General features: G+C 42.3%; 53 protein-coding genes and 2 pseudogenes (2 of these 55 running past the window's edge). 14 read left to right on the forward strand and 41 right to left on the reverse strand.

Annotation, left to right across the window (positions count from 1 at the left end):
- The 19 genes from AB4X21_RS09635 to mutL form a co-directional block, all read right to left on the reverse strand.
- Nucleotides 1-246, reverse strand: partial view of an LCP family protein gene (locus AB4X21_RS09635; RefSeq protein WP_369087920.1) — the 5' portion only. The gene continues 1,224 nt to the left of window position 1, outside the view; the window shows 246 of its 1,470 coding nt (coding positions 1-246); the start codon lies at nt 244-246; its stop codon lies off the left edge, out of view.
- Nucleotides 247-434: 188 nt separating this feature from the next.
- Nucleotides 435-1,040, reverse strand: a complete 606-nt coding sequence (gene nrdG, locus AB4X21_RS09640) for an anaerobic ribonucleoside-triphosphate reductase activating protein (protein ID WP_369087921.1) — start codon at nt 1,038-1,040, stop codon at nt 435-437.
- A gap of 4 nt (nt 1,041-1,044) precedes the next feature.
- The gene (locus AB4X21_RS09645) at nt 1,045-1,545 is read right to left on the reverse strand and encodes a GNAT family N-acetyltransferase (protein ID WP_369087922.1); all 501 of its coding nucleotides are present in this window, start codon (nt 1,543-1,545) and stop codon (nt 1,045-1,047) included.
- Between the two features lie 38 nt (nt 1,546-1,583).
- A complete protein-coding gene (locus tag AB4X21_RS09650) occupies nt 1,584-1,724 on the reverse strand; it encodes a hypothetical protein (protein WP_003002079.1) in 141 nt (46 codons plus the stop codon).
- 11 nt (nt 1,725-1,735) lie between these two features.
- Nucleotides 1,736-3,946, reverse strand: a complete 2,211-nt coding sequence (gene nrdD, locus AB4X21_RS09655) for an anaerobic ribonucleoside-triphosphate reductase (RefSeq protein WP_037606893.1) — start codon at nt 3,944-3,946, stop codon at nt 1,736-1,738.
- 122 nt (nt 3,947-4,068) lie between these two features.
- On the reverse strand, nt 4,069-5,907 hold the full coding sequence (locus AB4X21_RS09660; protein ID WP_369087923.1) for an MFS transporter: 1,839 nt from the start codon (nt 5,905-5,907) through the stop codon (nt 4,069-4,071).
- Nucleotides 5,908-6,076: 169 nt separating this feature from the next.
- Nucleotides 6,077-7,612, reverse strand: coding sequence for a cardiolipin synthase (gene cls, locus AB4X21_RS09665; RefSeq protein ID WP_369087924.1), 1,536 nt, complete (start codon nt 7,610-7,612; stop codon nt 6,077-6,079).
- Nucleotides 7,613-7,890: 278 nt separating this feature from the next.
- Complete coding sequence (locus tag AB4X21_RS09670; RefSeq protein WP_003012851.1) at nt 7,891-8,301, reverse strand: SP_0198 family lipoprotein; 411 nt, start codon at nt 8,299-8,301, stop codon at nt 7,891-7,893.
- A 76-nt stretch (nt 8,302-8,377) separates the two neighbouring features.
- Nucleotides 8,378-9,610: a folylpolyglutamate synthase/dihydrofolate synthase family protein gene (locus tag AB4X21_RS09675; RefSeq protein WP_369087925.1), complete on the reverse strand. Its 1,233-nt coding sequence runs from the start codon at nt 9,608-9,610 to the stop codon at nt 8,378-8,380.
- 157 nt (nt 9,611-9,767) lie between these two features.
- On the reverse strand, nt 9,768-10,073 hold the full coding sequence (locus tag AB4X21_RS09680) for a DUF1292 domain-containing protein (protein WP_320911089.1): 306 nt from the start codon (nt 10,071-10,073) through the stop codon (nt 9,768-9,770).
- Nucleotides 10,074-10,095: 22 nt separating this feature from the next.
- The gene (gene ruvX / locus AB4X21_RS09685) at nt 10,096-10,515 is read right to left on the reverse strand and encodes a Holliday junction resolvase RuvX (RefSeq protein WP_003002199.1); all 420 of its coding nucleotides are present in this window, start codon (nt 10,513-10,515) and stop codon (nt 10,096-10,098) included.
- Nucleotides 10,515-10,781, reverse strand: coding sequence for an IreB family regulatory phosphoprotein (locus AB4X21_RS09690; protein WP_003002070.1), 267 nt, complete (start codon nt 10,779-10,781; stop codon nt 10,515-10,517). The genes ruvX and AB4X21_RS09690 overlap by 1 nt, the downstream gene beginning before the upstream one ends.
- 124 nt (nt 10,782-10,905) lie before the next feature.
- A complete protein-coding gene (locus AB4X21_RS09695; RefSeq protein WP_369087926.1) occupies nt 10,906-11,502 on the reverse strand; it encodes an SP0191 family lipoprotein in 597 nt (198 codons plus the stop codon).
- Nucleotides 11,503-11,637: 135 nt separating this feature from the next.
- The gene (spx, locus tag AB4X21_RS09700; protein ID WP_003002116.1) at nt 11,638-12,036 is read right to left on the reverse strand and encodes a transcriptional regulator Spx; all 399 of its coding nucleotides are present in this window, start codon (nt 12,034-12,036) and stop codon (nt 11,638-11,640) included.
- Nucleotides 12,037-12,123: 87 nt separating this feature from the next.
- A complete protein-coding gene (gene recA, locus AB4X21_RS09705; RefSeq protein ID WP_003002082.1) occupies nt 12,124-13,269 on the reverse strand; it encodes a recombinase RecA in 1,146 nt (381 codons plus the stop codon).
- A gap of 120 nt (nt 13,270-13,389) precedes the next feature.
- Nucleotides 13,390-14,658 carry a competence/damage-inducible protein A gene (locus tag AB4X21_RS09710; protein WP_320911087.1) on the reverse strand — a complete coding sequence of 423 codons (1,269 nt, stop codon included), beginning with the start codon at nt 14,656-14,658 and terminating at the stop codon, nt 13,390-13,392.
- Between the two features lie 97 nt (nt 14,659-14,755).
- A complete protein-coding gene (locus tag AB4X21_RS09715) occupies nt 14,756-15,310 on the reverse strand; it encodes a DNA-3-methyladenine glycosylase I (protein ID WP_369087927.1) in 555 nt (184 codons plus the stop codon).
- 9 nt (nt 15,311-15,319) lie between these two features.
- Nucleotides 15,320-15,913 (reverse strand): Holliday junction branch migration protein RuvA, encoded by a 594-nt coding sequence (gene ruvA, locus AB4X21_RS09720; RefSeq protein WP_003002260.1) that lies wholly within the window; start codon nt 15,911-15,913, stop codon nt 15,320-15,322.
- Between the two features lie 20 nt (nt 15,914-15,933).
- Nucleotides 15,934-17,877, reverse strand: coding sequence for a DNA mismatch repair endonuclease MutL (gene mutL / locus AB4X21_RS09725; protein WP_320911085.1), 1,944 nt, complete (start codon nt 17,875-17,877; stop codon nt 15,934-15,936).
- Nucleotides 17,878-18,125: 248 nt separating this feature from the next.
- Here mutL and AB4X21_RS09730 point away from each other — a divergent pair, with 248 nt between their 5' ends.
- Both AB4X21_RS09730 and AB4X21_RS09735 read left to right on the forward strand, forming a co-directional pair.
- Nucleotides 18,126-18,566: a LytTR family DNA-binding domain-containing protein gene (locus tag AB4X21_RS09730; RefSeq protein WP_151379237.1), complete on the forward strand. Its 441-nt coding sequence runs from the start codon at nt 18,126-18,128 to the stop codon at nt 18,564-18,566.
- Complete coding sequence (locus AB4X21_RS09735; protein WP_003012810.1) at nt 18,560-19,015, forward strand: DUF3021 domain-containing protein; 456 nt, start codon at nt 18,560-18,562, stop codon at nt 19,013-19,015. Before AB4X21_RS09730 ends, AB4X21_RS09735 begins: the two co-directional genes overlap by 7 nt.
- Nucleotides 19,016-19,320: 305 nt before the next feature.
- On the opposite strand, the gene mutS is transcribed toward AB4X21_RS09735, so the two are convergent.
- Nucleotides 19,321-21,870, reverse strand: coding sequence for a DNA mismatch repair protein MutS (gene mutS / locus AB4X21_RS09740; RefSeq protein WP_320911084.1), 2,550 nt, complete (start codon nt 21,868-21,870; stop codon nt 19,321-19,323).
- A gap of 120 nt (nt 21,871-21,990) precedes the next feature.
- Nucleotides 21,991-22,431 carry an arginine repressor gene (gene argR, locus AB4X21_RS09745; protein ID WP_003009125.1) on the reverse strand — a complete coding sequence of 147 codons (441 nt, stop codon included), beginning with the start codon at nt 22,429-22,431 and terminating at the stop codon, nt 21,991-21,993.
- 104 nt (nt 22,432-22,535) lie between these two features.
- On the opposite strand from argR, the gene argS reads away from it, so the two are divergent.
- Nucleotides 22,536-24,224 (forward strand): arginine--tRNA ligase, encoded by a 1,689-nt coding sequence (gene argS, locus AB4X21_RS09750; protein ID WP_369087928.1) that lies wholly within the window; start codon nt 22,536-22,538, stop codon nt 24,222-24,224.
- Between the two features lie 151 nt (nt 24,225-24,375).
- Nucleotides 24,376-24,621: a hypothetical protein gene (locus tag AB4X21_RS09755; protein WP_023919916.1), complete on the forward strand. Its 246-nt coding sequence runs from the start codon at nt 24,376-24,378 to the stop codon at nt 24,619-24,621.
- Nucleotides 24,622-24,709: 88 nt separating this feature from the next.
- On the opposite strand, the gene nrdI is transcribed toward AB4X21_RS09755, so the two are convergent.
- The 3 genes from nrdI to AB4X21_RS09770 all read right to left on the reverse strand — a co-directional run bounded on the left by nrdI (nt 24,710) and on the right by AB4X21_RS09770 (nt 26,443).
- Nucleotides 24,710-25,165 carry a class Ib ribonucleoside-diphosphate reductase assembly flavoprotein NrdI gene (gene nrdI / locus AB4X21_RS09760; protein WP_049487741.1) on the reverse strand — a complete coding sequence of 152 codons (456 nt, stop codon included), beginning with the start codon at nt 25,163-25,165 and terminating at the stop codon, nt 24,710-24,712.
- Between the two features lie 61 nt (nt 25,166-25,226).
- Nucleotides 25,227-25,742: a hypothetical protein gene (locus AB4X21_RS09765; RefSeq protein ID WP_320911082.1), complete on the reverse strand. Its 516-nt coding sequence runs from the start codon at nt 25,740-25,742 to the stop codon at nt 25,227-25,229.
- A 425-nt stretch (nt 25,743-26,167) separates the two neighbouring features.
- Nucleotides 26,168-26,443 carry an LPXTG cell wall anchor domain-containing protein gene (locus tag AB4X21_RS09770; protein WP_369087929.1) on the reverse strand — a complete coding sequence of 92 codons (276 nt, stop codon included), beginning with the start codon at nt 26,441-26,443 and terminating at the stop codon, nt 26,168-26,170.
- Here AB4X21_RS09770 and AB4X21_RS09775 point away from each other — a divergent pair.
- Nucleotides 26,361-26,552, forward strand: a pseudogene (locus AB4X21_RS09775) (transposase); the annotation flags it as partial. The gene AB4X21_RS09770 and the pseudogene AB4X21_RS09775 overlap by 83 nt on opposite strands.
- A 488-nt stretch (nt 26,553-27,040) precedes the next feature.
- Here the strand turns inward: AB4X21_RS09775 and glgP are convergent.
- Both glgP and malQ read right to left on the reverse strand, forming a co-directional pair.
- Complete coding sequence (glgP, locus tag AB4X21_RS09780) at nt 27,041-29,299, reverse strand: glycogen/starch/alpha-glucan family phosphorylase (RefSeq protein WP_320911080.1); 2,259 nt, start codon at nt 29,297-29,299, stop codon at nt 27,041-27,043.
- A 46-nt stretch (nt 29,300-29,345) separates the two neighbouring features.
- Nucleotides 29,346-30,875: a 4-alpha-glucanotransferase gene (gene malQ, locus AB4X21_RS09785; protein ID WP_320911079.1), complete on the reverse strand. Its 1,530-nt coding sequence runs from the start codon at nt 30,873-30,875 to the stop codon at nt 29,346-29,348.
- A gap of 449 nt (nt 30,876-31,324) precedes the next feature.
- Here malQ and AB4X21_RS09790 point away from each other — a divergent pair, with 449 nt between their 5' ends.
- The 6 genes and pseudogenes from AB4X21_RS09790 to pulA all read left to right on the forward strand — a co-directional run bounded on the left by AB4X21_RS09790 (nt 31,325) and on the right by pulA (nt 38,887).
- Complete coding sequence (locus AB4X21_RS09790) at nt 31,325-32,581, forward strand: extracellular solute-binding protein (protein ID WP_320911078.1); 1,257 nt, start codon at nt 31,325-31,327, stop codon at nt 32,579-32,581.
- Nucleotides 32,582-32,713: 132 nt separating this feature from the next.
- Nucleotides 32,714-34,008, forward strand: a pseudogene (locus AB4X21_RS09795) (ABC transporter permease subunit).
- A gap of 1 nt (nt 34,009) precedes the next feature.
- A complete protein-coding gene (locus tag AB4X21_RS09800) occupies nt 34,010-34,852 on the forward strand; it encodes a sugar ABC transporter permease (RefSeq protein ID WP_049498945.1) in 843 nt (280 codons plus the stop codon).
- A gap of 143 nt (nt 34,853-34,995) precedes the next feature.
- Complete coding sequence (locus tag AB4X21_RS09805) at nt 34,996-35,808, forward strand: DUF1189 family protein (RefSeq protein WP_320911076.1); 813 nt, start codon at nt 34,996-34,998, stop codon at nt 35,806-35,808.
- An 11-nt stretch (nt 35,809-35,819) separates the two neighbouring features.
- Complete coding sequence (locus tag AB4X21_RS09810; RefSeq protein WP_369087930.1) at nt 35,820-36,803, forward strand: LacI family DNA-binding transcriptional regulator; 984 nt, start codon at nt 35,820-35,822, stop codon at nt 36,801-36,803.
- Nucleotides 36,804-36,811: 8 nt separating this feature from the next.
- Nucleotides 36,812-38,887, forward strand: coding sequence for a type I pullulanase (pulA, locus tag AB4X21_RS09815; protein WP_369087931.1), 2,076 nt, complete (start codon nt 36,812-36,814; stop codon nt 38,885-38,887).
- Nucleotides 38,888-38,914: 27 nt separating this feature from the next.
- On the opposite strand, the gene AB4X21_RS09820 is transcribed toward pulA, so the two are convergent.
- The 11 genes from AB4X21_RS09820 to AB4X21_RS09870 form a co-directional block, all read right to left on the reverse strand.
- Nucleotides 38,915-39,856 (reverse strand): YitT family protein, encoded by a 942-nt coding sequence (locus AB4X21_RS09820; protein WP_369088384.1) that lies wholly within the window; start codon nt 39,854-39,856, stop codon nt 38,915-38,917.
- 75 nt (nt 39,857-39,931) lie between these two features.
- Nucleotides 39,932-41,686: an aspartate--tRNA ligase gene (aspS, locus tag AB4X21_RS09825; protein WP_320911072.1), complete on the reverse strand. Its 1,755-nt coding sequence runs from the start codon at nt 41,684-41,686 to the stop codon at nt 39,932-39,934.
- Nucleotides 41,687-41,783: 97 nt separating this feature from the next.
- Nucleotides 41,784-42,008: a hypothetical protein gene (locus AB4X21_RS09830; RefSeq protein WP_021154124.1), complete on the reverse strand. Its 225-nt coding sequence runs from the start codon at nt 42,006-42,008 to the stop codon at nt 41,784-41,786.
- Between the two features lie 251 nt (nt 42,009-42,259).
- The gene (gene dltD / locus AB4X21_RS09835) at nt 42,260-43,528 is read right to left on the reverse strand and encodes a D-alanyl-lipoteichoic acid biosynthesis protein DltD (RefSeq protein WP_151379227.1); all 1,269 of its coding nucleotides are present in this window, start codon (nt 43,526-43,528) and stop codon (nt 42,260-42,262) included.
- On the reverse strand, nt 43,521-43,760 hold the full coding sequence (gene dltC / locus AB4X21_RS09840) for a D-alanine--poly(phosphoribitol) ligase subunit DltC (RefSeq protein WP_003002265.1): 240 nt from the start codon (nt 43,758-43,760) through the stop codon (nt 43,521-43,523). The genes dltD and dltC overlap by 8 nt, the downstream gene beginning before the upstream one ends.
- Nucleotides 43,761-43,775: 15 nt before the next feature.
- Nucleotides 43,776-45,029 (reverse strand): D-alanyl-lipoteichoic acid biosynthesis protein DltB, encoded by a 1,254-nt coding sequence (gene dltB, locus AB4X21_RS09845; protein WP_003012683.1) that lies wholly within the window; start codon nt 45,027-45,029, stop codon nt 43,776-43,778.
- Complete coding sequence (gene dltA, locus AB4X21_RS09850) at nt 45,026-46,576, reverse strand: D-alanine--poly(phosphoribitol) ligase subunit DltA (RefSeq protein ID WP_270299954.1); 1,551 nt, start codon at nt 46,574-46,576, stop codon at nt 45,026-45,028. Before dltA ends, dltB begins: the two co-directional genes overlap by 4 nt.
- 18 nt (nt 46,577-46,594) lie before the next feature.
- Nucleotides 46,595-46,723, reverse strand: coding sequence for a teichoic acid D-Ala incorporation-associated protein DltX (locus AB4X21_RS09855; protein ID WP_003002102.1), 129 nt, complete (start codon nt 46,721-46,723; stop codon nt 46,595-46,597).
- 169 nt (nt 46,724-46,892) lie between these two features.
- The gene (locus AB4X21_RS09860) at nt 46,893-48,152 is read right to left on the reverse strand and encodes a S41 family peptidase (protein ID WP_320911069.1); all 1,260 of its coding nucleotides are present in this window, start codon (nt 48,150-48,152) and stop codon (nt 46,893-46,895) included.
- Nucleotides 48,153-48,245: 93 nt separating this feature from the next.
- A complete protein-coding gene (locus AB4X21_RS09865) occupies nt 48,246-48,929 on the reverse strand; it encodes a DUF4956 domain-containing protein (RefSeq protein WP_320911068.1) in 684 nt (227 codons plus the stop codon).
- Entirely contained in the window at nt 48,922-49,701 is a 780-nt protein-coding gene (locus AB4X21_RS09870; protein ID WP_320911067.1) for a polyphosphate polymerase domain-containing protein, read from the reverse strand. The genes AB4X21_RS09865 and AB4X21_RS09870 overlap by 8 nt, the downstream gene beginning before the upstream one ends.
- A gap of 214 nt (nt 49,702-49,915) precedes the next feature.
- On the opposite strand from AB4X21_RS09870, the gene AB4X21_RS09875 reads away from it, so the two are divergent.
- The gene (locus AB4X21_RS09875; protein ID WP_320911066.1) at nt 49,916-51,163 is read left to right on the forward strand and encodes a carbohydrate-binding domain-containing protein; all 1,248 of its coding nucleotides are present in this window, start codon (nt 49,916-49,918) and stop codon (nt 51,161-51,163) included.
- 89 nt (nt 51,164-51,252) lie between these two features.
- Nucleotides 51,253-51,936 (forward strand): DUF4947 domain-containing protein, encoded by a 684-nt coding sequence (locus AB4X21_RS09880; protein ID WP_369087932.1) that lies wholly within the window; start codon nt 51,253-51,255, stop codon nt 51,934-51,936.
- A gap of 86 nt (nt 51,937-52,022) precedes the next feature.
- Here AB4X21_RS09880 and AB4X21_RS09885 read toward each other — a convergent pair whose 3' ends face one another.
- Nucleotides 52,023-54,818: a YhgE/Pip domain-containing protein gene (locus AB4X21_RS09885; RefSeq protein WP_320911064.1), complete on the reverse strand. Its 2,796-nt coding sequence runs from the start codon at nt 54,816-54,818 to the stop codon at nt 52,023-52,025.
- A gap of 132 nt (nt 54,819-54,950) precedes the next feature.
- Here AB4X21_RS09885 and AB4X21_RS09890 point away from each other — a divergent pair, with 132 nt between their 5' ends.
- On the forward strand, nt 54,951-55,484 hold the full coding sequence (locus AB4X21_RS09890) for a TetR/AcrR family transcriptional regulator (protein ID WP_003001962.1): 534 nt from the start codon (nt 54,951-54,953) through the stop codon (nt 55,482-55,484).
- 189 nt (nt 55,485-55,673) lie between these two features.
- Here AB4X21_RS09890 and rpsD read toward each other — a convergent pair whose 3' ends face one another.
- The 3 genes from rpsD to AB4X21_RS09905 form a co-directional block, all read right to left on the reverse strand.
- A complete protein-coding gene (gene rpsD / locus AB4X21_RS09895; RefSeq protein ID WP_320911063.1) occupies nt 55,674-56,285 on the reverse strand; it encodes a 30S ribosomal protein S4 in 612 nt (203 codons plus the stop codon).
- Nucleotides 56,286-56,490: 205 nt separating this feature from the next.
- Nucleotides 56,491-57,222: an ABC transporter ATP-binding protein gene (locus AB4X21_RS09900; RefSeq protein WP_003012800.1), complete on the reverse strand. Its 732-nt coding sequence runs from the start codon at nt 57,220-57,222 to the stop codon at nt 56,491-56,493.
- Nucleotides 57,215-57,671, reverse strand: the 3' portion of a protein-coding gene (locus AB4X21_RS09905) for an ABC transporter substrate-binding protein (protein WP_369087933.1). Its footprint extends 539 nt past the window's final position; 457 of the gene's 996 nt are visible here — the last part of the coding sequence; the start codon falls outside the window, past its right edge; its stop codon occupies nt 57,215-57,217. The genes AB4X21_RS09900 and AB4X21_RS09905 overlap by 8 nt, the downstream gene beginning before the upstream one ends.

A 57,671-nucleotide genomic window follows, 5' to 3' on the forward strand; every position in this document is an offset into this window, starting at 1 on the left:
AAGCAGGACGAACGTTGTCTTTTTGGCCTGATTTTTGATCACAAACCAAGCTGACAAGAGCAAGAGAAGAGCTAGTAGTACAATCACGAGAATATTAACATAGCGAAAAGCCAAGATGTTATTGGCCAACATGGTATAGGTCGCCCAACTTGCACTCATAAGCAAAAAAATAAGCAATACGGAATTAATGATTCGCAATTGCCCCCACTTATGTTCTGAACGACGGCACCGTCTCCTTTGTGACATAAATACCTCCAATTAGTCCTAATCATATTTATTGTAACATATTTTTATTAAAAAATGCATTAATTATCACCATTTTGTCCATTATAGACATTTATAAAATAAGCGTTTTCTAAAACTAGAGAAATCTCTTGTATACTTATGCAGAGAATCCAAAAAAACCGAGTGCAAAACCCGGTTTTTTGAAGCGATTACAAAAGATCGTCCCGCTTGACCTGCTCAAAACTTTCCCTTCCGTCATTGAGCTTGTCCCAGATGACGACTTTTCCTTCTTTCAATGATTTTTGAACATCAATGATCCGCTGGTTAGAAGAGCCACGAAACTGCAACATGAGGTTGCGTTTGCTCTTATCATAGCGGCCATCAACCAGAATATCAATCAGCGAGAGAAGCTCTAGTTTGTCTGGCGTCTCTAGCATCATTTCTTCCCAAGTGTAGCCAGTCCAAGACCAAATGTCTTTGTCGGGCAACTCTTTCCGAATGCGTTTAACGAGAGGCAAAAGAATTCCAGTATTCAGGAATGGCTCTCCACCAAGCAGGGTCAAGCCCTGGACATAGGGTTGGGCCAGATCAGCCATGATCTGCTCTTCTAACTCTTTGGTATAGGGAATACCTGCATTGAAAGACCAGGTCGCAACATTGTAACAGCCCTCACAGTGAAACATGCAGCCGGCCACATAAAGGGAATTGCGCACCCCTTCGCCATCGACAAAGTTAAAAGCCTTGTAGTCGATGATGCGCCCTTGACTCAGTTCCTCACTCTTCCATTCGCCTGGTTTAGGTGTATTCCATGTCATCCTTCTACTCCACTTCTATCCAATAACGCTCCGTTCCATTTCGAACATCTTCAAATTGGCCGCCATTAGCTAAGATAACCGCTCGACTGGCCGGATTGTCCGTGCTACAAGTCACCAGAGCACGATGGATGTTCTTTTCTTTAGCTACTCGCAGACCTTGACGGAGAGCTTCCTTGGCATAACCCTTGCCTCTTTCAGAGGGACGGATGGAATAGCCAATATGACCAGCATAATTCAGCAATCCCTCATTTAGTCTCAGCCGTAGATTCAAAAAACCTAAAGCATGACCTGATTCATCAAACAATACGAACTGAATTGATGGAACGCGATTTTCAGGCAATCCTATTCCCATTTCTTTATTAAGGTTAGTTTCTAGCCACTCCTCATAATCAAAGTTCTCAGCATCCCAAAAGCCGCCGTCGTGGGCCGACTGGGTCTCTTCGAACTCTGTCATCATGTTTAGAATGGTTTCTTTATCTGCTAATGTTGGTCTACGTAATTCCATCTTTACCTCCCCCATACGAGAAAAGCGAGAGCGGACTCTCACTTTTTTTTATTCTTATTTAAAAATTGTTCTCTCAGGCTGGCTACTCGGTCTTTTTTATTGATTCCACCCTTTGAATGCTTCTCGTGGAATCGTTGAACCTGAGCCTTACCTTTATCATCTAATTGGTATTTTCCCATAATGTCCTTTTCTAATTTGTCACTTGGTGTCCAGCTGATTTGATAGTGGATCCATTCATGTGTTTGACCCGTGCAGCAATTTCCTTGTGACGGCCATTGACCATCGGACGAGCTTGAGGGTTTCCTAGATAACCACAGGTCCGTTTGACCACATCAACCGTTTTCGGATCGCTATTGCCACAGTTTGGACAAGCAAATCCGCGCTCAGTCGGCGTGAAGTCTCCCTCAAAATCACACTTGTAACAACGGTCAATCGGCGTATTGGTTCCGAGATAACCGACCCGGTCATAGGCATAATCCCAAACCGCTTCAAGGGCTTTTGGATTTTGTTGGAGCACAGGGTATTCACAGTAGTGGATAAAACCACCAGACGCCCCAGCTTCTGGATAGACTTTTTCAAAATCCAACTTCTCAAATGGCGTTGGGTTCTTACGAACATCGTAGTGGAAACTATTGGTGTAGTATTCCTTGTCTGTGATATCTGGAACCTTACCAAATTTCTCCGTATCCAGGCGACAGAAGCGGTCTGTCAAGCTTTCTGACGGAGTCGAATAGATAGAGAAGTGGTAATCATACTGGTCAGACCATTCTTCCACGCGCGCTTTCATATCCTTGATGATATCGATCGTGAATTGTTTGGCTTCTGGATTGTGTTCCCAATTTGGACCATAAAAGACGGTTGCAACTTCATAGAGTCCGATATAGCCAAGAGAAACGGTTGCTCTGCGATGACGGAAGAGCTGATCTACCTGGTCATATTTGCCCAAGCGTTTCCCGAAAGCCCCATATTGGTAGAGAATCGGCGCATTGGCTGGTGTCGCTTCTTTGGTGCGTTCCACCCGGTAAACTAAGGCATCTTCAGCGATGTTCATCCGTTCATTAAAGATTTGCCAGAACTTCTCCTTGTCTCCGCCTGATTCCAAGGCAATCCGAGGTAAATTGACCGTCACAACCCCTAGGTTCATCCGACCAGAATTAACTTCCACACCATTCTCGTCCTTCCAACCTTGAAGGAAAGAGCGACATCCCATCGGCACCTTGAAGGAGCCTGTCAACTCGACAATCTTGTCATAAGACAAAACGTCTGGATACATGCGCTTAGTGGCACATTCCAAGGCCAATTGTTTGATATCATAGTTAGGAGTTCCAGGTTCTAGATTGAGCCCCCGCTTGAGGGTAAAGATCAGCTTTGGAAAGATGGCTGTCCGATGTTCCGATCCAAGTCCCTTGATTCTAATTTCCAAAATCGCCTTTTGGATTTCCCGCTCGAAGCGATTGGTTCCAAGACCAAAGCCAAGCGAAGTAAAGGGCGTTTGCCCGTTCGAAGTAAAAAGGGTATTGATTTCATATTCCAGCGATTGCATGGCGTCATAGATATCTTTTTGAGTCTTGCTCCAAGCGTAGTCCTCTTGCTTTTCAGGAAGCACCCACTCCTTGGCATCTGCCAAGTGTTTTTGGTAGTTCTTTTCTGCATAAGGGGCCAAGACTTCATCGATCCGGTCAGCTGAGCAACCCCCGTACTGACTAGAGGCTACATTGGCAATAATCTGCGAGATTTGAGCCGTTGCAGTTTGGATGGATTTAGGACTTTCTACTTCTGCATTCCCAATCTTAAAGCCATTTCTGAGCATGCCCTCAAAATCGATCAAACAGCAGTTGGTCATCGGTGTATAAGGGCTATAGTCCAAATCATGGTAGTGAATATCCCCTTTTTGGTGGGCATTGGCTACGTGTTTAGGCAACATTTTAAGACCAATAGACTTACCGACAATCCCTGCCGTCAAGTCCCGTTGCGTATTAAAGACATCGCTGTCCTTATTGGCATTTTCATTGACGACAGCTTGGTCCTTATTGAGGAGTTTTCCAATCGTAAAGTTGATGTCCGTCGCTTTTGAGCGCTCAAAATCCCGCTGAGTCCGATAAGTAATGTAGCTCTCAGCAATCGCATATTCGTTGGCTTGAAGCAATTCATGTTCGACGACATTTTGGATCTCATAGATCTTCACGCCATTTGGAAAACGTTCCAAGATCTCTGCGATCACACGATCGACAATGGCTTCTAGTTTGGCTTCCATCACTGGAGTGAGAGAAGTCACTTCTTCTGTCGCCTTCAACAAGGCTTTATAAATTTTTTCAACATCGAATTGAACACGGCGGCCATCTCGTTTTTCAACAAAAATATCCGGTACCATTCTCAGTTTTTCTTCTCTCAAGGTGATCATACCAAACATGCCTCTCTTCATTTATTTACATACAAGTTGTATTATACCACTCCAAAAATAAAAATCAATATCTTGTGGTGAAAATTCTAAAAAACTTTCTAAAACACAAGATATTGATTTTCTTAAGAGCGTTGATAGAGTTTGAAATGACTGTATTTCTTCTCAACCAGACGATAATTTTCTTTGAGCAAGTCCTTCATATTGGAGGTCAACTCTACCTGATTATTGACCACAATATACTTCGGTTCAGACCGATCGATTTGTTGGACTACATTGGTCCGATTTTCATTAATTCCCAGATAAGACGTCGGGGTCAATAAGGCCGAAGCTGCCAAACGATCACTTTCTTGATAGATGGTAGCCGTTGTATCCCAAGCATAAATGGTATCTTTCGACTTGGTATGATGTTTAATGTAGCTGGCAATAGCGCTCCGTTCACTCGATTGGCCAGACTGAAGCACGACATCTTGAACCACTGGATTCGCCAACAGATAGACAAGGGCTACTAGCGGTAAGAAAACTTGGCTCGTAAAGTAAGCGGCCCAAACTTCCTTGTTTTTCTTCTTCCGACCACGACGTTCGATACCGTCGTTTTCTTCCCCATCTCGTGAGAACCAGATCGCAAACAAGGGAAGAACAAATGGCAACATTGGCAACAATTGGTAAGCGCCTTGCTCCGGAAGACCAATAGACACGACGAGGACTACCAGGCTACCTGCCCATCCCATAAAGCGGAAGATCCGGCGAGCACTGCTACTTTGCTTAGTAAAGGACATCAAAAAGGCAGAGACTAAACCAAAGGCGAGCGCCAACAATCCGTAATAAATAACATTACTGAAGGTCTGTCCATTCGTGAAATTCAAGGCATTAAAGACATAGGTTACTTGGTTAATGGCATAGCCAAAAGTCTGATTCAAAACAGTGATATAGCCAATTGGATAAAAGACGAGTGAAAAACCAAGGAGAGCTGCTAGCAGTTGATAAAAGCCACGCGCCCATCTCTTCTGCTTGATATTAAAGGCTGTTAATCCAAGGAAGGCCAACAAATAAAACAAGGCACTGGTCATCGGATCAATCAAGAAAGCCACAGCTGCAATCGCACCATAAAGGATAAATCCTTCATCCTTATGATACCCAATCAGATAAGCCAAAATGAAATTCATGCTGGCAAATAGGATTGGAAGGCTAAAGAGAGTCACATAAGTCCCTCCAAAACCAAGGCCTAGCACCAAGAAATAAAAGAGTAACTGGACATTCTTCGCTGTATCTTTATCAGACACCAGCAAGCGCACAACACGATAGAGATAAGTCCCCGCAAAGAAGAGGGCAATCGCTTGGAGGATCATCAAGATCCAATGTCCACCAGCTAAACTTCCCAACCAGTTGATCGCATAATAGAGCAGACCATTGGTTCCGTAAAAATCACCAAACGGTACTTGCCCCTTGGTCATTGCCCAGCCAGCATACAAATTTTGAGATTGTTGATTGGTGGCAAAACGGGTTAAAAATGGCACCCCGACATGCAGTAAACTAATCAAGAGACTCAACACAAGAGGAATCTCCATAGGGACTGGACGCTTCCATTGACGGCGCACAGACCCAGCTACTACATCTGCCTCTAACTCCTCCGTGTTCTCTTCTACGCTAGGTACTTCCGCTTTTGTTGCTTCAACTCCCGCTTTACGCGAACGACGACTCATCCGACTGAGCGGTTGCTCCGTTTCCTGGTCTGATTCTTGTTCAGGTTCTGCTACTAGTTCTGACTTTGCATCACTAATGGGCTCTAATTCCTCCATTGCAACCGGCTCCTCCAAGACTTCTGCCTGCTGGCTATGAGTCGGCTCTTCTTCACGAAAGACTGATTTATCTAGCACTTCGCGAATTTCACGTGTATCCTGAAAACTAACTCCCACGTGAAGCCCTAACTTTTTCGAAGTCATTTCTTGCTCTTTTTCGCTCATTCTTTTTCCTTTTCTTCCATGTTCCTCTGCTTTTTCCTTTTAAAAAAGCTCGCTATCTTTTCTAGTATACCAAATTCTGCCGACCGTGTCAGCCTCTTGCCACATAGTCCTACGAAAAAAGAGTCAGATCTCTTAGCTTCTGACTCTTTCTTCCGTATGCCCACACCTATTACAACATCGGTGCGAACAATTGCATAATTTCCTTGATTAAGCTTTGGTGCCATGTAAAGCGGAAGGTATCCTCTGTAATTTCTTGAGACACTTCAAAGATATGGTCAAAGTCCTCCCGAATCTTTTTCAAGGCAGGCGTCCGATACATCCAGACGGCATTTTCATAGTGATGGACCAAACTGCGGTAATCAAAGTTAATCGACCCTACAACCGCCATTTCATCATCTGCTAACACTTGCTTACTGTGGACAAAACCAGGCGTGTACTCATAGATTTTCACACCAGCATCCATCAAATCCAAGTAAGCCCCACGAGTTACGATTTGGATTAATTTTTTATCCGGAATATGCGGAGTCACGATTCGAACATCCACCCCACGAAGGGCTGCATTGCGGATATCTTCTGTCAAATCATAATCGATGATCAGGTAAGGAGTCGTGATATAGACGTAATCCGTCGCTTGGTTGATCATATTTTGATAAACCGTCTTTCCGACCTGCGACTTGTAAATCGGCTTTGGTCCACTCCCATAGGGAATGTAGAGCCCTTCGCCTTCGACTGCCTTGTTTTCAATATGATAGCGGTCAAAATCCTCGATTTCCCCACGGTTAATGTACCAGTTCATGAGGAACAGTCTCGTTAAGGCCTTAACAGCTCGTCCATCCAAGCGAATCGCACTGTCCTTCCAGTGACCAAACCGCTCAATGTGGTTGATGTACTCGTCTGCCAAATTGACACCACCCGTATAGCCGATCTGCCCATCAATGACCAGAATCTTGCGGTGGTCTCGGTTGTTATAAGCCACTGTTAGACGGGGGATCACCTTGTTAAACTTATGGGCATCAATCCCCATCTTTCGCAACCGTTTGGTATAGTTCCCAGCCAAGGTTGCCATACAGCCGATATCGTCATAAAGGAGTTTGACTTCAACCCCCTCTTTCACTTTCTGCTCTAAAATCTCTAGGATGCTGTTCCACATCAAGCCCTCGTCAATGATGTAAAACTCGATGAAGATAAATTTTTTCGCCGCTCTCAGATCCTCTAGTAGTTGCGCATACATGTCCTCCCCTAGAGGGTAAAAGGTTGACGTCGTCCCATTGTAGAGATCCGCATTGTGATCCATGGATAAAATGGATTTGACCAAGCCATACACTGCCTTGCTTTCTTGCTTGAGCTCCTTACGCAACTGATGACTATTGTCCTCTCGAAACTTCATGGACTCCATATTTTCCAACTGGATCATTTCCTTCTTGGACAAACGCCGCTCTCCAAACATGAGATACAAGAGTGATCCAAAGACAGGAATGACCGCAATCAAGAGCCAGGTAACCTTATTTTCAGGCGGGGTATTTCGATTAACAATAGCTAGAATCGTCGACACATATAAGAGCCCAATGACTCCAACAGATAGCCAATGAGGGAACCATCTATTGAGCCAGAAGAAGGCCGCAAAGGATGCCCATAGTTCAAAGCCCATAAACAAAATACTAAATCCATATTTGGACATTAATAGACGTAATTTTCGAAAGGTCACAGCATCCTCCTTTTTTCTTTCTACTAGTATACCAATTCTTTTTACCCGATGCAACGACCAACCAACCCCCTTCTTGACAAACAAAAAGAGAGTGGGACAGAAATCGGTAATTCGTTAGAATTCGATTTCGTCGTCCCACCTCCGCACAGTTGAGTAGGGCTGTAAAAGCTGATGAAATCAGCGTAGTAGAGCCCACTCAACCACTGCGTCTTGCTCGACAATCTAAAAACAAAAGAGAGGCTAGGACTTTTGTCCCAGCCTCTCTTTTGTTTCGCCCCTTATTGCTTGGTCAAAACGATAATCCCTTGATCATCCTCTGCCTGTTCCAAGTCTTCTAGCGATAACTGATCTCCTTCGATCCGATAGCGATAAGGCTCATCCCCGATACGCATGGATTGATTGACCGAATCAATACTGACCTCTTTGGTTTCTTCTTCGCCATCAGCATCTTGCACCGTAAACGTGCCTTTTTGACCCGTCACAACTAAGAGAATCGTATTTTCCTCGTCCTGTCCTCGATAACTACCATCTATGGACACTCCTTCTTTCTGTTCTTCACTCGCTGAAGTCACAGTCTGTGATGAAGCAGACGTCTGTTTGCTCGAAGTCTGTGTCGCTTTTTCTTGCTGGCTACAAGCAGTCAGGAAAAGGGCTACTGCCAAGGTCAGTATAGACATGATTTTTTTCATTAAGATCGGCTCCTTTCGCCATAACCGTATACTATCTACCACCAGTATACGCCAAGAAAGTCTTTAGGTCAATTGTTTACCCCTCTAATAAAAATGCCCTTACTTCCGCAATAAAATACAAGGATCCTGTCACAAATAAGACTTCATCTGGGGAACTCTGATCCATAAATTCTTTGATATAGGCCTTGTAGTCCGCTACATAGGGCAGGTCTTGTCGGTCGCCTTGTGCCACCACTTCACCGTAATGAAAGGTCGTCAAAATCAATTCAGCTTCTGGCAATCCCGCTTGAAGTGTTTGGAGCATCCCGCTATAATCTTTTCGCTTGAGGGCTCCAAATAAAATTTTCACGCGTTTTCCTGCCAAGCTATTGGCAAACTCGATCAAGCGCAACATAGCATGAGGATTATGGGCGCCATCAAGATACACCTGGTCACCAAACAACTCTAGACGTCCAGGCCACCGCGTCTCTTGTAAGGCCAGTTTGACCTGATCCATATCCACTTCTTGATCTAGCCCCTCCATATAGAGGAGAAAGGCCTCCAGAGCTACTGCAGCATTTTCCCGTTGGTAATCACCCTTCAAGCCCAGAGACGGCAAGACAAGATCCACACTTTCATTCCAAAAACAATCCTGCTCTAAGCCAAAATCTTTCTGGAAGGCGTGGAGATCCACATCCAATTGCTCGGCCCTTTCTTGACAAACAGCTACAGCATCATCCGACAAGGGACCCACCACAGCTTTCTTGCCCTTCTTAAAGATTCCTGCCTTTTGCTGGGCGATTTCCGCAATCGTCCCTCCCAGTGTTTCCTGGTGATCCAGGCCGACCGAAGTGATCACTGCGATCTCTCCCGTCACTACATTGGTGGTATCTAGAAGCCCACCGATACCAACTTCCAACAAGACCACGTCCACAGCTTGTTCCTTAAAATACAAGAGAGCCATGAGGCAGATAATCTCAAAATAAGAGAGTTGGTCCTGGGTTTGAAGCAAGGTCTGCTCCATTTGTTGGACTTCTTGGCCAATCCGAGTAAAATCTTCATCTGAAATCGGCTGATCCCCAATACAAATCCGATCATGGATACTGATCATATGAGGAGAAGTAAAGGTTCCAACCTTCTTTCCGTGAGCCATCAACAATTGACGCAGAAAGGCGATTGTGGATCCCTTCCCATTGGTTCCTGTCACATGAAGGATCGGATAAGCCTTATCCGGCCTCCCTAAAAGGCTCACTGCCTGCTCCATACGATCCAGTCCCGATCGAAAATTCAGACCGATCCGATTATTCATCCATTGCTCAATCTTATTCACATCTTCCTCCTAAAAGAAAAAAGCGACAAAACCTCTTCTGACGTTTGCGCTCCTTTCTTTTGTAGTTATTTCTTTCTCATTTTTACAGCAAGTCCATCGGACTTACCAGCTCTCTCGTATTTCTAGGAGTTGGGCTAAAAACGTCCCCCGGACGTTTTTACTCCTCCATAAAGCTGTTGAAGACTTCTTCGATCATATCCCATTCTGCATCTGAGTCTTCTGAGATTGGTTGAAGGTCGCCTTCTGTTCCGTCTTCGTTTTCTGTAAATGAATATGCTTGGATTTCAACTTCGCCATTTTCATCTTCTTCTGCATTTGCAGGGATCAAAAGAACATAGTTCTTTCCAAATTCTTCTTTGCCATCAATGGTCAAAAGAATTTCAAACAAGGTTTCATTTCCTTGTTCATCCACCAATGTGATTAATTCACGTTCTTCATGGTCGTGGTTATGATCATGTGCCATACTATTCTTCCTCGTTTTCTTTCTAAAAATTGCGATCTAAATAATTTTGTAAAATAAGCTGCGCCGCTAACTTATCAATGACTTTTTTGCGTTTGCTACGGCTAATATCTGCTTGCTCAATCAACATCCGCTCTGCAGCAACTGTCGTCAACCGTTCGTCTTGGTAGTCGACTGGCAAGCCAAACTTTTCAGCAATCATCGTGCCATAAGCCTGACTGGCTTCCACACGCGGTCCGCTGGTGTTGTTCATGTTTTTCGGCAAGCCCACAACAAAACGGTCCACCTTGTATTGAGCTACTAATTCGGCTAAGCGCTCCAAACCGAATTCTCTTTTGTCTTCATCGATTTGGATGATTTCAAGACCCTGAGCTGTAAAACCGAGAGGATCACTCACAGCAACCCCAACGGTCTTTGAGCCAACATCCAATCCCATAATTCTCATTAGAGGTCTATCCCTTGCCCTTTCAAATAATAACGTACCAATTCTTCAACGATTTCATCTCGTTCATATTTACGAATTTGGTTTCGTGCATTATTATAACGAGGTACATAGGCAGGATCACCACTGAGTACGTATCCTACGATTTGATTAATTGGATTGTAGCCTTTTTCATCCAGTGACAAGTAAACATCTTTCAAGGTCTCGCTAATTTCCTTACGATTTGAATCATCAAGATTAAAACGTACTGTTTCATCTGTAAATCCCACAAGAACACCCTCTTTCCTTAGAATATTACTATTATACCATAATCAAGAGTTTTCCACAATGGTCAAGCCCTTGATTTTACAGCTTTTTCAAGCATTTTTGAGCTATTTTATCTAAACTGTTTTTTTATTTTTGCTCACTTGCTCCTGCATTGATGAGATTATCCGTAAATTGGCTCGGTGTCAGCTTCAACAACTCTGGTAAGTGATTGTTTTTGAAGTAAGTCATACCTTCGGCCTTCTTCACATCCATCGCTTCAAAGTTATAGGTGATCGTTACCTTGTATTCATTCTCATTTTCCAAGGTCAAATCAGCTGTGAAGCCAGGAACTGTCAACGCTTCCTTAAAGGCATCATCCTTGTTAAAGGAATCTCTCAATTGCTTTTGCGCTTCCTCAACTCCAACCTGTTGAATCCCTTTTTTCAATTCTTCATTGGTTGCCGTTACATTAATGGTCTCCAACTTTTTGAAAGTATTCCCCACATAGGTGACGATTTGCGTCTGTTGTGTCCCCTTATCATCTGTTGGAAAGACAAAGGTTCTTGTGACCACTTGATTTTCTTCTGCCTTTTGCAAGATACTCTTATTATCCTTTTGTAGCTGTTCTGCTTTCGCTTTGATTGCTTTTTGCTCACTTGAGGTAGGAGTTTTTGATTGCTTTTTTTGACTGCATCCAGCCAAACACAACACAAGCGCACCCAATAAGAAGATTTTCCTTTTCATTTTCCATTCCTTACTAGTTATTGTTTTCTAAAATATTGTATCATAGATTTCGTAAATCGGTGCAGTTAACTACTATCCATTTCTATTTTGAACAAGAAAAAATCAGAAACAAACTGTTTCTGATTTTCAATCGTTTTAAAGGGCTGCACGCATCCGCGCTTCTGCATTTTCTACATTTCGAACTGATCGTGGCAAGAAGGCACGAATATCATCTTCTTTGTAACCCACTTGGAGACGTTTGTCATCTACCAAGATCGGACTTTTAAGAATACGAGGTGTTTCCATGATGATGTCAATGACTTCATTGACACTCAAGTCTTCGATGTCCACTCCTAGACTTTTAGCGTATCGATTTTTTGAAGAGACAATACTTGCCACTCCATTTTCAGTCTTTGTAAGGATATCCAATAATTCTTCTTTGGTGATCCCTTCCTTACCGAGGTTTTGTTCTTTATAAGTTAGCTGGTGAGCGTTGAGCCAAGTCTTTGCTTTTTTACAACTCGTACAACTTGACACTGTATAAATTTTAATCATGCATGCACTCCTTTCGCCACACGATAATACTATCGTATTAAATTATAACACAAAAACCATCAGTCTAGCGACCTATTTTGAAAAAAATTAATCTTCAATTTCAATCGCGTCATCTAAATCTAGAGTTACTTCTTCTACGACAGGAGCTGCTTCTTCAGTTTTATCAAGGGTTTTCACTGCTTCGTCTTCTTCGATCAAACCAAAATGAACCCGAACCTTATGGTCGATTTCGTCAAAAATTTCTGGGTGGTCAGCCAAGAATTTCTTAGCATTTTCAGATCCTTGACCAATTTTTTCGCCGTTATAGGAGTACCACGCACCCGCTTTTTGGATGATATCCAAATCTGTTGCAATCTTCACCAACTCACCTGTACGTGAAATTCCTTCCCCGTACATAATTTCAACCATAGCTTCTTTGAACGGTGGAGCCACCTTGTTCTTCACAACCTTGATCTTAGTTTCCTTACCAACGTTGGTATCTTTTTGGTCCCCAGTCCCCTTGATTTGAGTATTTCCACGAACATCTAGACGGACAGAAGCATAGAATTTAAGGGCACGACCACCAGGTGTGGTTTCAGGGTTCCCAAACATGACCCCAACTTTTTCACGTAATTGGTTGATAAAGATGGCAATGGTCTTCGTCTTATTGATAGAAGCTCCGAGTTTACGCATAGCTTGGCTCATCATCCGCGCTTGCAAACCAACGTGGCTATCTCCGATATCTCCATCGATTTCCGCACGTGGGACCAAGGCCGCAACAGAGTCGACAACCACCAAATCAACCGCACCAGAGTCGATCAATTTACCAGCAATTTCAAGTCCTTGTTCCCCTGAGTCTGGTTGAGACAAGAGAAGTTCGTCGATATTGACCCCAAGAGCTGCTGCATAAGATGGATCCAAGGCATGCTCGGCATCGATAAAGGCAGCAATGCCCCCTTCTTTCTGTGCTTGGGCTACTGCATGGAGGGCAACGGTTGTTTTACCAGATGATTCTGGACCATAGATTTCGATGATCCGACCTTTTGGATAACCACCAGCCCCCAAGGCAATATCAAGCGCCAAGGAACCAGAGCTCATGACTTGTACCTTTTGCTCTGCACGTTCGCCCAAACGCATGATCGATCCCTTACCAAAATCCTTTTCGATCAACTTCAGGGCATCATTGAGCGCTTTTTCACGCTCATCTCCAAATTTTTTAGAGATATCATCTAATTTTTTCTGTTTTTTCGCCATTCTTTTCTCCTATGTTTTTACTATACAGGAAATTCATGCAACTCACCAACGGTTTCCGCCATTTGAAAGGCATATTTCCTATCCATTTTTAGAATTATTCTTCATTTGGCACAAGCTTCATTATACCAAATTTTCACCATTTAATACAGCCAAGCGCACCAAATTAAAGGCATGAAGGACTGCAATTTCGCGGACATCCGCCCGGCTACGTCCAGCGATATTAACTTGGACACTATCCACTCCATTCGGAGTCGCAAGTCCGATAAAGACAGTCCCTGCTGGGTGCCCTTCTAGACTATCTGGCCCCGCAACTCCGGTCAGGCTAACACCATAATCGGATCCTGTTAACTTACGGGCCTGTGAAGCCATGGCTTGAGCTGTAAAATGAGACACCACTCCATGTTGCTCTAACTCTTGAGCTGGAATAGACAACATCTTGCTTTTTTCTTCCAAACTATAGGTGACAAAACCACCCGCGAAGATGCTGGACGCACCTGAAAAATCTGCCAAAGTCGCTTGGAAAAGGCCGGCCGTCAGGCTTTCTGCAGCTGTAATGGTCTTACCAGCCTGTTTCAAAAGATCAAAGGCCACCTTGGCCATCGAATTGTCATCCCCATAACCGTAAAACAACTCTTGCAAGGGTTGATGATCCAGAGTATGACGGGATAAGATTTCCTTTTCTAAGACATCGAGCTTAGCATCCGCTGAGGCTTGATCCTTCGCCTTTGTAGATAGACGCAAGGTTACTTCTCCCGTCTTGGCATAAGGGGCAACCGTCGGATCACTCTGCTTTTCAATGATATCTGCTAGGATCGTAACCAGCTGGCTTTCCCCAATCCCAAAGAAGCGCAAGACTCTTGAAAAAAGCTCTTCCCCTGTTGTCAAATGAGGCACCAATTGTTCATTGACCATGGGTTTTAACTCACTTGGTGGACCAGGTAGAACGACATAGGTCACACCATTGACTTCAATCAAACCTCCAACCGCGAGACCTGTACGGTTTTGAAGGGGGATTGAACCGGCAATCAATTGTGCTTGTCGCTCATTATTGGGCGTCCGGACATAATCAGGGCGACTGGCAAAGAAGGTGTCGAGTTTGGCAAGCGCTGTTGGATCAAAAACCAGTTCTTTCCCTAAAAACTTAGCAAGGGTTTGCTTGGTCAAATCATCCTCTGTTGGCCCAAGTCCACCACATAAAATCACCAAATCACTGCGTTTTGAAGCCGTCTCAATGGTCGAGAAGAGACGACCTTCATTGTCTCCTACCGCCACATGATAATAGACATCAATCCCTAAACTAGCCAATTTTTCAGACAAGAATTGAGCATTGGTGTTCACAATTTGTCCTGTTAGAATTTCTGTTCCAACTGCAATAATTTCCGCCTTCATGGTGCCTCCCACTTATACTATTCGTAATTTTCATTTCATTTTAACACAATTTCCTAAATTATTTAAAAAAGTCGCAACCTGCGACTTTTTATTGTTCCTATTTCCATTCACAATCATTCTCATGGTCATCAACTAGGCCTGCTGCTTGTAGGAAGGATAAAACTGCGACTGGTCCGGTGAACTTAAAACCACGTTTTTTGAGATCCTTGGATAATTTCTCAGATAAAGTCGTCTTAGCTGGTGCTTTACTGTAATCTGAAACATCATTGACGATGGTTTTCCCATCGACAAAAGACCAAAGATAGGCATCAAACGATCCAAATTCTTCCTGGACTTGTAGAAAGGCTTGAGCATTAGCCCGTGTCGCAAAGATCTTGGCACGATTGCGGATAATTGCTGGATTATTCATCAAAACTTCTAGCTCTTCATCCGTCATGTCTGCAACAGCTTGAATTTGGTAACCATGAAAAGCTTGACGGAAGGCCTGGCGTTTATTGAGCACCGTTTCCCAAGATAGGCCAGCCTGATAGGCCTCCATACAGAGCAACTCAAAAAGCGCTTGGTCATCATGGAGAGGTTGGCCCCACTCCTCATCGTGGTAGGCTACATAGAGAGGGTTGTTCATTTTAACCCATCCACAACGTTTTGGCATCCTCTTCTCCTATTTCACCAACATCTTAAGGGCAGACTTGATGTAGTTTTCAGCTGTATCAGAAGTTCCTTCAAAGAATTTCTTGATTTTCTTAAGTTCCGTTGCCTTGTAGCCCAATGCCAACATGGCTTCCATAGCTTCTTCCAGGGCTTGATTTTCTTCTGCAACTTTGGCTTTGGACTGAGCCGGTGCATCTTCTAGATCAAGATTGATCTTACCTTCCAAGTCCAGCACCATCTGTTGGGCTGTTTTCTTGCCGATCTTTGGAAACTTGGTCAAGTAGGTGATGTTCTTGCTTTCGATGGCTTGGACAAGGCCTGCATTGTCATCCGCAGCAATGATGGCCAGAGCTGAGACAGGTCCAATCCCAGAGACTGAGATCAAGTTTAAAAAGAGCTGTTTCTCTTCTTCGGTCGCAAAGCCATAGAGAAGGTGAGCGTCTTCCCGAACCACTTGGTGCAGATAGACGTGCACCTCTTGGTTCATTTTACCAGAGTAGGCATAGGGATTGGCCACATGCAAGAGATAGCCAATTCCAGCTGTTTCTACCACGATGTATTTAGCGGTGATTTTTGTTAAAATTCCTTTAATGTATTCGTACATAATCTTCCTTTATTGTTTGATTAATATTTGCCCAATTCCCGTAAACTGGTGTGATTTTCCTGAATGCGTCGGAACATCTTTTCCATATCTGACTTGGTAAAGTTAACCAAAACCGGACGGCCATGAGGGCAGTTATAAGGGTTGTCACATTGGGACAGTTGATAGATCAGGTCGCGTGCAGAGTAATCGTCCAGCATGTGGTTGGCCTTGATGGAGCGTTTGCAGGACATCATGATGGCCAACTCAGCCCGGTATTTCTTGATGGACACTTCCTTAGTCAAGAGGAGCATGTCACACATCTCATAGATGCCCGACTCGATCTCTTCTTCCTTCATCCAGATCGGATGCTCCCGCAAGATCAACTGGTTAGCTCCGTATTCTTCTAAGTAGACGCCCACTTCCTCTAGGAGGTGTTTGCGCTGTTGTAGGCGGATTAGATCGTCTGCAGGGAACTCAAAGATATAAGGCACTAGCAGTTGTTGCTGACTGCCGTCTACGTCCCCGATGCTCTCCCGGTATTCTTCGTATTTGACCCGCTCTTGGGCCGCGTGCTGGTCAATGATATAAAGGCCCCCATTGCCTTGGGCAAAGAGATAGGTTCCATGCATCTGACCAAAATATTCCAACTCTGGGAAAGTCGAATGTTCTTCCCCATCCAACTTATCATAGGCCTTGTCTAGACTAGCCAGATCCAGCTCTGGGTGATCCAGTTCATCATAAACCACAGCCTTTCTTTCCGCAAACTTGATCGCGCTTGTCGGTTTTTCTACTGGGTTTTCTTGGATTCTAGCTTCAGTAGCAGTCTCATCTGCTAGAGCCCGTTGAGGATCTGCCACCTCTGGTCGAAGCTTGAAATCTTGACTCTCTCGGTCATAATAGAGGCGGTTTTCTTTTAAAGGCAGGGTCGTCTGTACTGGCTTTTCTGTTCGACGAATAGTCGACTTGGCTAGATTTTCTAGAGCATCCGGAATCAGGTCCTGCTCTTTCAAAGCGTTCGCAATCGCTTGGGAAATCAAGGCCATCAGTTCTCGTTCTTTGGAGATACGAACCTCTTGCTTGGTCGGGTGAACATTGACATCGGCTAAGTAAGGGTCGATCTGGATATTAATGATCGCGAGTGGGAAGCGCCCCACCATGAGTTTACTACCGTAGCCATCTAAAATAGCCCGATTGAGCAAGAAATTCTTGATGTAACGGCCGTTGATAAAGAGACTGATGTAATTGCGATTGGCACGAGTCAATTCAGGCAAAGACACAAAGCCCGTCACTTCAAAATCTAGGTCGCGATTTTCAATAGCCACCATCTTCTTAGCAGACGCCAGGCCATAGACACCTGCAATGGCTTGCCGGAGATTACCCGTCCCCGCTGTTTTGGTCATTTCTTTTCCATCATTGATCAAGGTAAAGGCAATCTCAGGATGGGCCAAGCTCAAGCGATTGAGAATATCCACGATATGGGATAGCTCTGCCTGCTGGCTCTTTAAATACTTGAGACGAGCAGGTGTATTAAAAAAGAGATCTTCTACTGTGATCTTGGTCCCGACAGGACTTGTCGCTGGCTCCACTTCCTCAATTTCGCCACCCTTTGCGACTAATTTGGTCCCGTGGGCAGCTCCTTCTTGCGCCGTTAGAAGGGTTAGAATACTGACAGAAGCAATGGAAGGCATGGCCTCACCACGAAAACCAAGCGTTCGAATACGAAAAAGATCCGCTTGACTTTTGATCTTACTGGTCGCATGTCGACGGAGGGCTAAAGCGACCTCATCATGCGCAATTCCTTCCCCATTGTCTGTAATCCGAATCGACTTCAATCCTGCTTCTTCGATTTCAACAACGATCTGGCTAGCTCCAGCATCGATCGAGTTTTCAACCAATTCCTTGACCACGCTTGCAGGTCGTTCAATTACTTCACCTGCCGCAATCTGATTGGCGAGGACTTCTGGCAATTCAATAATCTGTGACATGTCTGCTCCTTTACCTATTTTTTCACCGATACATGTAGCTCTATTATACCACAGATCTACAAGACTCCCTTTCTTAAAAAATAGAGGACAGTCCCATCTTCTTCCTTAAAAACCGCATAGGCAAAGAAAACGACCACATAGACAAATCTCCTTGTCTTCCCTTTGGAAAAAGTGTTTAATAGTAGTGTAAAGAAGGAGCCGGGCTAGCAGACCAACCGACTTTACCCAAAGGAGGGAGAAAATATCTTATGAAAGTAGAAGTACACATTGATTCCCACTTCCAAGAAGAAGCGGTGATGATCACAGCACCTGCACTGTCTGCGCGTGTTGAGAAAATCCGTGACTTTGTGGAAGAATTGGATCAAAAAGGGCGCTTACGTGCCAAAAAGGATGGGGAAGCTTACCTGATCGAAAGCCAGCTATTCCAACGTTTTTACATTGAAAATCGGCAAGTAATTGGTGAGACCATGACAGATCAATTTATTCTGACTGGACCACTCTATCAGCTATCTGAAGACTTGCCGACCTTCTTTCTCAAAATTTCCCAATCTGAAATTATCAACACCCAATCCATCGATCACCTGCACTTTACCGGTGGAGGATCTGTGCAAATCCATCTTAAAAACGGGAGTCTGACCTACTCCTCCCGTCGTTACTTGAAAGCCATTAAGGAGAAATTATCATGCTAAAACAATCTTTTTCTGACGCCCTAAAAGGGATTTTCATCGGGCTCATCTTATCCATCTTCTTTTCCTACCTCTTCTCACCTGAGTTGTACCTTCCCTTAAGCCCCAACTCTGCAGTCGGCCGCTGGATGTTCTTGCATCATGTTCACGGCTCACTGGTCATGCTCTATTGTGCCCTCGTTTGGGGTGCAATTGGGGTCCTCTTTAGCTTCGGAAGTCTTCTCTTTCAAAAAGACTGGAGCCTCTTACGGGCTACTCTGAGCCACTACTTGCTCATGTTGCTTGGCTTTATTCCCCTAGCTACGTTAGCCGGCTGGTTCCCAGCAAGACTCGGATTTTACCTCTCACTCATTGTCGAATTCACCCTCGTTTACGTGATCATCTGGTTGGTCTCCTATCATTTTTATAAAAAACAAGTCCAAGAAATCAATCAAAGCATTGCTAACCACTAAGCAAAAAGATCCTCAGTGCTACGAGGATCTGAAAGTGGAGATAAACTGTTCATTTATACAAATCTAATAAATTCTATAAAAATTATACTCGTTATAGTTATTCAATCATCTACTGAAACTTTCCGCTGTGAGAAAAGTGCCTGAAACACAATTGTTTCAGGCACTCGGAATTATTGAGACCTTAGGCTCAATAATTAGTCTTGGAACTTCGAAGAAGTTCGCTGACGTCCGTACTCACCTAAGGAAAGTTTCTAAGATGACTTTGTCTTCAATAAAAGATCCTCGCTATTACGAGGATCTTCTTTTTACAATTTCTTTTTCAATTCGGCGACTGCCATCATGACTTCCATCGGAGTCATATTGTAGAGATCCAGATTCTTCAATTCTGTGATCACCGTATTTTCTGTCTCCTCCTCAAAGAGGGACATTTGTTCAGCAACCTGCGAAGACACTTCCTTTTTAGGAGTTGCATCCGCAAGCGGTACTTGCTGGGCTTGTCCTTCGAGCTTGGTCAAAATCGCATCCGCCCGCTTCAATAATTCTTCTGGCAAACCAGCGATCTTGGCCACGTGAATCCCATAGGACTTATCCGCTGGGCCGGGTTCAATCTTGTGCAAGAAGGTAACCTGACCATCTCGCTCCAAGGTCGCAACATGAACATTTTCCAAACGGGACAAGGTCTCTGAGAGAGACGTCAACTCATGGTAATGGGTCGCAAACAAGGTTTTGGCTCCGGTCCGATCATGGATATATTCGATGATGGACTGGGCGAGAGCCATCCCATCATAGGTCGCCGTTCCCCGTCCCAACTCATCAAATAAAATCAAGGACTGAGGCGTTGCCTTGCGAATGGCGTGATTGGCTTCCATCATTTCCACCATGAAGGTAGACTGACCCGATACCAGGTCATCAGCAGCTCCGATCCGGGTATAAATCGCATCAAAAATTGGCAATTCAGCCCTTTGCGCTGGAACATAAGAGCCAATTTGGGCAAGAATCACAATGATCGCCAATTGGCGCATATAGGTAGACTTCCCGCTCATATTTGGCCCCGTAATCAGCTGAATGTCCCGTTCTTCATCCATAAAGATGCTATTAGGAATATAGGACTGGGCTCCCATCACTTTCTCAACAACCGGATGGCGGCCTTTGTCGATCGCGATTCGTCGTTCTTCATGAAAGAAGGGACGATTCAACTGTTGCGACTCAGCGACACTGGCTAAACTTTGTAAAACATCAACCGTCGCAATCGCCTGAGCTAACTGTTGCAGACGTTGGATATACTTACCAACTTCTTCACGAATCCGCATAAAAATCGTATATTCCAGATTAGCAGACTTCTCACGCGCCTCTAGCATATCTCCTTCAATGCGTGCCAATTCCTCCGTACCAAAGCGTTCTGAATTTTTCAAGGTCGCCTTGCGGAAAAAGTGAGCAGGAACGTGACTCAATTGAGAATTGGTGACATGGAAATAGTAGCCATCCTTCTTGTTGTAATCGATCTTTAGACCTGTAATGCCGCTGGCTTCGCGCTCCTTGGCCTCAATCTCAGCAATCCAACCAGTACCATCCCGGAGAACAAGACGGTACTGGTCCAATTGGTCGTCAAACCCAGTTCGGATAATATTTCCCTCTGTAATAACAGCAGACGCTTCCGGAGCAATAGCTGAGGTAATCAAGCGGTGCAACTCGGGAAGTTCATCCAAGCGTGCAATCAAGACATCTAAGACCGGATCACCAATCCCCAGTAGAATCGACTTGATCGTCGGCACATGACCCAGAGTATCTCCTAGCTGCAAGAGATCCTTAGGATTGATCTTACCAAAGGAAACCCGACTCGCTAAGCGTTCAATGTCATAGACCCCTTTGAGGCTGTCGGTCAAATCGCTCCGTTCAAAGAAATGATCCATAAAGACCTGAATGATGTCCTGGCGCTCTCGAATCCGTTTCAAATCGACTAAGGGTTTCTGAATCCAGGAGCGCAACAAACGACCTCCCATGGCCGTCTTGGTTTCATCCAAATACCAATACAAGCTACCATGCTTCTTCCCAGTCCGAGCATTCTCTGTCAAATCAAGACTAGCCTTGGTCGCAAAGTCCATCTGCAAGAAATCGCAAATCTCATAATGATGGGCTTTTTTGAGGTGGCTCAATTCCCGCATTTGTGTCTGGTAGACATACTGGAGAAGTTTTCCAGCCGTTTTCTTTTCGAGCTCACTCAACTGATCCCCTAAGAGTTGAACATCGTCGAGCGCCGTCTCTACATGTGACAGCAAGAGATTCATCTGGCTCACAAACACACGCTCTTCCTGTTCTGGCAACTCATAACCCAGGACCACCTCACGCGCACGTAAATTGCGGATTTCTCCACAAACCATGCTAAAGTCATTGAGGGTCGTCACCTGAAACTCTCCTGTCACCAGATCCATATAGGCTAGCCCATAATCATTTCCTGAACGATCCAAAGCAACCAGGAAGTTGTTCTCACTATCTGGCTTGGTCGAATCCACCACTGTCCCCGGCGTAATCACCTGTACGACTTCACGCTTAACGACCCCTTTGGCTTCTTTGGGGTCTTCCATTTGTTCTGCAATCGCGACCTTATACCCCTGTTCAATGAGAACATCAATATACTGCTGGGCCGAGTGGTAGGGAACACCCGCCATGGGGATCGGATTCTCTGCATTTTTATTCCGTGAGGTTAAGGAAATCTCTAAAATTTGAGCTGCATTCACTGCATCTTCATAAAATAATTCGTAAAAATCTCCCATTCGAAACAGCAAAAAGGCATCCGGATAGTCTTTTTTGATATCTAGATACTGCTGCATTCCAGGGGATATTTTCTCTACTGCCATACTTCTTTATTCCTTACTCTCGCATCATTTTCTGACGCAAGCTCCATAGATGAAAACAGGAGTAGATAGCTCACTATCTTCCTCCTTTTGACATCTCTCTTTCTCTCCAACGGGGCTTGACTACTGCATCATCCCTAAAATTTCATTTTGAATTTCAATGGCTGCATCTTGGTCTCGACAAACAATCAAGAGGGTATTGGCCCCTGCTACTGTTCCCAAAATACGCTCATCTGACATTTCATCTACACCGTTGGCCAAGAGAGCCGCTTCTCCTAGCTCTGTCCGCAAGACCAAGGTGAATTCTGCCCGTGAGACAGACTTGGCATGGCTGGACAGCATAATATAAATCTCTGCCACCTCAGGCTCATTTGGCAAAATATAATACAATTGATCTTTTCGCTTCACCTTGACCAGACCTAGATCCCGCAAATCACGTGAGAGGGTCGTTTGAGTTACTGCAATTCCTTTTGCTTCTAAACGATCCTGAATCTCTTTTTGCGTGGACAGTTTTTCATTTCGAATCATCTGTTGAATCAAAAGGTGTCGTTCTGTCTTTTTCATTGGACCTCCACTTTTGAATAAATATACTTTAAATTATACCAAAAAAATTGAAAATTCGCTCAGAATTGTGTTAAAATAATAGTTAAAAGGACTAAGGAGCTAATATGAACAATAAAGAACTCATTGCTAGTGAATTGGCCAAAGTGATTGACTCTCTTGACCAAGATGCTATTTTAAATTTGCTTGAACAACCAAAATCATCTGATCTTGGTGATATTGCTTTTCCAGCCTTCTCACTTGCAAAAGTGGAACGCAAGGCTCCTCAAGCAATTGCTGCAGACATTGCTGAAAAAATCGACCAAAGCGCCTTCGAAAAAGTTGTTGCAACTGGACCTTACGTGAACTTCTTCTTGGACAAATCTAAGATCTCTGATCAAGTGATCAAATCTGTCATCGAAGCAGGTGCAGACTACGGTCAGCAAGACGAAGGACATGGAGAAAATATTACCATCGACCTTTCAAGTCCAAATATTGCAAAACCTTTCTCAGTTGGACACTTGCGCTCAACCGTTATCGGAGATGCTCTTTCAAACATTTTCCGCAAAATGGGCTACAATACCATTAAAATCAACCACTTGGGAGACTGGGGTAAACAGTTCGGACTCTTAATGGTGGCCTACAAAAAATGGGGTAGCAAGGAAGCTGTCGAAGCTAATCCAATCGACGAATTGTTGAAACTGTATGTTCGCATCAATGCCGAAATTGAACATGATCCAGAACTGGATGAAGAAGGACGTCTCTGGTTCAAGAAATTGGAAGATGGAGATCCAGAAGCAACTGAATTGTGGCAATGGTTCCGTGACGAGAGCTTGGTTGAATTCAACCGTATCTACAAACTCCTCGGTGTTGAATTTGACAGCTTAAACGGAGAAGCCTTCTACAATGACAAGATGGACGAAGCTGTCCAAATCCTTGAAGAAAAAGGCTTGTTGAAAGAGTCTAAAGGGGCTAGCATCGTTGAGTTGGATGATGTCAACCTGCCACCAGCTATGATTAAGAAATCAGACGGTGCCACTCTTTATATCACCCGTGATATCGCAACCGCTATCTACCGTGCACGGACTTACAACTTTGTGAAAAACATCTATGCTGTAGGTCAAGAACAATCTAACCACTTCCGTCAGTTGAAAGCCGTTTTGAAGAAAATGGGATTTGACTGGAGCGATGATATGGTTCACGTTGACTTTGGTTTGGTGACAAAAAACCGCCAAAAATTGTCAACTCGTAAAGGAAATATCATCCTGCTCGAACCAACCCTACAAGAAGCCATCTCTCGTGCCAAAGCTCAGATCGAAGAGAAGAATCCTGAATTGGAAAACAAAGAAGAAGTGGCACATGCAGTCGGTGTTGGTGCGGTTAAATTCTATGACTTGAAGACTGACCGTCGCAACGGGTATGACTTTGACCTTGAAGCCATGGTATCCTTCGAAGGAGAAACTGGACCTTACGTTCAATACGCTTATGCTCGTATCCAATCCATCCTTCGCAAAGCCAACTTCACTCCATCAACAGATGCAACTTACAGCTTGAGCGATCCTGAAAGCTGGGAAATCATCAAGCTTCTACAAGACTTCTCTCGTGTTGTCAAACGTGCCGCTGAAAACTATGACCCATCCTTGATCGCTAAATATGCGATTAACTTGGCTCAAGCCTTCAACAAGTACTATGCTCACACTCGTATCTTGGATGAAAGCCCAGAACGCGATAGCCGTCTTGCTCTTAGCTACTCAACAGCAGTTGTTTTGAAAGAAGCCCTTCGCTTACTTGGTGTCGATGCGCCTGAGAAAATGTAATTTCTTATCTAATTGTTGATCAGTAGAATATCTCTTCTGGGAGTGAGAAAGAACTAAATGCATTTAAACTTAGTTCTTTCTCACTCCTTTTCTCATGTCCAATGCCCTTCATTCTCTACCTTTTCAGATCCTTTATATACAGGAGAAATCTATGAATCAAACCGTTTACATCTTAATCCTCATCAGTTTAGTGGTCCTCTTTTTATTTAACAAGTACGAAAGAGAAAAACTACAACGGCTCTTACAAGAACAACTCTTGAAAGATCAAGCTTTCAAAGATAGCATCAAGGAAAAAATCCAAGAGACCGACAATATCAACGATGTTATCCATGCCATCAACAAAGACTATCGATTAGGGCTCCTACTTGCTAAAGAAATCACAGAAAAATTAAAATAAAGCGTAAAAGAGGAGTCATACAAAACATGACTCCTCTTCTATTCAGTCGCAACAAATAAGAACCAAGCTTAGGCTTGGTTCTTCTGTTTTAAAGATGGTATAAATCTTCTACAATGGCCGCTACTTTTTTAATATCTCCCAACATCCCCCGCATTTCAAAATCGGCTAACATGGGGAAACCAAAGCGTTGGCTGTATTGCTTAGCGGTTAAACAATATTGATTGTTAAAATTCCGATTGCCTGATCCAACCACTCCTAAGCACTTGCTGGCATTGTCTCCATAAGCAATAAAATCTGCGACATCTGTCGTCAAAATTTCCACATCGCCATTGTCAACACCATTTCCACCCTCCAAATAGGTTGGCAAAAAAGTAATAAAAGGATTGGTCATTTCAAAGAAGGGCTGGCCCTCTTTGACCAGGTCTTTCACATGAACTTTCTCGATTTCAAGTTCAGGATGGGCTTCCAGCAAATAGTCACTTAAACGGCGGACAAAACTCTCTGTATTCCCACTCAGACTAATATAAACAAAGGATACTTTCATCTTTTTTCTCCAATCAAGAAGCTCTCTTATCCTTTAAGAGAGCTTTATTCACACTCATCTATTATGCCCTAGCTTGAGCTTTTCTCAAACGCAAGGTTTTATACAAGATAATCCCAAAGAAGAGAAGGTTCAAAGCGGTCAAGAGTAACAAAGCAAGGAATGAAGATGCTAGATATCGTTGACGAAGCGCTGAGTTTGAAAAACTAGCTAATAGTGGACGTCCTGCAAGATAATTATAGCAAGAGAATACTTGGTTTAGCAAAATCTGCCCCAAATAAGTATAATGGGCTGTTAGCAGATCCTCCTTCATAAAGAGGAAATAGAAAGTTGCAAGCAAAGCGATAAGAATCAGCGAAACAAATAAAAAGGCAAGCGGAGACTGATTGGCTTGTGCTGATTTGCCATAATAGGCTAAGTAGTCCGCCTTGTCTTGAGCTGTCGTTAAGCCAAGTTGTTTTGCAAAGTCATCTGTCAATTCAAAGCTCTTTGAAGCTCCAAAGGTTGACACAGCTGATGTTAGGGTTCCAACCGTAGAGAAAAATAACAGGATGTAAAGATAGATAGGTTTCTTTTTCATACAAACTCCTTTTCATTTCTTACAACCTATTATATCGCGATACAGATAGAAAGGCAAGCGCCTCAAACTATGGAAGCACTCGCCTGATCACTGATACGTTCAAATGAAATTCATTTGGAAAATAATGTGTGCAAAAGATGAAAAAGACATCGCAACTGTATAATTGGAATGATTAGAGATATAACGGAGTCCTATAAACTTTCATTCGAACAGGACTAGTATAGCTGATTTTTCTCTATTTCAGTAGATTATTTCTATTCTGCTTCATTTCTACACTATTTGGTCTTTAAAAGCCACGTTCTTTCCTTATCCAAGAACTATTCTGTCCTTTTTCACAACTATTTGGTCATCACTCCATCAAAAAAGCCAGAAGGACTTGCCTTCTGACTTTCTCTATTTAGATGAATGAACGAATGAAATAAGAATTAATCTTCTTTTTTCTTGCGAGCAAGCAATCCAGCTATCGCACCTGCAAGAACAGCTGCAGTTGAGCTTTCTGTACCTGTATTTGGAAGCACAGGTGTTTGTGGTTCCGCAGGTTGTACAGGCTGTTCTGGAACTTCAGGAGTTGGGACTACTGTGTAGCTTTCGATAATATCATCATTTCCTCCGTATGTGTATTCATCCTGGCAGAGAGGAAGTAATGAAAACGCAAGTGGCTTACTAAGAGAATATTTCCCAAAGAAAACAGACTTAGCCACTATCTCTGATGAGGATTCGAACAAGGCTTTATATGATATCAATCACCGACCATGAAAATGTTTAGCTTACAGGACTGCTTGTGAAGCTCTAGAGGATGAGTTCAAGTAAATGTTGCACTTATTCTTGCAATTTATCGTTTTAAAAAATCTCACCGTAGAGGCTAAAATACGCTACTGCCAGTTAACTCTATTGTATTACAATCAACTATTTTAAAATATTTGTTAATTTATTTTACTTTAAAAAATTTAGCAATATAAAACTCCTAACTTTCAGATTCTTCCCTATCATTTATTTGAAAATATCTATAAATATCATTGAAAAAATCCTTTATTTTCAAGATATTTTCACCAACATATTTTTTTTATAAATTTCATCGGAACGCTTTTTAAGAGGAATCATTTTTTTATACCAACAGATTAAAGTTGAAGGTTATAGCAAAAAATTATGTAACATACTCCCCTTCAAGTCTGAAAAAATCAAAAAACAGCACTTTTTACAGAAGTGTCCATTCTCTAAATTTCTTCCCCTTTCTGTTCTCAAATAAGAAGTAATGAAAAAGACCAGGGTCTTAAGAACCTTGGTCTAACAACTAATGATTAGTTTAAGTGCCAGATATCTTCATTGTACTGAGCGATCGTACGGTCAGATGAGAAGAATCCTGCTTTCGCAATGTTAACGATCACTTGATCCAACCATGCATCACGGTCTTCGTAGTCAGCCAACATGCGTTCTTTGGTTACAATGTAGTCTTCCAAGTCAAGAAGGGTCATGAACCAGTCTTTATTGATCAATTCCTTGTGAAGACGAGTCAAGCGTTCCTTGTTACCAACTGCAAGAACGGCATCGCTGATAATGAAGTCTACCAATGGTTTGATAGCTTCACGTTCATAGAAGTCCGCTGATTTGTATGCTGATTTCGCATATAGATCGATTACAGTTTCTGAATCTTCACCGAAGATGTAGATGTTGTCACGTCCAACCAATTCAGCGATTTCCACGTTTGCTCCATCCATAGTACCAAGTGTCAACGCACCATTCAACATGAATTTCATGTTACCAGTACCTGAAGCTTCCTTAGAAGCAAGGGAGATTTGCTCAGAAATATCGCTAGCTGGAATCAAGTAGCTTGCAGCAGTCACGTTGTAGTTTTCTACCATAACGACTTGCAAGTGTGGAGCTACTGCTGGATCGTTTGCAATCACTTCAGACAAGCAAAGGATCAAGTGGATGATATCTTGTGCAATGGTGTAGGCAGGAGCTGCTTTACCACCAAAGAGAACAGTGATTGGACGAGCAGGGATATTTCCAGCTTTGATGTCCAAGTATTTGTGGATCACATACAAAGCGTTCATTTGTTGACGTTTGTATTCGTGAAGACGTTTGATTTGGGTATCAAAGATAGAGTTAGGATTGATTTCCACACCTTGATGGTCTTTCAAGAAACGAGCCAATTTCCGTTTGTTGTGAGACTTGATGTTTTCCAATTTTGCTTTGACTGCATCTTTATCTTCATAAGAAAGAAGGTCTTCCAATTTAGATGCATCATGGTGCCAGTCACGTCCGAGGATCTCATCCAAGTAATGTGACAAGGTTGGGTTGGCATGCATGAGCCAACGACGGAAGGTGATCCCATTTGTTTTGTTGTTGAATTTTTCAGGGTAAATGTCGTAGAAGGCTTTCAACTCAGAATTCTTCAAGATTTCTGTATGAAGTGCTGCTACCCCATTTACGCTAAATCCATAGTGGATATCCATGTGGGCCATGTGTACGCGATCATTCTCATCGATGATTTGAACAGCTGGATCTTTGTATTCAGCGCGAACACGGCGGTCCAATTCTTCAATGATCGGAACTAGGTGAGGGACCACTTCTTGCAAGAACTCAAGTGGCCATTTTTCAAGGGCTTCTGCAAGGATTGTGTGGTTAGTGTAGGCCGTCATGCTGCGAACGATTGAGATGGCTTCATCCATTTCAATACCACGTTCTGTCAAAAGACGGATCAATTCAGGGATGACCATTGATGGGTGAGTATCGTTGATTTGTACAACAGCATAGTCAGCAAGGTCATGCAAGTTGCTTCCTTTTTCGATAGCTTCGTCGATGATCAATTGCGCTCCATTTGATACCATGAAGTATTGTTGGAAGATACGGAGCAATTCCCCTTGACGGTTACTATCATCTGGGTACAAGAAGAGGGTCAAGTTGCGAGCGATATCTGTCTTGTCAAAGTTAATACCATCTTCAATAATAGATGAATCAACTGAATCCAAGTCGAACAAACGCAAACGGTTCTTCGTATCAACCTTATAACCAGGGACATCGATATCATAAAGGGTAGAAGTCAATGTGAACTGTGCAAATGGCACTTTGTAGCTACGACTTGAACGAACGAGCCAGCTTTGGTCAGTCAACCATGCGTTTGGAATGGTTTCTTGTTGGTTGTTTTTAAATACTTGTTGGAACAAACCAAAGTGATAGTTCAAACCAACCCCATCCCCTGTCAAACCAAGGCTTGAGATAGAGTCGATAAAGCAGGCTGCCAAACGTCCCAAACCACCGTTACCAAGTGATGGTTCCAATTCCACTTCTTCTACTTCGATCAAGTCTTTACCAGCATCTGACAATTCTTGTTTGACATCGTCGTAAAGACCCAAGTTGATCAAGTTATTAGACAAGAGTTTACCGATCAAGAACTCAGCTGAGATATAGTAAACTTTTTTCTTACCAGTATTGATTTTCTTTTGAGCACTTGCTTGCTTCGTGTAATTTAGCAAGGCAATGTACAATTCTTCATTTGAACATTCTGCGATTGTTTTTTGATGATGATCAATCACATATTTTTGTAATGATTCCATGTTGAAAGTCTCCTTATATTTCAATAATTTTTTAATAGGGGAAAGATTATTTTTCTGCTTTTTTAACTTCTTTTTTCAAGTCTTTATTTTCACGACGATAGATCGTAGTGAAATCAAGCAATTCTTGCTCGACAGCTGGAGTCAGTTGATCCGCTGTCATTCGCCATGACCAGTTACCACCAAGAGTTGATGGGAAGTTCATCCGAGCTGAACCATCCAACTCGAGCAAGTCTTGCATAGTAGCAATCGCCATGAAGCTGACGGAAGCAAAGACTGTTCGAAGCATCGCATGCGGTACAGATTCGTACTCTTTCCGGTTAGTATAACGAGCAAGGTACTCACGAGTTGGATCGTCGATTTCATTGCGGTACCATCCAAGAACTGTGTTGTTATCATGTGTTCCTGTATACATCACAGAATTGTTTGGTGCCAAGTGAGGGCTATCGATACTTTCATCGTCCGGATTGAAGGCAAATTGAAGAATCTTCATTCCTGGGAAGCCAGTACGTTCACGAAGTTCGATGACTTCATCCGTCATAAAGCCAAGGTCCTCAGCGATGATGTTCAAATCACCGAGCTCTTCCTTCACAGCTGCAAAGAGTTTGTAGCCAGGGCCTTTAACCCATTTACCTGGTGCTGCTGTATCTGATCCAGCAGGAATTTCCCAGTAAGACTCAAAACCACGGAAGTGGTCGATCCGAACGATATCGTAGATCTTGAAGCTTTCACGCAAGCGTTCAATCCACCATTGGTAGCCATCTTTGTCCATTGCTTCCCAGTCATAGATCGGATTACCCCAAAGTTGACCAGTTGCTGAGAATTCATCTGGCGGGCATCCTGCGATGCAAGTCGCTTTCACGTTTTCATCTGTTTTGAAGAGATGAGGGTTTGCCCACATGTCACTTGAATCTTCCGCTACATAGATTGGCATATCTCCGACGATTTCAATGTGATGATCATTGGCATAAGCTTTCAAGGCCAACCATTGTTGGAAGAAGAAGAATTGAGTCACACGATGGTAAGTCAATTGATCCGCCAATTCTTCACGGTATTGAGCCAAAGCTTTTGGTTCACGTGCACGAATAGCTGCATCTGGCCATTCTGTCCAGGCTTTTAAATCAAAGTGTTCTTTGATAGCCATGTATTCTGTAAATAGGTCCAACCAAGAAGCATTGGCTTCGCAAAAGGCTTGGAATTCTTTTTGATCACCTGATTTCAAGAAGTTCGCAACGGCTTTTTCAAGTAGCGGACGACGTTGTTCGAAAACCTTTGCATAATCCACTTGAGTAGGATCTTGACCAAAGTCCACTCCTTTAAGATCTGCTTCTGTCAACAAACCTCGTTCAATCAAAAGATCGAAATCAATAAAATGAGTGTTCCCAGCAAAAGCTGAGAAAGATTGGTATGGAGAATCTCCATAACTAGTTGTACCAAGCGGCAAGATTTGCCAGTAACGTTGCTTGGTCCGAACGAGGAAATCAACAAAATCATATGCTGATTGACCGAATGATCCAATCCCGTATTGTCCAGGAAGGGAAGAAATGTGCATCAAAACACCACTTTGACGTTTTTTCATGGGTTACCACCTCTTTTTATTTCTTTGAAACCTGCGATTCGGTGCACGGTATGGGTATCGTTGCAGAGTCGTATCCAGCTCTCAAGCGGCTCTACTCTTTGTTAAAAATCGAACAGGCGCAACTCAGTTTACGCAATTTTTGCGAAAACGTTTGCGTACCATGTTATTATAAACTTTTTCCCTATTTTCTGCAAGGGATTTCTTAAAAACTTTTTTAACTTTTTTCAGAATGTCCTCACCCCCTTAGTGTATTCTTTCCTTTGGCTAATGTCAACAAATTTGATGTACTTTATAGAAGAAAGTTCGGAATTAAAATATTTTTAAAAAAATTGTTTAAAACTACTTGCAAACGTTTTCGCCTTGTGATATACTTAAGATGTTTTAGGAAAACGTTTGTCTAAAACGGTTTCTAATTATTATCTTTTTTTATTCTTTAGGAGGAATAAATCATGAAACGTACAATTTTACGTAGTGCTGCTGTACTTGGTACAGTTGGTTTTGCCGGCTTCTTACTTGCTGCTTGTAGCAATAGCTCATCAGGTTCTTCTGAGGCAAGTAAAGAAATCAACGTCTATGTAGACAAAGGCTACAAATCTTATGTTGAAGAAGCTGCAAAAGCTTTTGAAAAAGAAAATGGCGTAAAAGTTAAAATCAAGACTGGTGATGCTCTTGAGGGATTGGATAAGCTTTCTCTTGATAACCAATCTAAAAAAGCTCCAGACGTAATGATGGCTCCATACGACCGTGTAGGTGGTCTTGGTAACGATGGTCAATTGGCTGAAGTTACATTAAACAAAGATAGCCATACAGATAAAACAACTGAAGCTCTTGTAACAAACGGTGGTAAAGTTTACGGTGCACCTGCTGTCATCGAAACTTTGGTTCTCTACTATAACAAAAATCTTGTAAGCGAAGCTCCAAAAACATTTGCTGACCTTGAAAATCTTGCAAAAGACAGCAAGTACGATTTTGCTAGCGAACCTGGTAAAACAACTGCTTTCTTAACTGACTGGACAAACTTCTACTATGCTTACGGTTTGCTTTCAGGTAATGGTGGTTATGTATTTGGTAAAGATGGTACAGATCCTAAAGATCTTGGATTGAACAACCAGGGTTCTGTCGACGGTATCGAATACGCAAAAACTTGGTATGCTAAATGGCCAAAAGGTTTGCAAGATACAAAAGGTGCTGCTAACTTCATCCAAACACAATTCCAAGAAGGTAAAACAGCTGCTATCATCGATGGTCCTTGGAAAGCTGCTTCATTGAAAGAAGCTAAAGTAAACTACGGTGTCGCAACGATTCCAACTCTTCCAAACGGAAAACAATACTCTGCCTTTGGTGGTGGTAAAGCTTGGGTTATCCCTGCAGGTGCGAAAAACCTTGATGGTGCTCAAAAATTCATTGACTTCTTGACAAATACTGACCAACAAAAAGCTTTGTTTGACAAGACAAATGAAGTTCCTGCCAACACAGAAGCTCGTAAATATGCGGTTAGCAAAAACGATGAATTGACAACTGCCGTTGTTGATCAATTCAAGAACGCTCAACCAATGCCAAATATCTCAGAAATGAGTGCTGTTTGGGATCCAGCTGCAACTATGCTCTTCGATGCTGTAAGCGGTAAAAAATCTGCTAAAGATGCTGCTGACGATGCAGTGAAATTGATTAAAGAAACCATCGAACAAAAATTCGGTAGCAAATAAGACAGTTTTTAGGTGTGAGTAAGAGGTTGGAGACAAGGTCCCAACCTCTTATGTTCAATTATGAACCTTCTACTAGATCACTGTCAAACTTGTCTTCTTGCTCTCTGGCAAGGACATTATAAGGAGATTTGAATGACTACAGAACAAAACCCTAAAAAGGCTATGTGGCTCTCTTTGATCCCGGGTCTTGGGCAAATTTATAACAAACAAAAAACCAAAGGCTATATTTTTCTTGCCGTAACTGTTCTCTTTCTCGCCTATTTCCTAGGAATCGGAGCTGGAGAATTAGCGAAATTGGTTACACTTGGAACCGTCCGTGGGCAAGATAATTCTCTCTTTATCTTGATTCGTGGCGCCTTCCACTTGATCATTACCATTGTTTACTTCCTATTTTATGTCTTAAATATTAAGGATGCTGGAACCGTTGCAAAACGTATCAACAATGGCATTGCTGTTCCAAAAACTGGAAAAGAAATGGTTCAAGCCATCTATGAAAATGGCTTCCCATATTTATTGATCATTCCTTCATACATTGCTATGACATTTGCGATTATCTTCCCAGTTTTAGTAACTTTGATGATCGCCTTTACCAACTACGACTTCAAACATACCGCTCCAACAACCTTGCTGGATTGGATCGGGTTCCAAAACTTCACTAATATGTGGACCTTGAGTACCTTCCGCTCAGCCTTTACATCTGTTCTTGGCTGGACCTTGATTTGGGCACTCGCAGCTTCTACTCTTCAGATCACACTCGGTATCTTGACCGCTATTGTTGCAAACCAACCATTCGTAAAAGGAAAACGAATTTTTGGGGTTATTTTCTTGCTCCCATGGGCTGTTCCAGCCTTCATCACTATCTTAACTTTCTCAAATATGTTTAACGATAGTGTCGGTGCCATTAATGCACAAGTTATCCCATTGTTTGCGAAGATCTTCCCATTCTTAGATGGCCTTTTGATTCCTTGGAAAACAGATCCTACCTGGACAAAAGTTGCTTTGATTATGATGCAAGGTTGGCTCGGCTTCCCTTACATCTACGTCTTGACTTTAGGGATTCTTCAATCGATTCCAAACGATCTTTACGAAGCTGCTTATATTGATGGTGCCAACGGTTGGCAAAAATTCCATGACATCACTTTCCCAATGATTATGGCTGTTGCAGCTCCAACTTTGATCAGTCAATATACCTTCAACTTTAACAACTTCTCCATTATTTACTTGTTTAATGATGGAGGACCTGGTTCTGTTGGAGGAAACGCTGGATCTACAGATATCTTGATCTCTTGGATCTATAAGTTGACAACCAATACTTCTCCTCAATATTCAATGGCATGACGGTAACCTTGATTATCTCTGTGATTGTGATCTCAATCTCTATGATTGCCTTCAAGAAACTACATGCATTTGATATGGAGGATGTATAAAATGAAAAATTCAGTTCAATTTAAACGCCGCCTCAATCATTTCTTGACTTACCTGTACATGGTGGTTCTTTCAATCGTTATCATTTATCCATTGTTGATTACGGTTCTATCAGCCTTCAAATCAGGGAATGTCAGTGCCTTTACACTTGATTTTAGTGGCAATCTTAATTTTGATAACTTCTCAAAACTTTTCTCTGAAACTCCTTATGGCACTTGGTATATGAACACCTTGGTTATAGCCATTATCACCATGATTGTGCAAACCAGTATCGTTACCTTCGCAGGTTACGCATACAGCCGTTACAATTTCTTGGCGCGTAAACAAAGTTTAGTCTTCTTCTTGATCATTCAAATGGTCCCAACCATGGCAGCCCTCACAGCCTTCTTCGTTATGGCTTTGATGCTGAACGCCTTGAACCAACCTTGGTTCTTGATCTTCCTTTATGTTGGTGGTGGTATCCCAATGAATGCTTGGTTGATGAAGGGATACTTCGATACTGTTCCAATTTCCCTCGATGAATCTGCGAAATTGGATGGAGCTGGACACTTCCGTCGCTTCTGGCAAATCGTCCTTCCTCTTGTTCGTCCAATGATTGCCGTTCAAGCACTTTGGGCTTTCATGGGGCCTTTCGGAGACTATATCTTGTCTAAATTCTTGCTTCGTGACGAAGTGAACTATACGGTAGCCGTTGGTCTTCAAACCTTTATCAGTGACCAAAAAAATCAAAAAATCGCCTTCTTTGCAGCCGGTGCGATTTTGATCGCGGTTCCAATCTGTATCTTATTCTTCTTCCTACAAAAGAACTTTGTTTCAGGCTTGACAGCTGGTGGGGATAAAGGATAAAATAGAACCTTATTTCAAACACATTTTATTTTTAAGTTAAGGGTAGTATGGTGGATGCTTTACTACCCTTCGTTAAGAATAAAATCAATCAAAGAGATTTCTCTTTGCGTTTCTGATACTCTTATGTTTAGAAAGGTCATCTTATGCCCTATCCTTTTAATTATTTCGCAAGTATCTTCAATTTCCGCTCTTCTTTTGCAAACCGCAAAAAACTGAGCTGGTTCCAAATGATTTTTACATCTTTCTTTCTGATCTCTATCACACTAATACCAGTGGCTCTTCAAAATGCTCAACTCAAAACCTATCCTTTGACAACCTTTGTCAGTGATGTGTTTGATCCTTTGTCAACAGACGTGATGAAAGATATCCAAGAACACGTCGTGATCAAAGACCAAGAGCTCACCTATACAGGGACTAACCCTGTACACAAGACTTCAAAAGGACAGGTTGTCTTAGGCCAAGAATCAAAGGCGAGTGAGGGCAAGGAGTTAACACTCCATTTTGATCGCAAACAGTTGATCATCTCAAAAGAAAATAAAGAACTCGCTACAATCTCATACCAGGCTATCAATCAAGAGAGCCTCCGGGATAAAAAAAGCTTCACTCAAGCTATCTCTAGCGATTGGTTCCGTGAAAATCGACTCCCTGTCAGTCTCTTTCTCGTGATTTTCTCTGGCTTCTTATCGACAGTCAATTATTTGATTCTCATCGTAGGGGCATCTTTCTTCCTCTACTTGACACGAAAATCTCGACTCTTTTCACTACAAACTTTCAAGGAATGTTTCAATTGTATTCTGAATTGCTTGGGACTCCCTATTTTACTAAGTGTCCTCATCAGTTTACTATTCCATCAAGTATTTACTACGACGATCATGATCCAAAATGTCTTATTTGTACTCTATCTTGCTATGGTATTTTATAAGACCCACTTCCGTGATCCAGACTATCACCGCTAGGAGGTTTTCTCATGCGTGTTACCATCAAAGATGTGGCGAAACTCGCTGGCGTCGCGCCTTCAACTGTCACGCGCGTCATCCAAAATAAATCCACGATTAGTGATGAAACAAAAAAACGTGTCCGTGAGGCTATGGTCGAACTGGACTATCATCCCAATCTTAATGCTCGTAGTCTTGTCAGTCAATCTAGTCAAGTCATTGCTTTAGTCCTTCCAATCGATAGTGACGTTTTCTACCAGAATCCTTTCTTCCCAACTGTTTTAAGAGGGATTACCCAGATCGCTTCAGACAATGATTATGCCATCCAAATCTGTACGGGGCAAAATGAAGAACGTCGGCTCAACAACCTCAAACAACTCATCTACGGAAATCGTGTAGATGGTTTGATTTTCCTTTATTCCAACCCGAATGACCCCCTCGTTGACTTTGCGATCAAAGACAAGTTCCCCTTCCTCATCCTTGGAAAGGCAGCTTCTCCTTTTGTATCGCTAGTGGATAATGATAATATTAAGGCTGCATTTGATGCGACGGATTATTTCATTCAACAAAACTATCGAAAAATTGCTTTTATCTTGGGAAACAAAGAGCTGTTTGTATCCCAAGACCGCTACGAAGGTTATAAAGAAGCTCTCCAAAAAGCAGGGGTTCCTCTCGATGAAAAACTTGTTCATTTTTCATTTGGTTTTATGTTGGAAGACAATTCTTATCAAATGATGGAGAGCCTTCCCCTAGCAGAGTTAGATGCTATCATGACAACCGATATTCTCGTTGCTGAAGGGGTGCGCCAATACCTATTAGAACACCAGCTGACAATCCCGATTATTTCCTTTGATTCGATCAAGCCACGACTCGATATTGAAGCCTATATTGACATCAATGCGGTGGAACTCGGACGTGAATCTGTTCGGACAATTCTACAAATTATCAAGGATCATAAAGAAGGAAAAACCGTTTGCTACCGTCAATTGATTGACCATACCATTACGAAACTTTAGGAGTCTCTATGTCTTCATTTACTGCTTATTTAGATGACCAAGACCTGATTCGTATCCAAAAAGGAGAGGAGCATATCCTTCCTTTTTATTTGGAAACAAACCAAGGTCGTCTTGCCTTAATCCCTGTCAAAACGTCAAGTGGAGCGACTGATACAGGAGACTATTTCTTAAGCCCTATTCCGCTTGAACTTGGAGAAGAGTACACCATCTACGATGCTGCTGGAAATTCTTCTATTCTCCACTATCGTCAAATTGTTCGCAAACCCATTTTTGATCAAACCTTCACCTATAGTGGAGAAGATCTAGGAAGTTTCTACACATCAAGTCAGACGCAATTTAAATTCTGGGCACCCATTTCGCAAAACGTGACCCTTCATATCGAAGATCAGGTCTATCCAATGAATCGTACGGAAAACGGTGTCTGGGAACTCGTACTCAAAGGGGATTGGGAAGGAGCGGCCTACCACTATGAGTTTCGTGTCAATGGCCTAGAACGTCGGATTCACGATCCCTATGCTCTATCCTCTTTGGCGAACTCTGGAGATAGCTTCGTCATCGACCGGAAGAAGATCACACGTCCTATCACGCGTGCCACTCGTCAATTAGACCCGACAGAAGCGATCATCTACGAGATGAGTGTTCGTGATTTCTCTGTCCAAAAAGAGGCTGGCTTTAAACACCCGGGTAAGTTTAAAGGCTTGACAGAGTCGCCCCAACTCAATGGCCAGGTCCTTGGATTTGATTACCTTCAAAAACTGGGAATTACCCATGTACAGTTACTTCCTGTCTACGATTTCGGTAGTGTCGATGAAGAGGATCAATGGAAAGCCTACAACTGGGGCTATGATCCTGTCCAATACAATGTTCCAGAAGGAAGCTATGCGAGCGATCCTAACGATCCTTATGCGCGAATCCTGGAGCTCCAAGACACCATTGACACCTATCATCAGGCCAATCTGAGTGTCATCATGGATGTAGTCTACAATCACGTCTACAAGGCAGATGAATACGCTTTTGAACAGATCGTTCCTGGTTATTTCTACCGCTATAATGCAGAGGGAGAGCGGACCAATGGAACCTTCTGTGGAAATGACGTGGCAAGTGAACGCTCCATGGTGAGACAGTATATTAAGCAATCCCTCAAACAATGGGTTTCCCTCTACGGCTTTGATGGTTTTCGCTTTGATTTGATGGGAATCCTAGACATTCCAACCATGACAGAGATTGCAGAAGAACTCCGTGAACTCTATCCTAACATCTATCTCTATGGCGAAGGGTGGAAGATGGATACAGGCCTCTCTGAAGAACAGCTCGCTCACCAGTACAACGCGAAACGATTACCGGCCTTTGGCTTTTTCAGTGATAACTTCCGGGATACGGTCAAGAGAATACTTGTAGCCGGTCACCGTCGTGAGAGTCAACATCCTGCAAATGATTTTGCTAACATTCTAACAGCAAATGTCGGGAAGCTAGGACCTGCTCATTTCACCCAACCTCAACAAGCCATTCAGTACGTCGAATGTCATGACAATGCAACTGTTTTTGATTATTTCCAACTTGAAAAGGAAGAGATTCGTCTAGAAGATCGAAAAGCTCTCTCACGCCTCGCGCTTCATTTGGTACTATTATCTCAAGGAGTGCCTTTTATCCTTGCTGGCCAAGAACATTACCGCACAAAAGGGCTCGAAGATAACACCTATAACTTGCCAGATAGTCTCAACCAATTGGACTGGACATCCCTTTCAAAATGCCAAGAAGAAATTGCTTTTCTTGAAGAATTGATTGCTTATCGGAAGTCACAGCCACTCCTTCATTTGAAAAAAGGGCAAGAGATTCGCGACTACTGTGATGTCAAATGGTTGTCTGAACATCATTTGATCTACACGATTGAAAAAAATCGTGAAAAAATAACGATTCTCGTCAATATCGGCGATCAAGAACAGACCTATCAACATCCGAGCGATAGTCAGCTGTTATTTGCCTATCCTCATGCCAATCTAAAAACGCCTATTCCTAAAGGAAAGGAACTTTCTATATCTGCTCATAGTTGGCTCCTTCTCCACGAAACTGAATCAACAAAATAAGGTCACCACAATGTGGTGACCTTATTTTTATTCTTCTGTTTCCACAAAGCGTCCAATGATATGAACGTTTTCTGAAATGGTGATAAAAGCCTGAGGATCAGCGTTTTTCATAATATATTTGAATTCATTAAACTCTGCACGCGTAATAACTGTCAGCAGAACCGCTTTTTCCTGGTGGTTATAGGTTCCTTCTGCATTGTGGATAATAGTCGCTCCACGATGCAATTTTTTATGAATCTTTTCAATAATGGCATCTGGCTGGCTCGTTACGATCATTGCCTGCATTCGTTTTTGCTTGGTAAAGACAGCATCCGTTACTCGACTCGATACGAAGATGGTAATCATAGAGTAAAGAGCATATTTCCAACCAAAAGTCAGACCAGCAATCAACATAATGGTCCCGTTGACCAAAAAAGAGATGCTGCCGACATTCTTTCCTGTCCGTTTTCGAATCGTCAAACTGACAATATCCGTTCCCCCACTGGAAATGTTGTTCCGAAGAGCAAAACCAATCCCTGTTCCCATGACAACCCCACCAAATAGGGCATTCATGATCGGGTCATTGGTCAAAGTTACCACTGGCACGAACTGAATAAAGAGGGAACTCATCGAAACCGTAATAAAGGTAAAGATGGTAAATTTATGGCCAATTTGATACCAAGCCACAATCATCAAAGGGATATTGATGGCATAAAAGGTTAAGGAAACGGGAATCGTAAAGCCAATAAAGCGTTGGCTCAGAACAGATAAAATCTGAGCTAGACCTGTTGCACCGCTGGAGTATACATGTCCTGGTTGAAAGAAGAAGTTGACGGCAATCGCTGATAGAAAACCATACAGCAAGGAAGCTGACACTTTTTCATCGTATTTCTCACGGGAGATGCTCTTCAGCACACGCAATAATTTAATGTTATAAGCTAGTCGCCGCACATGATAGCGAAATAGCTTATGAAAGCGAGTTTTTTTCATTTTCAATCCATCGATTAGAAGAAAAGGAAAATCTTAGAGCAACTGATTCCTAGACGTTCCCTTTTCTCTCTTGTCCTATTCTTGCTCTGCTACTTCTACTTGAAGATTTAACTCATCCAATTGCTTTTCAGAAACGACAGAAGGAGCTTGTGTCATTGGATCTGTCGCCTTGTTATTCTTAGGAAAGGCAATTACTTCCCGAATATTATCCTCACCAGCAAGAAGCATCACGAAGCGGTCCAAGCCAAGCGCCAATCCTCCATGTGGTGGGAAACCGTAATCCATAGCTTCCAACAAGAAACCAAATTGTTCATTCGCAGCTTCTGCTGTAAATCCAAGCGCCTTAAACATCCGTTCTTGCAAGTCTTTATGATTAATCCGTAGGCTTCCTCCACCTAATTCATACCCATTTAAGACGATATCATAGGCAATTGCTCGAACTTTTGAAAGATCGCCTTCCAATTCATGCTCTGTTTCAGCTTGTGGGAGTGTAAATGGATGGTGAGCAGACATATAACGGCCTTCTTCTTCAGACCATTCAAACATTGGCCAATCCACTACCCAAAGGAAGTTGTATTGATTGTTGTCAATCAAGTCAAGTTCTTTCGCAAGACGAACACGCAAAGCACCAAGCGTTGCATTGGCTACTTCAAGAGTATCCGCTACAAAGAGAACTAGATCTTTGTCTTCTAACTGTAAAGCAGCTGTCAAGTCACTTGTCAAGTCTGTCAAGAACTTCGCAACAGGACCGTTCAAAGTACCCTCAGCATATTTCACCCAAGCAAGACCTTTTGCACCGTATTGCTTCGCAACTTCTGTCAATTTATCGATATCTTTACGAGAGTAATGATCTGCTGCACCTTTAACGACAATTGCCTTAACAGCCGGAGCTTCTGAGAAGACTTTGAAATCTACACCCTTGACAAGTTCTGTCAAGTCTTGTAGCAACATTTCAAAACGTGTATCTGGTTTATCTGAACCATACAAGGCCATCGCATCATCATAATTCATCCGTGGGAATGGGAGTGTTACTTCAATTCCCTTGGTTTCTTTCATGACACGTGCAATCAAGCCTTCTGTGATATCCTGGATTTCTTGATCACTCAAGAAAGAAGTTTCCAAGTCGACCTGTGTAAACTCAGGTTGACGGTCTCCCCGTAAATCCTCATCACGGAAACACTTCACGATTTGATAATAGCGATCAAAACCGGCATTCATCAATAATTGTTTTGTAATCTGAGGACTTTGTGGAAGGGCATAGAAATGACCCTTATTGACACGGGAAGGAACCAAGTAGTCACGTGCTCCTTCTGGAGTTGACTTAGAAAGAAACGGTGTTTCCACATCAATAAATTCTAATTCATCCAAGTAATTGCGGATTGAATGGGTTACTTTTGCACGGAGTTTGAGGTTTTCCAACATCTCAGGACGACGAAGGTCTAAGTAGCGGTAACGAAGACGGGTATCATCATTGGCTTCGATTCCGTCCTTGATTTCAAATGGTGTTGTTTTGGCAGTATTGAGAACCGTAATAGCTTCTACCTTGAGTTCTACTGCTCCTGTAGGCAAGTTTGGATTAGCTTGTTCACGAGCTTCCACAAGACCTGTCACTTCTACAACATATTCACTACGGATGCTTTCAGCTGTAGCCATTACTTCTGCACTAACTGTTTCTGGATTGATCACCAATTGCATGATTCCTTCGCGGTCGCGTAGATCGATAAAGATCAAACCACCCAAGTCACGACGACGGCTAACCCATCCTTTCAAGGTAATACGAGTTCCAATGTGTTCTTCACGAACACGTCCAGCATACATTGAACGTTTCATTTCTAATTAATCTCCAAACTAATATTCTTCCTTATATTTTACCATAAAGACCAGCAGAAAGTAGCCTTTAGCTCAACTTTTTCAGTCACCAACTTCTTTAGTTATCGTGGCTCTCTTCTTTCTTTTTGGGATCATCGTAAAGAGTGGGTGCCAGCACCTTCATTAAAGTCGCCGTCCCAAATCGCAAGACAGCTGCTGCTAGTCCAAAAATAGGGGATAGGTAGCGGAAAAAGAAATCTCCCCTAAGTACATAGGTCATGCCACCCACAATAAAAAAGATCACAATTCCTTGAACGATTGCGTAAAACCAAATTTTTTTCACACTATTCTCCTTTTCACAAACCAGCTGACTTATCCACTGTTTTTTATCACTTATCCACAAAAATGTGGATAACTTTCACCTTTTGCCCCCTCAAAAGAAGAAGCGTCGTCAGCATCAGGACTTGCTTTCATCCATTTACAAGGAAGTTTCCCACAACCTGTGGATAACTCTCTTGCTTATTTGTGACTTTCTCGTCACTTTCCTCACAAATCAAGGAGCCAGGATTTGATCCTGCCCCCTTTGATCAAGCATTATTTAAATTCGTCTGGTGTCCCTTTATATTGGGCCCAGTCTTTGCTGAAGAAGCGATCATTTAGATGGTAAGTTGGTGCTTTTTCAGCCTTTGTGACAAAGGGATTGACCGCTTTATCAAAGGCTAGCCAACCATTCCATCCCATATGAATCGTATCTTCCATAAAGTAAGGCTGACCACCATCTTTAGAAAAGTCTGCAATATTGGTGAATCCTTGACTTTCCAATTGGTAACGAATCTTTTGAACAGCCTGTTCATACTTTTCTTGGCTCAAGCCTGTGTATTTCATCCATTTGGCATTAACTGGAGGAATGACAAAGATAACATTGGTCCGAGATTTAGCAAACTGGTCTAGAACCAACTGCAAGTCATTGTACTCAGGAGATTGAACATAGGATTCGTTTTTTTGGAAACCTTTTAGTTTCTTCAACTTCATTTTTAAACGAGTATTGTAAAAATGATTGCTGATTCCAAGGTCGTTGTTATTGGTTTTGACTTTTGCTTCAGCCGTTGCAATTTCTTCCAATTTCTCATATGAGAATTGATCTGGTAAATCTTGTAGACGTTTTTTGACCTTCTTATCGTAATTCCCGTTTGTACGCGTTGCAAGATTACTAAACAAAGCATCTTCGCGTTGGACAAGGTGGGAAACAAGCTGGTTCAAAGACTGATCAAATCTGGAAATTTTCTTTCCTTGAGAAATGTTCGTTACAACACTTTGAAAGGCGACATTTGGATACTGTTGTAACAGACGCTTTGCAGCATACTGGGATGCAGCATCCTGTTGGTGATTGGCAATAAAGCTATTCAACTGATCGCTATTAAAGAATTGTTGAAAGGCAGAGGAATCATAGCCCTTCTTGGTGAACCATTGCGGAGAAACTACATAAACAGCTGTATTGTCCTTGAGTTCTGGCAAAATCTGTTGCATCCCAAAATACTGGTTCAAAGAAGCCGCACCACGTTCTCCTAAAAAGTAGGGTCTGTAATTGCGGTCATATTTTTCAGCCAAAACCGCTGGATGCACCACATCAAAACGCAACCATTCACTGGAGCCGAAATAAGGAACAAAGCGATGCTGTGGATCAGAAAGTGCTTCTTGTTTCTTTGTACGACTCTTGAATCCTTCTGCATTCAGACTTACCGCAGCTTTTTTCTCTTCGGTATAGTTGTGCTTATGATTGATTGGATAAAAGAATAATAAAGCTGCCACCATGAGGAGCGCGCAAAATACGGGCCCTAAAATCAGCCACAAACGCTTAAGCATTCTGAAGCTCCGTTACACCTTCTACGATCTTGTTAGCAGTATTCCAATCATCGCGTCCAAATTCAGATACAGGAACACGGATGCCAAAGCGGTTTTCCAGTTCCACAATCAATTCGACTGTCCCCATACTATCAAGGACACCCGCATCAAAGAGATCCTCATCCATCATGTCTGAGACATCTTCCATAAACAATTCGTCAATAATTTCAATTACTTGTGATTTTACATCCATTTTTCTATTCTCCTTTTATTTCAATTTTGGAAACCATTGTTGATCCAAGAATCCTGAGAAAATCAGGAAGGACAGCATCACTGTGTTAAAGGTGATAAAGATCCCTAAAGCTTTGGTCCAACGATTATCCGGTATAGGATCCAATCCTTTTGCTTTTCTTTCTTTATTGATGGTCTTTTTCTTGCGAATCCAAGCATCATTGATGACCAGTCCAAGCCCATGGAAGAGCCCATAAGCGATGTAGTACCAGGTCACCCCGTGCCAGAAGCCCATAACCAACATATTGATAATATAGGCAACATTTGAGGTGGTAATCCGGCTCTTGAATACTTTATTGCGCATCAATACCATCACGAGACGCATAAAGACAAAATCACGGAACCAGAAAGATAAACTCATATGCCAACGATTCCAGAATTCCTTTAAGTCACGTGATTTAAAGGGACGATCAAAGTTGATGGGACTTTTAATCCCCATCAGATTGGAAGCTGCTAAAGCAAACATCGAATAGCCCGCGAAGTCAAAGAAGAGGTCAAAGCCATAGACATACATGACTCCCAGCGTTCCGATATTGAAGAATCCACCTTGAGACAAGGCATAGGTCTGCACATGACCTAATAATAAGTGGCCAAAAATATGAGCTAGGATAAATTTATAAAGGAAGCCATACATGATATACTTAACAGCTTGCTCCAACATATCCAATAATTCTTCACGCTCAGGAATGGCTTTATAATCCTCATTAAAACGCTTGAAACGATCAATCGGCCCACTTGAGAAGGTCGGCATAAAGAGCATAAAGCGTAAGAATTCCCAGAGTGTGAATTCTTTCAAGACACCATCTCGCATTTCGATGATCATTCCGACAGCTCGGAAGGTTAAATACGAAATCCCTAAAAATCCAAACAAGGATTGGTGCCCATTCTTGATCGCTGGCTCTACCTTAACAAAGATCAGGGGCAAGACAGACAAGAAGGAATGAAGATAGAAAATCCACTTATTGTCCGCTTTCTGACGATAGATCTTGTAAGAATACACAATCAAGATTTGCCAGACTACGTAAAAGAGCAGGGCATAAATTTGCTTGAGATTCGAACCTGTCAGCATCAAAATGATAAAGATCAGACTCACCAGTCCTTCATAGATCGGAAATCTCTTTTTGAAAAAGAGGCCCACAAAGATCGGCAAAAAAGCTAGAATGAGGTAGATAAAATAGATCGGTGTTCCATAGTGTTCTAAATGAGGGAGCTGTTTCAAAAACTCGATCATCGGTTGTTAACCTCGCTAATCAACCCTTTGATGTCGATTTTCCCGTTTGGTGTTAATGGCAGGCTGTCACGATAGAGGAATTTTGAAGGCATCATATAAGACATCATGATGTTTTCTAAATCTTCCTTAATGGCTTTCGTGATATCAATTTCGCGCTCAAATTGTTCTTTGACGCCCTCTTTTAAGATGACATAGGCCAAGAGATTTTGGACTTTGTGATCTTTATTATAGCGCGGCACTGCGACTGCTGAGTCAATATACTTCGATTTGTTCAAGTTTTGAGAGACATCCTCTAGCTCGATACGATAACCGTTAAATTTGATTTGGAAGTCCATCCGTCCACCATAGAGAAGGAGGCCTTCGTCCGTCATGGTTCCGACATCTCCCGTATGGTAGGCTGGAAGACCTTCAAATTCGAAGAAGGCTTCCGCTGTTTTCTCTGGATTATTCATATAACCTTTTGAAACAGCCGGTCCAGACACGATAATCTCCCCTTGCTCTCCATTTGGCAATTTGTTCCCTTCCTCATCAATGATGAAGGTCGGAGAATCTTCTTTGGTATAGCCTATTGGCAAGCGTTTAAGAGTCGCTAACATCTCATCTGTAATAGCAACTGCCGACAAAGCAACTGTTGCTTCTGTTGGCCCGTAAGCATTGATGATGCGCGCATTTGGGAAACGCTCGCGCAATTTCTGAGCGGTTTTAACGGTCAACTCTTCTCCATCAAAGTAGAAATGGGTGATCCCTGGCATCTTTTCAGCATTGAAATCTTCAGACAACATGGCCATATCTGCGAAAGATGGTGTTGAAGTCCAGATAGCAATCGGAAGAGAAAAGATCGTCGCAAAGAGTTGTTTGAAGTCTTGAGTAATGGCTGATGGAAGGGCAAAAAGCGTTCCTCCAAGAGCCAAGGTCGGTGCCCAGTACATGACAGACAAGTCAAAGGAATAGGGCGGTTGCGCCAACATTTGCGGACGCTCTGGCGTTGCAAATTCCTTGTCCGTAATCATCCAGTTGGTAAAGCTGAGCAAGTTATCGTGCGAAATTTGCACCCCTTTTGGTTTCCCAGTTGTCCCTGAGGTAAAGATGATGTAGTAGTTATCATCCCCTTTGACCGGATGTTGCAAGCCATAGGCATTCTGAGCCGCATAAGCTTCACGCACTTGTTCCAAGGACATGATTGGAGCAGCTGGGTTTTCCAATGGAAATTCATTGATGGCAATAATCAAGCTTGGCTCTGCTACTTCAACAATGGCAGACACGCGCTCCAAGGCAGAGTGGCTATCAATTGGGATATAGGCATGGCCAGATTTTGTCAAGGCCACAAAGGTTGCTAACATTTCATATTCTTGTCCACCAAAGACCACTACAGGTGACTTTTCAGGAAGTCCCATTTGGTCGATGTGGGCAGCCAAGCTATCTGAATCAGCCTTCAATTGGCCATAGGTATGCTCCTCACCAAGGACATTGTAAACCGGATAGTCTGGTTGTAGTTGCGCATAACGTTCAATTGTCTCGATCATATCAGTAATTGGTTGGTTTGACACGGTTAGGAGTCTCCTTTTCTAAAATTCGTTGTAGATAAAGCCACCCTGACCTTGACCAAGGTAACTAAAGAAATAAAGTAGGGCTAGGAAAATGGCGAAATACAAGACCGTCTGCCCGATAAATTTATAAAGTGTTTTATGTTTCATAAGTTTCACTCTTCATTTTGATTGTTATTCACTATTTTACCATTTTTTATACCAAGTAAGCAATTTTAAACATAGTGAGAATGTGGTAGAAAACGTTATCATTTCAGATCATTCAAGCCGTTTAACGAAAGCATTTTTTTTTAATCAGTTTTCTGGTTGAAATCCTATTCTATTTCACAGTCCCCTGATGAATCAACTCCAGACACTTGTCCAGATCCACATCTCTCTCGAAATGGCTAGGTGTCCAAGGAATTTCTATATCTGGTAGAACACCCTGATCCGTCATTCCTTTACCTTGATCCACGCTTAAACAGCGAGAAGTGGGAAACATTAAACAAAAATTATCATAATCAACCGTACAACAATTAGAGTAGTCTAGAATTCCGAGAGTTGGTCGACCCACCACCGTTACCTTCTTAAACTGCTTCATCATCTGAACAAAGTTATCCCCAGATGAAGCACAATAAATATCTGATAAGATAAAGATCTGTTCAGGATAGTGGCCACCTCTAACCTCTGGGAAGAATTCCTCGCTTTCTTGCTGATATGTTACATAGCCTTTCCCCCGATGGTGGATCAAATTCTCTTTCATATCTTCAAGCAGCTTAACTGTTTCAGGGCTAATTTCTTCCTGTTGCATCCAGTCCTCAAAGTCTTTCAAGCGCAGGTCAACATTGCGTTCCGTATAGAGAATTTCCATGCCATCATCGTCCCAGTCAAGCGAATCATAGCCCTGATCCTTCTCTAAGGCTAGATGTAATAGAGGGATATATAAAGAGTCTGTCCCTCCGCCGTTCTGTCGGACATCAATGATAAGAAACTTGACTTCCGTCATCATAGGTAAACACTCTTGATATACCCGACTAATGGCTCCTTCATCCATAAAGTTATCCAGACGAAGATAAAGAATCTCATCGTCTAATCGTTTCCAAAAAATCTGATCCTGGATCGGTTCTCGACTGGGTACTACTTTAATGGTCTTTTCTATCCCTTCTCGAAGCAGGGTGACACTCGTTGACTGAGAGACCAAATCTGCCCATTCTCTATAATGTCTTTCTGGGGTCTTGCTGATAAAATAGGCTTTATGAAGAGAAGCTATCTGATCCAAGTCACTTCCATCCAGAGCTAGGATCTGATCTCCTACTTGAAGACCCGTATCTTCATTAGCTTCCTCAACATACAGTTTCTGTCCATTTATTCTCAAAAGGAACCCTTTTTGACTGGCCTTTTTATCTCGAAAGGAAACATGCCCGATCACCCCAAAACTAGCTAGGTAAGCCTTAACTTGATAGAGAAAGGCATCATCTGTCATATCATCTGTAATGTTTTCTCGAAAAGGCTCTGGATCGCATCCTTTTCGATCCTTGCTGGTAGATGAATCATGGGTCATAATAGAGACGACATCTTCAAAAATAGCAGTCTTTTTCATAAAGGATTCCTTCAATTTTTTAGAAACAGTATACCACTTTTTCTTAAAAAGTTCTTAAAACCCTAAAAAACTATCCTCAAAGTAGGATAGCCGTTATAGATTCTTTCTTTTCTTCGCTTTCTTTGTCAGAGCGACATCACAATTTTCAATCTCGCTAATCAATAGATTGGCAAGGCCAAAATCATCGATGTTCGATTTCATATTTACCTCATAGTTCAAGGTCAGTTGTTCTCCAGCTTGGGCCGTTGTGACAGAAATAAAGTCAATTTCTGAACAACTTTGGTCTAACAACTGGCTGATTTGTTCTGCAACAGAATCCTGTTTTGAGACGGTAATAGTCAAATGGCGGCGTCGTTGATAGTCTGCCTTACTCTGTTTGTTCTCTAATACCAGCCACACCCCTAGTAAAGAAAGGGTTGATAAAATCGCCAATAAAAGATAGCCAGATCCAGCTGCCAGTCCTATAATCATAGCTAAGAAAATGGCAATCAACTCTCTAGAACCACTCGTAGCCGAACGAAAACGGATCAAACTAAAGGTCCCTGCCACTGCAATCGAGGTTCCCAAACTTCCATTGACCAAAAAGATCACTAAGGTCATCATACAAGGAAGCAAGGTCAAACTAATGACAAACTCTCGAGTGTAAAGCGTTCGGTATTTATAGGTCCAAGATAGGGCCATCCCTAGAAAGAGGCTGACCAAAAGGGCCAGCAGTAAGCGCACCGGATCCACCGTTGCTGTAGCATTATTAAAAATAGAATCAAATAGATTAGACATAGGCAGCACCTACCGTTTCTTGAACTGGTCTTGGGGCATAGTCTAAGCCTTGTGACTTATGGTAGGCACAACTGTATTTCGAAAATTTCTGTTTGACCAAACCATACTTCTCTAAAATATCCTTTAACCATTGAGGTTCTTGGCCAGGAGCCTTAATTTCCATGATCACGAAGTCATCCTCTAGTAGAGGTTCTCCTTTCTTCCCATCAAAAAGGCTAACAGCCTGATCTCGAAAGACTAGGTTTTGATCGATTGTCACGCGAATCTTCTGATAAGGATAACCCTGAATGGATTTCTTTTCTTTGAGAGACAAGCGATCGTAGTAAATGAACATCCGCGGTTCCAATCGATGACCATAACGTTTGCGCAATCTCTGAATCTCTTCTACTAAGTCTGGATCTTGTATCTGATGATCTACTTTCCCATCTGTCATCAAGTTGATAATGGCTTGCGAAGTGGCAACTAGACGGAATTTATGGCCAATTCCTTCTTCATCTTTTGACTTCACCTCTAGAAACACTGGACTGTCTGCTTGAGGTTTTTCTATATAAGTCCGCATCCGAATTTTTTCGCGGCTATGTTGTTTGGCAAGAGCATCTTGAATGACATCAAAATTTTCCGTATCAAAATAAATGTTTGAAATGGTTGAGGTTGGGTAATCATCTTCTACGACGTATTCTTTTAAGTCTTTAATCAAGTCCTTCACGTCATCTTTTGCGACGATATATTTTGTTTCGATTCGTTTGAAACTTGTCTCAATTGTTTTTTTCATGTTTCTTCTCCTTTAAGGGGGATCTATTATTTCTAACCTTCAGTCAGTATGAATACGATTTACGTGCTTTCTAGTTTAATGGGACTTTCTTAACTGGTCATTAAGCCAAACTTAAAGAAAACTAAAGTTAAGGTTCCTTTCAGAAAAACTTTAGGAAACTTTCAGCTAGCAACTTTAGACTAGGAGCATATCAATTGAACGAGAGGAAAAGCTTATGAAATCAAACAAATGGAAATTTTTATTAACGGGGGCCGCAACCCTCACCTTACTGACAGCTTGTACCCAGGCGTCATCACAATCAACTACAAAAAGCAATACTGCACAAACAACCGCTACTTCTACTTCAAAAAATAAAACAAACAATTCCAACTATTTTACAGATAAGGACAAGGACAGCTCTTATGATGAAAGCAAAGCCTCTACTGTAAAGCTATCTGGTTCGTCTGCAAGTGTATCAGGTGACGGCGTAGCTGTTTCTGGATCAACTGTGACCATCTCAAAGGCTGGAACCTATATCATCTCTGGTGAATCCGATGGGGTTCAAATCAAGGTCGAAGCAGGTGACTCAGATGATGTTCACATCGTCTTGAAAGGCGTTACCATGACAAACACCAACGCGCCAATTTCTGCTACGAAAGCAGGGCATGTCTACCTGACTCTAGCGGATGGCACGACCAATACCTTGTCTGATTCAAGTTCAAACAATGATGAAGATGCCGATGCAGTGATCTTCTCTAAAGGCGACCTTACCATCAATGGTTCAGGTACGCTCAACATTGATGCCAAGAAGAACAACGGTATCAAGGCCAATGACACTCTCCACATCACTGGTGGAACCTATAAGATCACAGCTGTAGGAGATGCCTTCAACGTCAATGACGAACTCAATATCACTGGTACGACCATGACCATCGATGCAGATGAAGATGCAGTCAAGGTGGATAATGATGAAGATACTTCGGTCGGAACCATGTATCTTTCAGATAACAAAATGACCATCACCGCAGGAGACGACGGAATCCATGCTTCTGGAGATCTGATCATCGATAGTGGAACCTATGAGGTGACAGAGTCTGTCGAAGGTCTCGAAGGAAAATCGATCACCATCAACGGTGGTGATATCACCATCTATGCAACCGATGATGGTGTCAATGCAGCCAATGCTAATGCCAACCAAGATGAAATTTTCTTCACCATGAATGGTGGAACACTCAACGTTGAAGTTGGCCAAGGCGATACCGATCCAATTGATTCGAATGGAAATATCACTGTTACCGGAGGAACCATTAAATTAACGGGTCAATCTGGATTCGACTTTGATGGTACTGCTACCTACACTGGCGGAGACATCTATATCAACGGTGAAAAACAAACGGAAATTGTCAACTCCATGCCTGGAGGCGGTGGGGCTCCAGGCGGTGGCGGACCTCAAGGTGGTGGACCTGGAGGTGGGCATCCATAATAACAAATAAAGGCAGGATTTCTTCCTGACCTTTTTTTGTTACCCTTTTTATGATAGAATAGAAAATCAATCAGCTTATCGAAAGGAACATGATGAAAAAACAAATACTCCCTCTTTTCTTCACACTCTTGCTGTCTCTTCTTTTTCTATCAGCCTGTGTGCCGGATCTTAAGATCAACTTTAAAAAAGAACCAACAACTACCAGTTCAAAAAAGAAAACCTTTAAAAAAAGTAGCTCGAGTCGTTCTAGCCACCCGAGTCGTTCAACTAGTTCAAATAACTCAAGCAACTCCTCTAGCTCTCCTTCAACCACTACACAGCCCTCTTCTGACATCGTCACAACCGAAGGACTCCCTAAAAATGCTCAAGAAGCTCCAAAAGATAAGATTTATGCGACAGGGAATCTAAAAGTGGCCTACTCTAGAAATGGTGATAGTATTTTTGCCCAGACGCCAGATTATGAAGGATATACTCCTGCTCTTGTCCAAAAAATCCTTGGAAAGCCAGAGAAACAAATAACAGAACCTGCTTATATTGCCAAATCTTTTGAAAATACCGAATTAGAAAATATTAAAGATCTCTACCACAAGGGAAAAATCACAGGGGAACAAGCTCACGCCTTTGTAATGGGAGCTGTTGATCTCAAACAAACTTCTAAATTCGGAGTAGACCTCACCATTTACACCTATAAAAACAACACCATCCAACTGGTCTTTAAAAACGAGCAACTTCTCTATATTACACCGAATCCTGATGTTGTCTTCTTTAAATAATGAACATTCTCGCTTAAACAAGCGAGAATTTTTGTTTCACATGAAACAAAAAACTCCCAACACATTCTGTTGGGAGTTCCTGAAGATTAGTCCTCTTCATATTTTTTTGGATTATAGAACCACATTCCTAGCCCTGCAAAAAGAACAATGGTTATCAGAAGAAAGGCCACTTGATTCCCAATTTCTCCTGTCATCGAAATCGTTTGACGAAGACCAGAAACGGTATAACTCATTGGCAAGAATGGATGAATGGCTTGGAAAAAGCCATTTGTCAAAGCAAGAGGATAGGTTCCTGCACTAGAAGCCAATTGCAAGAGCAAGAGGATCAAGGAAAGGAATGCACCGATCTTTCTTTGCCATGTTGTCAAAGCAGTCACGATGGACATGAAGGCCACACTACCAATCACACAAAGGAAGAGCGTAGCCATTTCATGATTGGCTGATAAACCAATTAAGTGAACGGCACCATAGACCAAGACTCCTGCAATCACCGCAATCGTTCCATTGACCTCAAAGCGAGATTTAAACCATGCCCAGCGACTTTCAGGATGACGACCGGATGGTAATTTTGCAAAGATCATGTTGGTTGACAAGGCACAAACAAAGAGAGCTACCGAGATCATATAAGGAGCCATTCCGACACCATTCACAGGGGTATTGTCATGGTCTGTTTTAGACAAAGTGACAGGATCTGCTAAGGTTTTAGCGTTTTCTTTTTCAGTTGTAGCCACATTCAATTGTCCCTTAGCATCGTTTAATCCTTGACTCAAGGTTTGGCTTCCTGTTGCTAATTCACCTAAACCATTTGTCAATGCTTGGCCACCTGCTGCTAATTTGCTAGACCCATCTGAGATTTGATTTGCACCGTCGGCTAGTTTATCAGTCCCAGTCACCAATTGACTTGATTTTTCTGTCAACTGATTGACACCCGTGACAAGTTTGTTGACACCACCTGCCAATTCTGGAGTTTTGCTGTTCAATTGTCCTACACCGTCAGCTAATTTTCCAGCACCGGCAACCAATTCACCCGACTTACCTGTTAATTGAGTCGCGCCTGAAGCCAGTTGATTCATGCCTGATGTCAAGGCAGGCATCTTCCCATTTAACTCACCTAGACCAGAAGCTAATTGATTGCTTCCTGCAAGTAATTCTGATGATTTACTATCTAGTTGACCAATACCTGCTGCTAACTGACTAGCCCCATTTGTTAAAGTACTGCTATTCGTCTGAAGTTGGGTTGCCCCACTAGCAATTTTATCAACACCAGCTGTATAAGCGCCGACCCCTTGACTGATGGTTTGGCTAGCTGGCAACAATTGTCCACTAACTGCGGATTGGATCTTAGACAAGCCACTTGACAAGTCTGTCAAGGTTGAAGAAGCTGTCGGTAAAACTTGATTGGCTGCATTTTGCAGTTGTGTCAAGTTATTTCCTGTATTCAAACTACTTTGGATCGTTTGAATCGTAGTCAAGATCCCTTGAGCCGACGTTTCACTCGAGCTTGGGCTCGATGAGATTGCCGCATTGATTTCAGCTTGTTGGTCAGCTGTCATTGCTTGATAGGCTGCTGTCCCTTGTACACTTGCAAGGGCATTTGCACGATCTGCTTGGGCTGAAGCAAGGATCGCTTGGGCTGAATTCGCAATACTCGTCAATCCAGATGAAAGTTGACTGGTATCTACCGAAGCATTTTGAATCGCTGCATTTAATTGGTTCAAACCAGCTGCCAATTGATCAATCTGAGCGGATTGGCTTGTAGAAGCTTGTAGCTGACTTGATAATGTTTGAATACCTGATTCTAATTGGGAAACCCCATTTCGAAGAGTAGCGGATTGACTACTTAATTGACCTGCGCCCTCTGATAAAGTAGCAACTCCATTTGTATAGGTCACCAAACCATTTGAAAAGTTTGATAGGCCCGAATTCAATTGACGCACGCCATTGGTATAATTCCCAAGACCATCATTGAGGGTCCCCATACCGCTGGTTAATTGACCAACTCCTGAGGCCAACTGAGGGGTTTGACTCGCCATTTGATTGAGACCATTTCCTAATTGATCTACTCCGGTAGCGTAAGCCATCAAGCCTGTATGAAAAGTACCAAACCCATTATTTAATTGATTGACGCCAGATACCAAGTTTGGAAGTTGACCAGCCATTTGATTGAGACCATTTCCTAATTGACCAACACCATCTGTATAGGCTGCTAGACCTGTACGAAGAGTAGTCGCACCATCTGAAAATGCTAAGCTTGAACGAGCCAATGTATTCAAATTAGTAGATAGTGTTTGACCACCATCTTCCAATTTACTTGCACCATCTGCTAATTTAGCACTTCCATCTGCCGCTGTCCCCATACCAGTTTTAAGCGATCCCATTTTAGAAAATAAAGCTGTTGTATAAGTATTGGTCACTTTTTCAGCCACTGACTGCTTCATTTTTGTCATCGCAGTATCGCTCATTTTTCCTGCGATAAAACTATGACCACTGGACGTTTGGTAATCAATGGTCATCTGTTCTGGATGATTGGTTAGAATGGAGCTAGCCTTCTTTGAAAGATCCTCAGGCAGGGTTACAATCATATAATAATCGCCATTTTTGAGACCATCTTTCGCAGCTTTCTCATCTACAAAATGAAAATCAAGTGAGTCATTGTCCTTCAAATTGGACACCATGTCTTTCCCGATTTCCATTTTTTGTCCATTATATGTAGCAGATTGATCCTTATTGACAACCGCTACAGGAAGATCCGAAACCTGGCCATATGGATCCCACATGGAAGATAGAAAAATAATATTATAAAGAGCTGGAATCAACGCAACTCCAATCATGACAATGATAAATGTTGGCTTTTTAAGAATAGCCTTCCATTCTTTCATCATATTTTTGTCTCCTTTTTATACACATTGTCTAAATTTCTGATATAATAGATTATACAGTTTCTAGAAATTTTCACAAGTATAAAATCTTATTTTTAGACACTGTGTATAATTTTGTGCAAAAAGGATGAACAGATGACTGAGAGCAATAAACGATTAAAAACAAAACGAAATATTGAGGAGGCGATGGTTCGACTACTCGAAAAGGAATCATTCGACCAAATCACAACGGTTGAGCTAGCACAAGAATCCGGCATTAGTCGCTCTAGCTTTTATACCCACTATCGAGACAAGTACGACATGATCGAGCGCTACCAACAAGCACTCTTTCACAAGCTTGAATATATTTTTGATAAACACCAAGACGACAAGCGCCAAGCGATTACAGAAGTGTTCGAATTTCTAACCAAGGAGCCACTCTTTGCGGTTCTTCTGACAGAGAATGGAACAAAGGAGATCCAAACCTTCTTACGACATAAATTACAGATTCTTCTGGTTGATAGTCTGCAAGAGCGCTATAGTCATAAATCATTAACAGATATTGAAAGAGTCTACAGTTCTGTCTATCTGACCAATGCCTTCTTCGGAGTCTGTCAAATGTGGGTTTCGCGCGGAAAAAAAGAAAGCCCTCAACAAATGGCTGAATTTTTAATGAAAATGTTACGGTAACAGTCTCTCCTGATCGATCTAGATCAGGAGTTTTTTTATTAGCAGGTTTAGGTTTTAAGAAAACAAAAAACTGTCTCATGTAATGAAACAGCTTTAGGTAGCTTATAACTGAACAAACCCAGAAATCAACCCTTTAAGACAAAACAAAAAGCCCACTGTTGTGGGCTTTCTGTAAGGTATATCTTAAAATTAAAGCATCTTGTTATAGAATTCAACGACAAGTGCTTCGTTGATTTCTGGGTTGATTTCATCGCGTTCTGGAAGGCGAGTCAATGAACCTTCAAGTTTGTCAGCATCGAATGATACGAATGCTGGACGTCCAACTGTAGCTTCAACAGCTTCAAGGATAGCTGGAACTTTAGCTGATTTTTCGCGAACTGAGATCACTTGACCTGGAGTTACACGGTATGAAGGGATATCAACGCGTTTTCCGTCAACAAGGATGTGACCGTGGTTAACGAATTGACGAGCTTGACGACGAGTAGTCGCAAGTCCAAGACGGTAAACAACGTTATCCAAACGACGTTCCAAAAGAAGCATGAAGTTGAAACCGACAGTTCCTTCTTTAATTTTAGTAGCTTGTACGAACAAGTTACGGAATTGTTTTTCACCAAGTCCGTAAGAGAAACGAAGTTTTTGTTTTTCAGCTAATTGCAAACCGTATTCTGACAATTTTGAACGGTTGTTTGGTCCGTGTTGACCTGGTACGTAGTTACGACGTGCCAATTCTTTACCTGTACCTGTAAGTGACAAGCCAAGACGGCGAGATTGTTTCCAAGATGGTCCTGTATAACGTGACATTTGAAATGTCCTCCTATAAAAATAATTTTTGTAGGAAATAACGTTTTAGACAAACCTGATTCGTTCAGAAAGCCTTCGCCCAAACAGCAAAGGTTACTTTTCTAGCTGACTTCCTGTTGACGAGCTTCATTTTGTCCTGCTGTCATTTCGCACAAACTCTATTCTATCACGGAATAGAAACTTTGTAAAGTCCTTCAAAACAATTTCAATGAAATTCAGCCAATAATTCTATGATTCGTTTTTTATATTGCAATTGTTGCCAGTCTCTATCCGTTGCTGGATCCCATTTTAAAGGAAGATCTGCAATAATTTCACCGGGATTATGATTCAAGATATAGATCCGGTCACTCAATGTCAAAGCTTCTTCGATACTATGGGTGATCACTAGAGTGGTGAGACCAAGACGTTCCTTACTGTCTAGATACCAGTGATAAAGATCCTGCCTTGTCAATTCATCTAAGGCACTAAAAGCTTCATCTAATAGGAAGACAGAATGACCCAGAAGATAGGTTCTCAATAGCGCCACCCGTTGCCGCATCCCCCCACTCAGCGCATTGGGATAAAGGTTGGCGATACTTCCCAATTTAAATTCATCTAACAATTTTAGAGCTGTAGATGCCGCCTCTTCCTTAGGAACCTTTTTTAATTGAAGGGGAAGAATAATATTTCCCAATACTGTCTTATGTTCCAACAAAAGATCCTTTTGTAGCATATAGCTGACTTTCCCAAAGGAGATCGGAGCATTATCTACTTCTATGGTACCCTTTTGTAAGGGAAGAATCCCAGCAATTAAATTGAATAAGGTTGATTTCCCTACCCCACTCGGACCTAGAATAGAGACGATTTCTCCTTTTTGCACTTCTAGTGATACATTATTTAAAACTGCTTTATCTCCAAAAGAGAAACTTACATCTTTTACGGTTAAAATATCAGTCACCTACCAATTCGTTTGTGAAACCTTTGTCTTCTAAGTCATTTGAAACCAATCCTTGCTCTTTTGCCCAAGCATAAAAAGCATTCCACCGTTTAGGATCAAACCGCCCCCACTTGTCCTTGTCTGAAGCATATTGACTGGAAAGATATTTTTGAGAAGCTAGAACAAAATCACGCTGATTAGCTAGGGCAGGAGCCTGTTTAATCAAGATATCCGCAGCTTCTTCTGGATGCTCTATAGCATATTGGTAGCCTTTTTTTACCGCTTGAATGAATTTTTTTGCTTCCTCTTTATGTGATTTCAAATAGTCATTGTTAGCAATAATAACAGGCGAATAGTAGTCAAATGCAGGAACAAAATCTTTCATATAGAAGAAATTGGTCTTCATTCCCTTTTGCTCAGCCAAAATTCCATCCCAACCGTGATAAATCCAAGCGGCATCAAAGACCTTA

The organism is Streptococcus sp. CP1998, assembly GCF_041026655.1.
Classification (GTDB): Bacteria; Bacillota; Bacilli; order Lactobacillales; family Streptococcaceae; genus Streptococcus; species Streptococcus dentalis.

Bases quoted from the DNA above. Each gene is read 5' to 3' on its own strand.
- recA (WP_003002082.1), bottom strand. From the start codon at position 13,269: ATGGCGAAAAAACAGAAAAAATTAGATGATATCTCTAAAAAATTTGGA.
- spx (WP_003002116.1), bottom strand. From the start codon at position 12,036: ATGATTAAAATTTATACAGTGTCAAGTTGTACGAGTTGTAAAAAAGCA.
- aspS (WP_320911072.1), bottom strand. From the start codon at position 41,686: ATGAAACGTTCAATGTATGCTGGACGTGTTCGTGAAGAACACATTGGA.
- AB4X21_RS09670 (WP_003012851.1), bottom strand. From the start codon at position 8,301: ATGAAAAAAATCATGTCTATACTGACCTTGGCAGTAGCCCTTTTCCTG.
- AB4X21_RS09805 (WP_320911076.1), top strand. From the start codon at position 34,996: ATGCCCTATCCTTTTAATTATTTCGCAAGTATCTTCAATTTCCGCTCT.
- dltD (WP_151379227.1), bottom strand. From the start codon at position 43,528: ATGCTTAAGCGTTTGTGGCTGATTTTAGGGCCCGTATTTTGCGCGCTC.
- AB4X21_RS09865 (WP_320911068.1), bottom strand. From the start codon at position 48,929: ATGTCTAATCTATTTGATTCTATTTTTAATAATGCTACAGCAACGGTG.
- argR (WP_003009125.1), bottom strand. From the start codon at position 22,431: ATGAAAAAGACAGAACGACACCTTTTGATTCAACAGATGATTCGAAAT.
- mutS (WP_320911084.1), bottom strand. From the start codon at position 21,870: ATGGCAGTAGAGAAAATATCCCCTGGAATGCAGCAGTATCTAGATATC.
- argS (WP_369087928.1), top strand. From the start codon at position 22,536: ATGAACAATAAAGAACTCATTGCTAGTGAATTGGCCAAAGTGATTGAC.
- nrdG (WP_369087921.1), bottom strand. From the start codon at position 1,040: ATGACATGGAATACACCTAAACCAGGCGAATGGAAGAGTGAGGAACTG.
- glgP (WP_320911080.1), bottom strand. From the start codon at position 29,299: ATGGAATCATTACAAAAATATGTGATTGATCATCATCAAAAAACAATC.
- AB4X21_RS09810 (WP_369087930.1), top strand. From the start codon at position 35,820: ATGCGTGTTACCATCAAAGATGTGGCGAAACTCGCTGGCGTCGCGCCT.
- mutL (WP_320911085.1), bottom strand. From the start codon at position 17,877: ATGTCACAGATTATTGAATTGCCAGAAGTCCTCGCCAATCAGATTGCG.
- dltC (WP_003002265.1), bottom strand. From the start codon at position 43,760: ATGGATGTAAAATCACAAGTAATTGAAATTATTGACGAATTGTTTATG.
- ruvA (WP_003002260.1), bottom strand. From the start codon at position 15,913: ATGTACGAATACATTAAAGGAATTTTAACAAAAATCACCGCTAAATAC.
- AB4X21_RS09735 (WP_003012810.1), top strand. From the start codon at position 18,560: ATGCTAAAACAATCTTTTTCTGACGCCCTAAAAGGGATTTTCATCGGG.
- AB4X21_RS09660 (WP_369087923.1), bottom strand. From the start codon at position 5,907: ATGAGCGAAAAAGAGCAAGAAATGACTTCGAAAAAGTTAGGGCTTCAC.
- dltB (WP_003012683.1), bottom strand. From the start codon at position 45,029: ATGATCGAGTTTTTGAAACAGCTCCCTCATTTAGAACACTATGGAACA.
- AB4X21_RS09650 (WP_003002079.1), bottom strand. From the start codon at position 1,724: ATGGGAAAATACCAATTAGATGATAAAGGTAAGGCTCAGGTTCAACGA.
- AB4X21_RS09880 (WP_369087932.1), top strand. From the start codon at position 51,253: ATGATGAAAAAACAAATACTCCCTCTTTTCTTCACACTCTTGCTGTCT.
- AB4X21_RS09645 (WP_369087922.1), bottom strand. From the start codon at position 1,545: ATGGAATTACGTAGACCAACATTAGCAGATAAAGAAACCATTCTAAAC.
- AB4X21_RS09855 (WP_003002102.1), bottom strand. From the start codon at position 46,723: ATGAAACATAAAACACTTTATAAATTTATCGGGCAGACGGTCTTGTAT.
- AB4X21_RS09790 (WP_320911078.1), top strand. From the start codon at position 31,325: ATGAAACGTACAATTTTACGTAGTGCTGCTGTACTTGGTACAGTTGGT.
- ruvX (WP_003002199.1), bottom strand. From the start codon at position 10,515: ATGAGAATTATGGGATTGGATGTTGGCTCAAAGACCGTTGGGGTTGCT.
- AB4X21_RS09870 (WP_320911067.1), bottom strand. From the start codon at position 49,701: ATGAAAAAAACAATTGAGACAAGTTTCAAACGAATCGAAACAAAATAT.
- AB4X21_RS09755 (WP_023919916.1), top strand. From the start codon at position 24,376: ATGAATCAAACCGTTTACATCTTAATCCTCATCAGTTTAGTGGTCCTC.
- AB4X21_RS09820 (WP_369088384.1), bottom strand. From the start codon at position 39,856: ATGAAAAAAACTCGCTTTCATAAGCTATTTCGCTATCATGTGCGGCGA.
- malQ (WP_320911079.1), bottom strand. From the start codon at position 30,875: ATGAAAAAACGTCAAAGTGGTGTTTTGATGCACATTTCTTCCCTTCCT.
- AB4X21_RS09860 (WP_320911069.1), bottom strand. From the start codon at position 48,152: ATGAAAAAGACTGCTATTTTTGAAGATGTCGTCTCTATTATGACCCAT.
- AB4X21_RS09890 (WP_003001962.1), top strand. From the start codon at position 54,951: ATGACTGAGAGCAATAAACGATTAAAAACAAAACGAAATATTGAGGAG.
- AB4X21_RS09730 (WP_151379237.1), top strand. From the start codon at position 18,126: ATGAAAGTAGAAGTACACATTGATTCCCACTTCCAAGAAGAAGCGGTG.
- AB4X21_RS09680 (WP_320911089.1), bottom strand. From the start codon at position 10,073: ATGGCACATGATCATAACCACGACCATGAAGAACGTGAATTAATCACA.
- AB4X21_RS09695 (WP_369087926.1), bottom strand. From the start codon at position 11,502: ATGAAAAGGAAAATCTTCTTATTGGGTGCGCTTGTGTTGTGTTTGGCT.
- AB4X21_RS09765 (WP_320911082.1), bottom strand. From the start codon at position 25,742: ATGAAAAAGAAACCTATCTATCTTTACATCCTGTTATTTTTCTCTACG.
- rpsD (WP_320911063.1), bottom strand. From the start codon at position 56,285: ATGTCACGTTATACAGGACCATCTTGGAAACAATCTCGCCGTCTTGGC.
- AB4X21_RS09875 (WP_320911066.1), top strand. From the start codon at position 49,916: ATGAAATCAAACAAATGGAAATTTTTATTAACGGGGGCCGCAACCCTC.
- nrdI (WP_049487741.1), bottom strand. From the start codon at position 25,165: ATGAAAGTATCCTTTGTTTATATTAGTCTGAGTGGGAATACAGAGAGT.
- AB4X21_RS09885 (WP_320911064.1), bottom strand. From the start codon at position 54,818: ATGATGAAAGAATGGAAGGCTATTCTTAAAAAGCCAACATTTATCATT.
- AB4X21_RS09710 (WP_320911087.1), bottom strand. From the start codon at position 14,658: ATGAAGGCGGAAATTATTGCAGTTGGAACAGAAATTCTAACAGGACAA.
- pulA (WP_369087931.1), top strand. From the start codon at position 36,812: ATGTCTTCATTTACTGCTTATTTAGATGACCAAGACCTGATTCGTATC.
- nrdD (WP_037606893.1), bottom strand. From the start codon at position 3,946: ATGATCACCTTGAGAGAAGAAAAACTGAGAATGGTACCGGATATTTTT.
- AB4X21_RS09800 (WP_049498945.1), top strand. From the start codon at position 34,010: ATGAAAAATTCAGTTCAATTTAAACGCCGCCTCAATCATTTCTTGACT.
- AB4X21_RS09715 (WP_369087927.1), bottom strand. From the start codon at position 15,310: ATGCCAAAACGTTGTGGATGGGTTAAAATGAACAACCCTCTCTATGTA.